The sequence below is a fragment of the uncultured Psychroserpens sp. genome (assembly GCF_947494225.1).
Taxonomy (GTDB): Bacteria; Bacteroidota; Bacteroidia; order Flavobacteriales; family Flavobacteriaceae; genus Psychroserpens.
This window is the reverse complement of the sequence record NZ_CANLUG010000009.1, coordinates 115,343-173,013: the sequence shown is the minus strand read 5'-3', so window position 1 is coordinate 173,013 and position 57,671 is coordinate 115,343. Positions and strand designations below refer to the sequence as shown.

The following is a 57,671-nucleotide window of genomic DNA, read 5'->3' as shown; positions in this document are numbered from 1 at the left end:
TTTTAGTTAGCACGATTTCATTTGCTCAAAAGAATGAAATAAAAGCTGCTGAAAAAGCAATAAAATCTGGTAACTATGCCGACGCTAAATCGGCTATTCAATCGGCCGAATCTTTAATTGGAAGCGCTGATGCGAAAATGAAAGCGAAGTTTTATTTCTTAAAAGGAAAGGCTTTTTACGCTGCAGGAGTAGGATCTAATGATGATATGGATACTGCGATCGAGAGTTTTAATAAAGCAAAGGAAATTGAAGCTCAAGCTGGAAAATTAAAGTATACAGAGGATATCAACGTCCTTAAAGGACAAATGCTAAACTCTGTTTTGACGAAAGCTCAGACACTACTTCAGAATAAAGATTATATGAAATCTTCTGCTAGTTTTGAAAAGGCTTATAAGATGTCTCCTAGCGATACATTGTACTTGTATTATGCAGCATCAACTGCAGTAACTGCTCAAGACTATGTAACTTCATTAAAGTATTATGAAGAATTAAGAGATTTAGGTTTTGAAGGAAAAGGATTTCAGTATTATGCAATGAATAAAGAAACTGGAGAGGAAGAATTATTTGATAATGTAGTGTTAAGAGATGCTTCTTTAAAGGCTGGAACTCATATCGTACCTAAAGATAAGGCAACACCTTCTAAATCTGCCGAAATTGTTAAGAATATTGCCTTAATTCATGTCTCAAATGGTGATAATGAAAAAGCATTAAAAGCAATGGCAGACGCAAGAGCTTTGAATCCAGATGACTTAGGACTTTTAATTTCTGAGGCGAACGTTCAATTAAAAATGGGAAATAGAGATCGATTTAAGGAACTCATGCAAGAAGCAACTGTACAAGATCCTAACAATGCAGAATTGCAGTACAACCTTGGTGTTATTGCTGCAGAAGCTGGAGAGAATGATGCTGCAAAGAAGTATTACGAGAAGGCCATTTCTTTAGACCCTTCTTATACAGATGCTTATAACAACATGGCTGTTTTAATTTTAAGTGGTGAAAAATCTATCGTAGAAGAGATGAACTCTTTAGGAACATCTTCGGCAGATAACAAACGATATGACGAGTTGAGAGAAGAACGTAAAAAAATATACGAATCTGCAATTCCATTTTTAGAAACGACACTTAAGTTAAAGCCTAAAAATATCCAGGCTGCTCAAACACTTATGAATATTTACAGTGCAACGGCACAAACAGAAAAGTTTAAAGCGATGAGAGCTAGAGTTGAAGAATTAGAAGCGGGAAACTAATTGATTCATCTAACTAAGAATTAAAAAAAGCGACTAATTTTAGTCGCTTTTTTTAATTATATAATTTTCTTAATGACTCTTAATTTATGCGTGTGGCTACGTTTATCAACATTGTAAATACCCGAATGATCTAATCGATCTATTCTAACCTTTCCATGGGCATGAATAATATAATTATCTTTCATAATAATACCTACATGCGTAATATGACCTTCAGAGTTATCAAAAAAAGCTAGATCTCCTGGTTCACTTTCTTCAATAAAACTTAAGGCTTGACCCTGAGTTGCCTGCTGCGAAGCATCTCTAAGCAGTTGATAACCATTAATCTTATAAACCATTTGGGTAAACCCAGAGCAGTCAATACCAAAAGGTGTTTTTCCACCCCAAAGATATGGTGCATTTAGGTAGGTGAATGCGGTGTTGAGTAAGTTCGATTTATCTTGTTGTTCAGCAATAGAGTTGCCATCAAAAGAATGTTCTAATAGGTTTAGACCATTTAAAGAAGACCCTAAAGGAATGGTATGTAATTGCTGATTTTTATCCTGAACAAATTCTATTAAATCGGTAGAAAGAATATGACTTTGTTGTTTGATTGTTTTATAAGCATCTTCATTAATTTCAAGATACTGTTTATTATCAATCCAACCTTCATATTTATCATAAGCAAGCCGAATTCTGCTCCAAGATTTACGTTGTTCGAGTACCTTGAAAATTTCACCATAAAGTACCTGTGAAACTAACTCACTTGGGTCACTGGGTTCAATTCTAAGAGGAACAATGCTCAGATTACAAATTCCGTATTGCATTAAGCTATATTAATTACGTTCAATTACTACTGCCGAAGCACCACCACCACCATTGCAAATAGCAGCGGCTCCAATTTTTGCATCGTTTTGTTCAAGAACACTTAACAATGTGATAAGTATTCTAACTCCAGAACACCCTAACGGATGCCCTAACGATACAGCACCTCCGTTTACATTAACGTTACTATCGTTAAGCCCTAGTATTTTCATATTGGCTAAACCAACTACAGAAAAAGCCTCGTTAAATTCAAAATAATCAACATCGTTGAGTGTTATTCCGGCTTTGTCTAAAGCCTTTGGTAATGCTTTAGCAGGCGCAGTTGTAAACCATTTAGGTTCGTGGGCTGCATCTGCATAACTTTTTATTGTAGCTAATGGTTTTAATCCTAATTCATTTGCTTTGTCTTTGCTCATTAACACCATTGCTCCGGCTCCATCATTTATTGTAGAAGCGTTTGCTGCGGTTACGGTTCCTTCTTTAGTAAAAGCGGGACGTAAAGCTGGAATTTTTTCCATTTTCACATTCGTATATTCTTCATCTTTTGCCACAATCACCGGTTCACCGCGACGTTGTGGTACTTCTACAGGGACTACCTCATTATCAAATTTACCTGCATCCCAAGCTGCAGCAGATCTATTATAAGATTGAATAGCAAAAGCATCTTGGTCTTCTCTAGAAAAATCATATTCTGCAGCACACGCATCAGCACATACTCCCATAGCGTTTTGGTCGTAGACATCAACCAAACCGTCTTTTTGCATACCATCTTCCATTTTGGCTGGACCAAATTTTGTAGCCGAACGCGCATGGTAATAATGAGGTATTAAACTCATATTCTCCATACCTCCAGCAACAACAATATCAGTATCACCAAGCGCAATAGATTGCGTTGCTTGCATCACAGTTTTCATTCCTGAAGCACAAACTTTGTTTATTGTAGTACACGGTACTGTATCTGGAATACCAGCATAAATGGCCGCTTGACGCGCAGGTGCCTGACCTGTTCCAGCCTGAACAACATTACCCATTAAAACCTCTTCAACCATTTCTGGTTTTAAATTAATTTTATCTAAAGCCCCTTTTATGGCAATGGCACCTAATTTTGGTGCAGGAATTGTTGATAAAGCTCCTAAAAAACTTCCTATTGGAGTTCTTGCAGTTGATACAATAACGACGTCTCTACTCATTTTAAATCTATTTTGTTTTGTAGCTGCAAAATTAATCATTTTTTAATAAAAAGACAGCTTCAATACGATAACATCGGTTCTATTATATTTTCTTACTTTTGAAAGTATTAGTACGTATTGCTCATAATTGTTAAATCGTACTTTAACTCCTATAATAATGAATGATTTAATTAATAAGTGGTATCGAAATCATGCACTTTTATATAAAGTGCTTTTGTTTTTAAGTACTACCTTTTTGATTGTTTATTTATTTCCGAAGAGCGGAAAATTTAAATATGATTTTGATAAAGGAAAGCCTTGGCAGTCTGAAAGTTTGCTCGCGCCATTCGATTTTGCCATAAAAAAATCTAATGAAGAAATTAAAAACGAACGGCAAGAGGCTTCAGAAAAGAGTGCCGTTTATTTCGACATTAATACTTTGGTTGAATCATCTGTTCTAAGTGACTATTCTGAAAAATTCAAAGCATCATTTAATGACAGTATTGTTAGGACACATCGTAATTTATATAGCGTAGGTGAATCTGCAATTCTAGATATTTATGAGTTTGGAGTTTTAGATGAAGATTATGACTATTTAAACGATAAGAATGTCATATTATTAGAACAGCAGACACAATATGATGAGACTCAATTTTCAAATCTTACAAAATTTGATGGGTTTAGAAGTGTTATTGAAAGGAAATTGGCAGACAATGGTTTATCTCGGTTTGATGCCACTTTTGTTTCCATGTTTTTTAATATTATAAAACCTAATTTAAGTTTAAATGCGTCCTTTACTCAAAATGCTTTAAATGAAAGGTTAGAAGGTATTTCGAGTGTTAGAGGTAGAATTGAGAAGGGAACTTTAATTATATCTAAAGGTGAGCTCGTTGAAGGGAACAAATACGATATCTTAACATCCTTGGAAACCGAATACGAATCTCAAGTTTGGAACGAGTCTAATTATAACTTAATTGTATTTGCCTATGCCTTACTTGTAGCATTGGCCTTGTTAATGCTTTTATTGTTTCTACGGAAATATAGAATGGATGTTTTCTTAGATAATACTAAAGTCACCTTTATATTCTTTAATATTTTATTAATGATTTTGTTGACCACATTAATCATTAATTATAATTCTCAGTATGTTTACGTAGTACCTTTGTGTATTCTTCCATTAGTTTTAAAAGCATTTTTTGACGCAAGGTTGGGATTATTTGCACATGTCCTTACAGTATTACTCTTAGGCTTTATTGTGCCAAATAGTTATGAATATATGTTTTTGCAAATTATTGCGGGAATCGTAACTATTTTGACCGTTTCAGAATTATACAAACGTGCCAACCTATTTATTTCAGTTGGGCAAATAACCTTAATATACATTATAGCTTATTTTGCGTTTTTTGTAATTCAAGAAGGCGATATCACCAATTTGAATCCTACTACTTTTGGACTTTTCGTACTTGGTGGACTGGCAACGTTATTTGTACAACCTCTCATCTATATTTATGAAAAGTTATTTGGTTTAGTCTCTGATGTTTCTTTATTAGAACTTTCAGATACGAATACAAAACTTTTGAAGCAACTTGCCAATAAAGCACCAGGTACATTTCATCATTCTTTAAACGTAGCCAATTTGGCTGAGGCATCTGCAAATGAAATAGGAGCGAACGCTATGCTTATTAGGGTAGGAGCATTGTATCATGATATTGGAAAGATGAAGAACCCAACCTATTTCACAGAAAATCAGGCTACAGGTATTAATCCGCATGACGAACTATCGTCTAGAGAGAGTGCCAAAATTATAATTGATCATACTTTAGATGGCATTGAGATTGCAAAGAAGCATAATTTGCCAGATCGAGTTATTGATTTTATTAGGACGCATCATGGTACAAGTTTAGTGTATTATTTCTACCGAAAAGAGAAAGAACTTAATGACGATACGAACGATGCAGATTTTAGATATCCAGGACCCCAGCCTTTTAGTAAAGAAACAGCCATACTTATGATGTGCGATAGTGTTGAAGCCGCTTCTAAGAGTCTTAAAGAGCCTACAACAACGAAGATTGATAAGTTTGTAGAAAGTATTATTAGCAAACAAATGGAAGATGGTCAATTTTTAAATGCGAATATTACCTTTAAGGAAATTCAATCTATCAAAAAAGTGCTTAAAACGAAGTTAGCCAACATATTCCATCTAAGAATTGAATATCCCGAATAAATTTTACTGAAAAAAATATAAAAAATTGTTGTGTTGTTGCTAATGAAAAGTTACATTTGCATCCCATTAAAAAGACGTTCTTTTTAAATTTTATTGGAGAGGTGCCAGAGTGGTAATGGAGCAGATTGCTAATCTGTCAACGCGTAAGTGTTGCCCGGGTTCGAATCCCGGTCTCTCCGCTTTTTTTGATAACCATTTTCGGGGTGTAGCGTAGCCCGGTTATCGCGCCGCGTTTGGGACGCGGAGGTCGCAGGTTCGAATCCTGCCACCCCGACCACAAGAGCTGAACAATCTGTTCAGCTTTTTTTGTTTTATATTTACTAATTAGGATGCTTAAATTTAAACCAATCTAAGTTTAAAAACAGTTATATGTTATACCTAATTAGTGGGGCTTCACGATCTGGAAAAACCACGATTGCAAAAAGAATAGCTGAGCAAAAAGGCATATCTTACATGTCCTTAGACTGGCTTGTTATGGGGTTTACTAATGGGATTCCTAAGTACGGCATTCATGATAAGTTGTTTCCAAATGAAATCGCTAAGCGCATTTGGAGTTTTTTAAAAGCCATGTTAGAAAGTATGATATGGGTTGATGTAGACTATATTATTGAAGGGGAAGCGATACAGCCAGAATTGATTGCAGAATTACTGAAAAAACATCCAGACAGACTTAAAATTTGTTTTGTAGGTTATACCAGTGTTAGTGTTGAAGAGAAGTTTCAGTATATTAAAGATTTTAGTACTGAACAAAACGATTGGTTGATTGATAAATCTGATGCATATATCAAGGCCCATATACAAAATATGATAACTCATAGTCTAACTATTAAGGACGCTTGTTTTAGATACAACATAAACTATGTTGATACGTCCAAAAACTTCGAAGGTGTTATAAATCAAGTCGTCAAACAATTGAGTGCTTTGCGCTAAGATATAATAAATATAGAGGCTTTTAACAACGCATTTGACTACTCAATACGTCTATAATTTTCAGCGTAAATACGATTGCCATCATCATCAATCTCAATTTGGCTAAACGTATTACCATTAATAACAAGTTCGTGTTTAAATTCTTTTTTCTCTTCAATAATTTTACTCATCATTTCAGAACCATATTCTAATATTTCAACGAGCTCAGAGCCGTTAACAGTATAACTGCCATAGCCAAACCATTCGGAAGAATCTGATGGGATATACTTACTCCACATAACCTTAGAGTCGGTATACATTTTTACTTGTCTATAGCCTTCACTGGTTCTAAAGGAATCTTTAATTTTATTGTCCATGTAATTGTAGTAGCCTACCAATTCCCAGGCACCTTCAAGCGGATTCGAATTATGTTCAACCTCAGAAACATCAATAGTAGCTTCTTCAACTTGGTGCTCTGGTTGCTCTTTGCAGGAAAAAATCAACAGTATAATTAGGAGTGATGAAATGATAGCTTTCATAATTTTGATGATTTTAATATGTGAATTACTTTAAATTTACAAAAAAACTACCAGTATTGCTAAAATCTTATTTGCATATTCAAACTAAAAATGGATTCAATTTATAATTTATAACATTGAAAAATCCAATATATGTATAACAACTGTTAATAACTTTGATGTAAGTTTTTGTTCAAAAAACCTACTTTTGCCTATAACAAATTGAAACAACATATGTCTGATACAATAGAAAAAGTAAAATGCCTAATTATAGGTTCAGGACCAGCAGGATATACTGCAGCAATATACGCCTCAAGAGCCAATATGGCGCCAGTACTTTATCAAGGAACGCAACCAGGAGGTCAATTAACAACAACAAATGATGTTGAGAATTTCCCAGGCTATCCTGAGGGAATTACAGGACCTGAAATGATGATAGAATTACAAAATCAAGCGGCTCGCTTTGGAACAGATATTCGAGATGGTTGGGTTACCAAAGTTGATTTTTCGGGAGATATCCATAAAGTATGGGTAAACGATACTAAAGAAATTCATTGCCAAACCGTAATTATTTCTACTGGAGCTTCTGCTAAATATTTAGGATTAGAGTCTGAACAAAAATATTTAAAACTCGGTGGAGGTGTTTCTGCTTGTGCCGTATGTGATGGATTTTTCTACAGAAACCAAGAAGTTGTAATTGTTGGAGCTGGAGACAGCGCGGCAGAAGAAGCTCATTATTTGTCAAAATTGTGTACTAAAGTAACAATGTTGGTTAGACGAGATGAGTTTAGAGCTTCGAAAATTATGGCTAATCGTGTTATTAATACACCTAATATTGAAATACTATACAATACTGAAACTGATGAGGTTTTAGGTGACGGTCAAGTGGTAACAGGCGTAAGAGCGTTTAACAATAAAACAAATGAAAAATTTGAAATCCCGGCAACAGGATTTTTTGTAGCCATTGGTCATAAACCAAATACTGATATTTTTAAAGCCTATTTAAAGCTAGATGAAACAGGTTATATAATCAATACACCTGGAACGGCTAAAACAAATGTAGAAGGTGTTTTTGTATCTGGTGATGCCGCCGATCATGTTTACCGTCAAGCGGTTACTGCTGCAGGTACTGGTTGTATGGCTGCTTTAGATGCTGAACGTTATTTGGCTGCTAAAGAGTCAGATTTTGAAGTGTCAACACCAGTTTACTAGGTGTTAATTTATAACTAAAAGAACATCCGAAGTCTAATATTTATTTAGCTTCGGATTTGTTATTTATATGAAACATAAAACCATAATTATATTAGGGAGCTCAAGACCTTTTGGTAATACTAGAAAGATAGTGGATTATCTTATATCTCAAGGAAATGATATCGATTTGATTTCTTTGTCAGACTATAAGATTGGTTATTTTGATTATGAGCTTAAGAATGAAAATGACGATTTTCATCCGTTGCTAACTTCGATACTTAATTACGATACTATTTTGTTTGCGACGCCAGTATATTGGTACACTATGAGTGCGCAAATGAAAACGTTTTTCGATAGAATTTCAGATGTATTAATTGGTGATAAAAAACCTTTAGGAAGGCAATTGAGAGGTAAAGTTATGGGCTCAATAAGCTGTGGGTCTGATGCCGAGATTTTCGAAGGATTTAAAATGCCGTTTGAACAAAGTGCAGCATATTTAGGAATGACCTACTTAGAACATGTTCATACATGGGTTTTAAGCGATCAAACAATTCCAAAAACGGTTGAGTCTCGTTTAAAGTCATTACTCAATAAACTATAAAAGAACGTCCGAAATATTTAAACATTTCGGACGTTCTATATAAGGTTTAAGACATTTAAAATAGCCTTATTTTTCTTTCTTCTGAAGTTTTACTGTATCTGTAAACTTATTAATTGTAATTTTTGGATTTCCGTAGAGATATACCTCACTAGAGCCAGTTGCTTCTATGACGATCTCATCAATAACTTCAACATACACGTCACTTGCCAATTCGGCAATGACGTTACAAGTTTTAGTTGTGAAATTTTTACCATTGAATTGAGAATTATTGTCGGTTCTTAGAGTTAAACTTTCAATGGTCCCTTCAACATCCGAATTAGCGCGTTGGTACAAATCCATTTTAACAGCTGTTGCATTAATCAAAGCATCCATCTTAGTGTTATCACTTATTTCAGCAGTAACATTTGTTGCTGTAATATTTAATTTCACCTTAGCTTTACCGGTACTTACAAAGCTAAAATCATCAGTTTTAATATTGAGATATGCTCGAGATGAACCACTGGTTTTTAGAGTGGCGTTGTTGAGTTCTAAAGATGTAAGAGATCTAACTTCACCATCATCTTTAACTTCAATATGAGAAAATCCATCGCTATAATTAACTTTAATATTTAGCTTTTTAGCTCTAATATCACGCGTTGTTGTTAATGTAAGGACGCTATCAACAACTTCTATGTTGATATATTCGTGTAGGTTGTCATCTGTTTCTATTTCAACCGACGGTTTTTTATTGTAAAATAATTCTACTTTAAAATCTTCACCAACTACGATTTTCTTGAAATCATCAATATAGGTTTGCTTAATAGTTAAATTTCTATCACCTTTTACTTTCTCAGTGTTTTGGGCAAAACCTGTAACTGTATAGCCTAAAACGACCAATAGAAATAATGTAACGTTTTTCATTATTATAAATTAAGTGTTATAACAAATATAAAACAAAAACCATCCCAAACTTAAAATTAAGCTTGAAATGGTTTTAATAAAGGTTGATTAGTTGGTTGTTAAACGTTTATTTTAATGCTGTTTTCAGAGTGTTTTCAATTCTTGGAGCATGACTAGAACCCATGGTCACAAAAACTGTTTTTCCTTGATTTACTTGCTCTAAAATGATTTGAATCATATGTTCATCTCTTGAGAGGTTAGAGCCGTTCCAAATCTCTTGTAAATAACCAGGCCATCCATAACCAGCATCGTGATGTCTCCAATCTTTATTAGGGAAATCTGTTTGCCATATGCTATCTACATCTTGCCAAGAGGTAATGGTATGTCGTAAATGATCATAATCGGTTCGTTCATCTATTAGTTTCTGTAGCGCATCTTCGGGATTATTCTGCCGTTCTTCTTTACTCAAACCATAAAATGGACGAAGTGCATAAAACATGGCTAATTTTTCAGCAGGATAGCGTTTTATCATGAGTTCAATTTCATCTTCTCGTGTTGGTTCCCATGTAAATAAATTTACATGATCCTTTTTTGCAAGCGCTGATGTTAGTCCGCTTTCTCCATAATGTTCTATAGGGTCTTGAAACCACTTAAATAAAAAACCAAGCCTACCTTCTACAAGAGCAACATCTGGTTTATTTATAGCCCAATAGTGTCTAATGGAATCAAATTGGGCATTTGACGGATCGTTTATATGCTCTACGCCAACAACTATAACCTTGCCTTTGTTTTTTCCGTAGACAGTATAGATGTATGGTCTACGATGGGTATTAATTATGGTTTTGTACGTCGTCATATCCATAACAGGCACTTCTAATGTGTATTGCGTTTCTGTTTTATAGAAAGCTGGTGATTTCCACATCACATTTGTAAAAAACAAGATTAAAATAAGCCCGAAAAAAACTAGAATAAACGTTACAATTTTTTTCATCACTTTGATTATACCTGGTTGTTATTGCTTTCTGATATTACCAGAAACACCATCATTAGTGTCAACAGATTCTGGGTTTCCATAATATTTTATATCGCCACCACTAGATGCATTGGCTTTTAATTTTTGTTTGGCATAAACAACAATGTCTGCGCCACTGGTTACTGAAGCTGTACAGTTATGCGATTTTAAATCTTTAGCTTTAATATCGCTTCCGCTTGTCGCTTCGGCATCGAGGTCATTAGTTGTTCCAGAAACCTTTAAATCGCTACCACTTGTTGATCGTAATGTCGTTGATTCGGCTTTGATGTCAATTTCTAAATCGGCACCACTTGTAGTAACAAGCTTTAAATTATCGGCAACAATTGTGTTTGTTGAATATACGTCACTACCACTTGTAGAGGTTATGAGATTAATGTCTTTTACATTGACCATAATTTTTTTAGCTTCAGAGCGTCTTATGTTTTCGTCAGCATAAATTTTTAAAACACCTTCTTCTATTTCAGTGATAATAATGTCATGAAGATTTTCGTCGGCCTGAACTTTTAGCATTGGCGAATCACTTTGTGTTAAATATACATCTAAGCCTCTGCTCACTGCAATTTGATTAAACTCGCCGTCGAGTGTACGTTCTATTGTGGATACGTTTCCATTCCCAGTAACACCTGTATCAAAATTGATATCGAAATTACAAGATGTTAGCAATATGCTAAATATTACTGCAATTGTGAATTTTGTTAATGTTGTCATGATTTTTTGATTTTAATAGATGATTATTATTAATTATTTTTTTTTAGAATTTTAGAAAATAAAGAATCTACTTTTTTAGAATTCCAGGGGGCAGCTCCTAAATGATGAAATTTAATTTCATTATTGTGAATGATATAAGTATCTGGAATGGAACCACCATTTTCTTGAAAAAAAAGAGGAAGATTTGTTTTATCTTTATAAGAGTATATAGGAAAACTAAATCCTTTGTTTTCAATAAATTCTGTAGCTTTATCTATATCTTCATATGTCAGTAAATAAAAATCTACGTTTTCCGATTTATCATATAGTTCTTGAATGGAAGGCATTTCTTCAATACAAGGTTTGCACCAAGTAGCCCAAAAATTAAGAAATACAATATTCTCATTGTTTTTTATGCTAACTTCTTTACCATTCTTAGAAGTTAATTTCATTTTATATAATGCTTCAGCGTCAAACGGTTGTTCTTTTTTCTCAGCTAAGAATTCATCGTTTTCGTATTGATTTAAGTATTCAATATAGGCTTGAGCTGAATTATGAGAATCTATTCGATCATATGCAAACCAAATGATTAATCCTGTAAATAAACCTATGCAAAATATAATTACTTTTTGTTTCATTACTGTTGTTTTATAGCTTCTTCAACGATGTTATCGTTTTCTCTTACGATAAACTTGTTGACTTTATCTTTAGCGTTAGTTATAAACTCAAAGGTTAAAGTCGATTTTTTATGTACGAATAGCGATGGTGTTTTCGCGTATATTTCAGTGTTTAATCCTCCAGCGTTAATGTGTAAACCTTTTTCAGTTCTTGATATAACTACGGTTCCTGATGTTTTGGCTTCATATTGACCAATATAAGAATCTAACAGTGCCTCAGATACTTTGGTATACTTTAATTCTGGTTGGTCTTGCATTTTATGATCGTAGCTCATTACGCGTTTTAAGCGCCATTCGCCATCTTCTAAAATCCATAGGTGAGAGAATTTCGCAATGCTTCCAGCAACTTCTTTACCGTTGGTGGTTTCAAAGAATTTATGCTCTCCTTTTTGCAATGCACCATATACTACGCCTTTGTTTTTTAATACAAATACCTCAAGGCTACCGTCTACCAACTCTCGTCTTGATTTTGTGGTATTGTCTGGGTTACAAATGCCATTTTTCATAGATTTGATAAACCCCTCTTTTGAGGTTTCTACACCACCAATATCATGATAAAACTCGAAATCTTCGGCAATTAGCTCCTCTAAATATTGAGTTTCACATTTATTAAAAGAACGCTCAAACAATAGGCTATCCTTTACTTTTAGCGTATTGTAAATTTCATTATGCTTTGTTACCTCTGGCTTTAATACCATGGTCATTCCGTAGAAAGTAATGGTAAGAATAATGAGTTTATATAGTAACTGTATCATTTTTTGATTGATTGAGGTTCAAATATTTAAAAAATGGTTGGTTAGTTAAATTTTAAATACCTGAACCGTTGATTGTTTATGATGAATTGTTAATTATCGTTGTCTTCGGTTGTAATTTCTATACCGTCGTCATCAATATTGACTTTCACATCTTCCGTCTTCGCTTTAAGTCCGTCACTATCAATTTGAAGACTGCTATTATCTGTTTTTGCTTTAATGCCATCCTCATCTATTCTTAGACCGTTTTCTTCATCATGGATGTCGATTTCTTCGGTTCGATAGTTTTCACCTTCTGGACAGTCTAAGCATTTTACATCATTGGTAATAATTTGAAGGTAATGTTCCTCCATATCATGATCAAGAATGTCATTATAATAGTAGTCGTTACTATGATAATTGTAGGTGTTTTTATCTGCATAAAGTACAGCGCCTTCTGGTAAATACACCGTAACTGTAACCGATTGACCTTTACGAGCTTCATTAAGCGGAAGTGTTAAATAGCTATCAAGTAAGAGTTCGTTATTTTGTAATGTATACTTATAACTGATACGTTCGGCTCTGTTTTTTGCATTAGCAAAATCTGATCCTCTTGCGCTACGTTCAATTCTAATTTTACCAATACTATCTTTAGTTGATCTAACAATAAGTCTTACACCTCTTGAGTATAGCACTTTGTTGTCATTCTCATCGTAAGCCGTATCAAATCCATAGTTTCTATAGTATCTATTTCTCGAGAATAAATCATTATCATCCATACGTAGACTTATGGTGTCGTTTGCCGTTATGGATGCTAATTTTTCGGTTTTAATTGAAGACCCTTCTTCTTTAAAACTAAGTCCAAATTTTGCCGACAAAATGATTAACGAGATAAATGAAATAAGCCATAACCCCAGTAATGTATACTTTGCTGCATTACCAATAGACTTGAGATTTGTAATTAATATTTTTAATCCAAGGTAAAATATAAAGAATGCGATAATACCTATAAAGAAAAATACGAGTAACGACATGAGCCAAACTGGCATGTTGGTTGCATCTGCAATATCAAAAAAGTTGGTTCCTGGAATATGTACATTATCTAAAAGATTTAGGCTAAATAAGCTTACAATTAATGAAATAATAGTAACGGCTCCAACTATCATTAGAATCACTCCAAAGAACTTTGCGAAAAGTTTCAAAAAGAACATAATGATATCACCTATAGTTTCAAAAAAGGAACTAGATGTTGATTTAATACGCTCACCTTGTTTAGGTATATCTGCTTTTTTTACACTTTCTGAAATAGAATCTGTAACATTAGATATAGAATCTGTAACACTAGACAACGAATCTGTTACGGTTTCAAAACCGCCTTTAATTTTTTTTTCGATGTTACTAATATTTACTGGCTCACCTTTCATCATTAGTTTTTCAGAAGTTGTCGTTGCTTCAGGTACAAAAATCCAAAGTAAAATGTATAAAAGAATTCCTGTTCCAGCACCAAATATGAGTAAGAACCAAATTAAACGAATCCAGAGCGCGTCAATACCGAAATAATGCCCTAAACCTGAAGATACACCTCCAACATAGGAATTGTCTGTATCTCTATATAATTTTTTAGCTGTAGATGAGCGTTGTTTTGAATATGAACGTTTTGGTTCGTCTTCAAAAATTTCATCGTCAACCAAATAATCTTCTGGTTGCCCCATGATGGTGATGACTTCATCTACTTCTTTATGGCCTATAACTTGTCTTTCGTTTTGAACACGTTCGCTAAAAAGTTCGGCGATACGAGCTTCAATATCTGATATGATTTCTGAACGACCTTGAGAGTCTGTAAATGAACGTTTTATAGCCTCAAGATAGCGTTGTAATTTTAAGTATGCATCTTCGTCTATATGGAAGAATATACCTGCTAAATTTATGTTGACTGTTTTATTCATTATTTCGTGTTTTTTTGTCTTGTTACTATGTTAACTGCGTTTTGTAATTCGTTCCAGGTAATGGTTAGTTCTTTTAAGAATAACTGTCCTGTTTCTGTAAGACCGTAATATTTTCTAGGCGGTCCAGATGTAGATTCTTCCCAACGATAATTGAGTAATCCAGCATTTTTCAGTCTTGTGAGAAGCGGATAAATTGTCCCCTCAACCACAAGCAGTTTTGCGTCTTTTAGCGTGCCTAAGATTTCCGCCACATAAGCGTCATCATCTTTTAATACTGATAAAATACAGTACTCTAATACGCCTTTTCGCATCTGTGCTTTTGTGTTTTCTATTTTCATAAGTTTCTTCTAGGTTTTTGTAAAAGTCTTATGCAATTCGCATTAAAGACGTTTAGATCATGTAATATGCTTTGATAAAATGCTCGTGTCATATTTTAATGAGATTAAATTTTAATAAACTGTTCATTTTTTGATTGATTGATGATTAATTGATGAAATATTATTTTAAAAAATTGATTGTTAATGGGTAGTGGTATAATTCACCGTCTCTCGCTTTTAAACTAGCTATAACAATAAATACAAGTTCTAGTATAAATCCTATTATGGCAAGAAATGCTAAACCGCCAGTAATAAATAGAAGGGGAGAAGGTTTACCAATATTGATATGAAAATCATGAAATCCATGAAAATCAACAAAATCTAAACCGTTAAAAACTTTAAAAATGAAAAACGGAATTGATATGGTACCAAGAATTAATGTATAAAGCAAAATACTTATTTGAAAATTAATGGCTTGCTTTCCATGAGTGTCTACAAATTCAGATTTGTCTTTGTTAACCATCCATAGTACTATAGGTCCGATATAGTTTCCTAAGGGAATTATAAACCTACTAAAGGTTGATAAATGAATGAATGTTGCGATGTTTTTTGAGTGATTGTCTGGCATGATTTTAAAACATATAGTAATTTCTTATACAAATATATGTCTAAAAACAGGTATTATGTTACGCATAGTACTTAAATTTAACATAATATTAACAAATGGTAGTGTCAATTATTTTCAATAAATTAGCTGAAACTTCCAGTAAATATGACCGTTTCACCTAAAAAACTCAATACTTTTTTATTATTTAAATTACCCTCCGCATATTTTTGTGGTGTACGTACTAAATCGTTAGATGAGAACAGTTGCGTAGTATCTGTTAAGCATAGATGGTTTAATCAAAACCCATTTAAGTCTATGTTTTGGGCTGTACAAGGTATGGCTGCCGAGTTAACCACAGGAGCCTTGATCATGTCAAAAATTAGGAATAGTGGGCATAAAATTTCGATGCTGGTAGCAAGTAACAATGGATCATTTACAAAAAAGGCCACAGGTAGGATTACGTTTACTTGTAATGAAGGTAAAAACATTGATGAAGCTATCAAAAATGCTATTGCAACTGGAGAAGGTCAAACGGTATGGTTAAATTCAAAAGGTATTAATAGTGAAGGTATTCAGGTATCAGAGTTTAACTTTGAATGGACTATTAAGGTGAGAAGTAAATAGATTGTAACAAATAACAGATTCTTTAAACATATAGGTAATCAATTAAAAAACACAAACACATGACATCACACGAAATCGATTACAGAATTTACGGAGAAGAAATGCAATATGTCGAAATAGAGCTCGATCCTCAAGAAGGCGTTATTGCAGAGTCTGGGAGCTTTATGATGATGGATGACGGTATCAAAATGGAAACTATTTTTGGTGACGGTTCACAGAAAGACACAGGTTTTTTTGGAAAAATATTAGGGGCAGGAAAGCGTATTCTCACGGGAGAAAGTTTATTTATGACCGCATTTTATAACGACCTTTCTGGAAAGCGAAATGTCTCTTTCGCATCACCTTATCCAGGGAAAATTGTACCTATAGATCTAACCGAATATAACGGCAAATTCATTTGTCAGAAAGATGCCTTTTTATGCGCTGCAAAAGGGGTAAGTATAGGTATAGAGTTTTCTAAAAAACTTGGGAGAGGACTTTTTGGAGGCGAAGGCTTTATAATGCAAAAGCTAGAAGGAGATGGTATGGCCTTCGTTCATGCTGGTGGGACCATGGCTCGAAAAGAATTACAAGCAGGAGAAACCTTAAGAGTTGATACAGGCTGTATTGTTGGTTTTACTCAGGATATAGATTATGATATCGAATTTGTAGGAGGTATTAAGAACACCGTTTTTGGAGGCGAAGGTTTGTTTTTTGCTAAACTTCGTGGACCAGGAGTTGTTTACGTGCAGTCTTTACCGTTTAGTAGATTAGCTGGACGTGTATTATCATCATTACCTAAAGGAGGTAAGAGTAAAGGTGAAGGAAGTATACTTGGTGGTTTGGGTGATTTACTGGATGGCGACAATAGGTTTTAAATAACATTCTTGTAAGAAAATGATTAAAAAGGTTGTGTTTTGGACGCAACCTTTTTGTATTTTAAACATCCTATTAATAGATCGTCAATCAAACTATTAAATTATGAAAAACGTTTTCTTTTTTCTTATTGTACTAATTTCAGGTGTCGCTAGTCATGGCCAAATTGTGAGTATTCCTGATACTAATTTTAAGAATCAATTACTCAACTATACGCCATCAATTGATACTAATGGTGATGACGAGATACAAATTTCAGAGGCTGAGGCTGTAGCATCTTTAGAAGTTAGTAACATTTCATCTATAGTGGGTTTAGAAAGTTTTATAAATCTTATAGACCTTAAAATTACTTATAGTCATTTTACTTCTGGACTAACTATTCAAAATTTACCGAATTTAGAAATATTTGACCTGACTTATGTTGGTTTACCTAGTTTAAGCATGGTCAATTTGCCTAGTTTAAAGGAGTTTGAACTGGGGTATTTAACCGAAGGGAGTACTATAAATACTGTAGACTTTGATTCATGTAATTGCCCTGATATGGAACGTGTTTTTCTAAACCAAGCGTTTTACATTACGACTCTTGATATAAGTGATTTTATCAATTTAAAGTACTTAGGTATAGAGATAGCAGATAATTTTACTGAACTAGATATTTCTAATAATATCAATTTAGAAACCATCTTTCTCTATAATACTGGAATTTCACAACTAAATTTTAGTCAAAACTCCAATATCAAGAATATTAATCTATTCTATCATATTGGTATTTTGGAAATGGATTTAACCAATTGCCCAAATCTAGAACGTGTGGAAGCAGAGGAAGTTAATTTTTCTGAGCTAGACCTTAGTAATAGCCCTAATCTTAACATACTCTATTTGCAATCTGTTTACACTAGTATTCTTAATATAAAAAATGGTACCACAGCTGAAGCAAGTTATATGTATTTTCTCTATGCGGATTATATTTGTGCCGATGATAACGAATTAGATGCAATAGTGGCTGAATTTGATCCTCAAACCAATAATAATCCTGTTATCAATTCGTACTGTTCATTTACTCCAGGAGGAAGTTTTTATACTATTGGTGGAGAAAATAAATTGGATGCTAATTCTGATGGTTGTGACAGTAATGATAATCTGTATCCGAGTTTGAAGTTTAATATTTCAGATGGAACAAATACTGGTACTTATATCTCAAATCCTTCTGGGAATTATAGTATTCCTCTTTCTGAAGGGATGCATACATTAACACCAGTTATAGAAAACCCAACTTATTTTAGTACGCCAAGCCCTTTAACGGTTAGCTTTCCTTCGGAAATGAGTCCGTTTAATCAAGATTTTTGTATTACACCTAATGGTGTTCATAATGACTTAGAGGTTTTTATTGTACCACTAACTGAGGCTATTCCAGGTTTTGATGCAACCTATAAAGTTGTTTATAAGAATGTGGGGAATACGTTGGTGTCTGGCTCTGTAGATTTTGATTACAGTTTCGATAGTCATTATATGGAATATGTATCATCTTTACCTTCGGAAATGTCTCATACTAATAATGTGTTGTCTTGGAATTATACAGACCTGTCGCCATTTGAGTCTAGAGAGATTGTAGTTACATTTACCCTAAACACACCTACGGATATTGATTTTCCACTTAACTTAGATGACGAGCTCAATTTTGAAGCCTTTATTTACCCTATTACAGGTGACGAGACTCCCGATAATAATGATTTCGGTTTAAAGCAAATTGTAGTCAATTCATTCGACCCTAATGATATAAGATGCTTAGAAGGTGAATTTATTTTACCTGAACGCGTTGGTGAGTACGTACACTATCTTATTCGTTTTGAAAATTTAGGAACGGCCAATGCCACAAACATTGTGGTTAAGGATGATATAGATCCTACAAAGTTTGATATCAATACCTTGGTGCCATTAGATGGAAGTCATGCCTATTATACTCGAATTAATGAGAATAATATTGTGGAGTTTATTTTTGAAAACATTAATCTGCCTTTTGATGATGCCAATAATGATGGCTATGTCCTTTTCAAAATAAAAACTTTAGAGAGCTTGGTATTAGGCGATCAATTTTCTAATCAGGCCGAGATTTATTTCGATTTTAATGCACCAATTATTACTAATAATTATACAACAGACGTGGCTGAAGAGAATTTAAGTATTCCAGATCATCAGGTCATGGCAATCTCAATGTTTCCAAACCCAGTGAATGACCTACTAAATATAGAAAGTACTGAGGTTTTAAATACAGCAGTGATTTATGATTTAAATGGAAGAACTGTATTAAATGTTGTTTTAAATACGAATCAAACACGATTAGACTTAAGTCAACTTACCGAAGGTGTGTACTTTTTAAAAGTGAATTCTAGTACAAAAACAAGAACTTTAAAACTCATAAAATCCTAGAGCTGCACTTGCGTTGAGGTGTTTTTAAAATAAAATGACCCATCTTTTTAACATATAATTGGCTGTTAATTTTTTTATTACTTCGTCAAGTGAACCGATTTTTTCACTACATTTAGAATGTAATAATAAATCAAACGCTTATAAAACAAATCTACTTTTTTTAAACCCTAAACCCAATTAAAGAATGGCAAGAGCAATGTTTGAGTACACTAAAACTGTACTTAATAAAGTTAGTTTCGACGCTACATTGTTCTGTAAAGAATTACAAAAGGCACTTCAAAGATTATTACCATACGAAATTGAAGAGCTTAAGATTTATATTAAATCTTTAATCTTACAGAACCCAGAATTAGATCAATGTTTAATCTTATTAAATGAATAAAAAAAAGCGACTTACGAGTCGCTTTTTTTAGAATTAGTAGTTTTTAGATAGTTTTTTATTTAGCTATCGGACTAATAATTTCAACGTTTTGAAATGCTATGGCGCCTCTAATAATACCAGATATGACGTTGTGCAAGGCATCAATAATTTGCATTTTTAATTCGCTTTTGTGATAAATAATACTCACTTCACGAGCAGGTGAAGGTGCATTAAAATGATGTAACTTATTAGACATTTTCTCATTTAAATCGAGTGTATTTAAATAGGGTAGGAGTGTCATCCCTAGCCCTTCGTTAGATAACTTTACTAGCGTTTCTATGCTACCGCTTTCTAACTGAAATTTATCGTCTTCATGAGTTTTAAATGCTTTACATAGATTGATAACGCCATCTCTAAAACAATGACCATCTTCTAGAAGTAACATGTCGTTAATGTCTAAATCTGAAACGTCAATTTTTTTCTTGTCTTTTAACCTGTGATCGTCTGGAATGTAGCCAACAAATGGCTCGTAGTATAGCACACGTTCCTTTATAGTATCATGTTCTAAGGGGGTTGCGGCAATGGCTGCATCTAAATGACCATCTGCAATTCTTGTGATAATTTCTTCTGTAGTGAGCTCCTCAATTTTAAGTTTAACTTTTGGATACTTTTTTATAAAAGTTTTTAGAAACATTGGCAGGAGCGTTGGCATTATTGTTGGAATAATACCAATTTTAAATTCGCCTCCAATAAATCCTTTTTGTTGATCTACAATATCTTGAATACGATCTGATTCGTCAACGATATTTTTGGCCTGTTGTACTATTTTTTTACCAACGTCGGTAAGTTCAATAGGTTTTTTACTTCTATCGAAAATAAGTATATCTAGCTCATCTTCAAGTTTTTGTATTTGCGTGCTTAGTGTTGGTTGGGTTACAAAACACTTCTCTGCGGCTTTAGTAAAGTTCTTATGTTCGGCTATAGCCAACACATAATGAAGTTGTGTTATTGTCATAGTTATTCATTTAGACTATAAAAATATAAAAACTATTTATAAAAACTATAATCAATTCAATTAATTATAAAATAAATTTGCATAAACAAAAACAATAGAAGATATGACACTAAATAGTATAGGTTTAGATACCCAGAAAACAAAAAAGATAACAGGAGATTTGAATTATCTTCTTGCAAATTTTCAAATTTATTATCAAAACTTAAGAGGTATTCATTGGAACATAAGAGGAAAACGTTTTTTTGATTTACACGTAAAATTTGAAGAGCTGTATACTGATGCCAATGTAAAAGTAGATGAGATTGCAGAGCGTATTTTAACGTTAGGGGCAACACCATTACATACGTTCGAAGATTACACGAAAGCGGCCAAAGTTCCTGTAGGAAGGCACATTTCAGAAGATGAAAAAGCCGTAAGACTTATTGTTGCTTCTTTAACCGAATTATTAAAAATAGAACGTCAAATTCTAGATGACTCTGGCAACGCTCAAGACGAAGGAACGAATTCTATGATGAGTGATTTCATTACAGAACAAGAAAAAACAGTTTGGATGATGAAAGCATGGTTGGGTGAAAGTGTATAGGATCCCAAACATTTAAGTAAAAGAAAAAACCCTTTCGAATAATCAATTCGAAAGGGTTTTATAATCAAGTTCAAAAATTCAACCAAATTTTATTCACAACCAGATTCAATATTTGTAATCCATTCTGCTGTACTTACAACTTCAGGTCCTTCTGGATTATCACATCCAAAGAATAACCATTCGCTTGCGAAATTACCTGAGTTGGTATTTACTGCTGCACCTACAGCTCCTGTTGGTGTAGTTACTATTTCCCATGTACCAGATGTTACAGAGTCGTTATTGATAGTAACATTTACGGTTCCATCTGCTCCAAATTCATAAATGTATTCCTGATCTCCAATTGTTACTGTCCAAAACTCACATTCAATTAAAAAATCTTCTATATCATCTTCAGAACAATCAGAAGGATTGTTTATATCTTCACATTCAACAAAGTCGTCTTCAGTAAATCCTTCACATTCTGCAACACATGCATTAGGGAATGTGATAACTTCGACTTGACCTCCTTCTTCAACTTCAACACATACTGGATCAAATTCTTCATCTAAACATTCTTCACATGGGATTTCTGTATCATCGCACTCAACAAAGTCTTCTTCATTAAATCCTTCACATTCTGCAACACATGCATTAGGGAATGTAACTGTTTCTATTTCTCCTGTAGCTGTTTCTATTTCAACACATACTGGATCAAATTCTTCGTTAAAACACTCATCACATTCATTACCTCCTTCATAGTCGCCAAAACAATCTTCTAAAATATCTTCAAATTCTTCAACATTGTTTACAGTAACAACTTCTTCATCTTCAGCTAATGTTACTTCAAATGGGTAAACAAAATCAAAATAGTAAGCGTCGTATAATGCTGTATCTAGTTCTTCTTGTGAGTTTACAGTAATTTCAACATTGTCATCTGTGATAATTGTTAATGGGAAATTAAATGTAAAACAATCTGTTCCACCAGGGCAATTGTAATCTTCTTCACAGTTTTCGGCGAAATCTTCTTGAGTAAATCCATCGCACTCTGCATAACATGCATTCGGGTAAGTCATTAAAAATGTTTCGCCATCTGGAGCCACAACTTCAACACAAACAGGGTTGTAGTCTTCAAAACACTCACAATCTTGTTCGTCAAAATCACAGTCATCTAATAAATCTGCAAATTCTTCTTCATTATTAATTGTTACCACTTCAATGGCATCAGAATCGTCATTATAAGTTTCTACATCAAAAGGAAATGCAACGCCATTAATGTATAAATCGTCTGTAGAGTTTATTAAAACTTCAACTAGATCTTCAAGACTATTTACAGCCACAGTAGTTCCGTTATTATAAGAAAGGTTCAATGGATATACAAAGTCAAAACAGAAATCGAAAACGATATTTCCGGTAGGGTTTTCTGTAGGAATCATATTTCCTTGAGAATTGAATTGAAGTCTCAACTGAGATAAAGACGTTGTAATAGACGCACTTTCATCTATGTTTTGTTCTTCAATTACTGGTTCGTCATTTGTACATGACGTAAAAACGCTCGCAATTAAAGCGAAACTTAAAAGAAATAATTTGAAATTTTTCATCATAGCAATTTTTAGATTAAATATGTTTTTGTCGATCAATCATAACTAAGACAACTGTCAAAAAAAATACCCTACTTTTCACTCTAAATTTTTTTTATTTAGTTTTGATGCATTCACTTTCAAACCAAATAATGCCTAAAGATCAACATAAAATATGTCATTCTGAAACTTTTGAATCCATCTATAAAACGTATGCGAAAGATCTAAGACGGTTTATATTTTTCAAAACTCAAGATATAGATAAGGCCGAAGATATTCTACAAGAGACATTTATTAAACTCTGGGATAATTGTGAAAAGGTAAATTATGATAAGGTGAAGAGTTATCTGTATACAGTCGCGTCAAATACATTTTTAAATTCGGTGAAACATGAAAATGTTATTAAAAAACACCAACAAGGTTTAATTCATAAAACCACTAATGAATCTCCAGAGTTTATCATGTTAGAAAAGGAATTTATGGATAAGCTAGATCGAACCATCAATGGTCTGCCAGATAAGCAACGCGAGGTGTTTTTATTAAATAGAATTGAAAAAAAGAAATATAAAGATATTGCTCAACAATTAAATATTTCAATAAAAGCTGTAGAAAAACGAATGCACCTGGCTTTGGTGGTCATTAGGGAGGAGATTGGTAATATTTAAAAAAAATAAACATTTACGGTAGGGTTTTATTAATTGTAATTGTCTTTATATTAGAATACGCATGGAACAACAAGATTTACATAACGATAACGAGACATTCTTGGCTAAATGGTTAGCAGGAGAACTTTCTAATGATGCACTGAAAGCTTTGGTGACAGAAGAAGAGTTTAATTCTTATTTAAAACTAAAAAAAGGAATAGAGACTCATGAGAGATTAGAAGGGTCTATCGATGATTCTTTTGCTAAAATTTCAGATCGAATTTCTCAAAAACATACCAAGGTTCGTCAATTAAATACGAATAGTTGGTTTATTGGCATTGCTGCCTCTATTGTGTTGTTTTTTGGATTGTTTTTTACTTTAGGAGATGATGTTAAGACGATAGAAACTAACTATGGCGAATATAAAACGGTCGCATTATTAGATGGGTCTGAAGTTATTTTAAACTCAAAGTCTACATTGACATATAATGAAGATGATTGGGCTTCTAATAGAACATTGACACTAGATGGTGAGGCTTATTTTAAAGTAAAAAAAGGAAGCACGTTTACTGTTGTAACTACCAATGGGGAAGTTAAAGTTTTAGGAACGCAATTTAATGTTAACTCAGTAAGCGATTTATTTGAAGTGGTTTGTTTTGAAGGAAAAGTGAGCGTCCTATCTAAAGGTGAAACTCACGTCTTGTTGCCAACATATTCTGTAAGAAGAATTAATGGCCATGGCTTAGAAACATGGGAAACTTCAGAAGCAGATCCAACATGGATACACGGAGAAAGTACTTTTAAAAGTGTACCATTAAACTATGTTATTTCGGCATTAGAATCACAGTTTAATGTGGTTATTGAGGCTAAAAATATTGATAAAACTATAATTTATACGGGTAGTTTTACTCACAGTGACTTAGACACAGCTTTAAAAACAGTGTTTAAATCTCTACAAATAAGATACGTTGAAAAAGAAAAAGGAAACATCTATTTGAGCACAAAGTGAAGAAATTGATTAACTGCATTTTACTAATTCTACCTGTTTTAGCCTTTTCGCAAGAAGAGGCTAAGTTTTACATCAATTTTGAAACTGAAAATATTCAAACTGCTTTTGATCTTATTGAAGATATTTATGACGTACGATTTTCATATAAAGATGCCGTTATAAAAGAGAAAACAGTTAGTTTAAAAAAAGAAAAGCGAACATTAAAACAAGTTCTTAAAGCTATTGAAGCGCAAACGGGCTTAACGTTTGAAATTATAGCAAACAGATATATTATCGTTAATAAATCTGAAACTCAAGTCAATGTTCAAGAACTTGAAAAAATTATTATTAATAGTTATCTCACCAAAGGGATATCCAAACGGAGAGACGGGTCCTATGAAATTAGTCCCAAAAGCCTAGGAATTTTGCCGGGTCTCACAGAACCCGATGTCTTAGAAAGTATTCAATTACTACCAGGAGTTGTTAGTCCAAATGAAACAGCTTCTGGTTTTTTGGTTAGAGGCGGTAAGATGGATCAGAATAGATTAATTTGGGATGGTATTAATATCTATCATAAAGGACATCTCTTTGGAATGATTTCTCCGTTTAATCCAAATGCTACCAAAGCGATTACTTTTATAAATAAAGGCTCTCATCCGCGCTATGGCGAACGAGCCTCTAGTGTGATTTCAATGAAAACGACATCTTCCATTGAAAACCGAATGAGTGCACAATTTGGGTTTAATGGTATTAATGGCGATGCCTTCATTGATATGCCAATTATTAAAAATAAACTGGGTATTCAGGCGTCCGTTAGATCAAGTTATACTGGCCTTTATCAATCTTATACTTTCGATAAACTTGCAGATAAAGTGTTTGAGAGCACCAAAATAGAAGATGGAGACAACCCCGATAATGATTTTAGTTTTTTAGATTATAATATCAAACTGAATTACAAACCAAATACTAATAATAGTCTGTATGCAAGTTTAATTTCAATAGACAACCAACTTAATTATACGGTTGGAGATTCTAATACCAATGAAAGTTTTAATGATATAATGTCTATTAAAAATTATGGTTATGGTGTAGGTTGGTACAAGCAATGGAATTCTAGGCTAAGTCAAAATACATCTGCTTATTTTTCAGAATATAATTTGAATTACAATTTTATTACCTCGGAAAATGAAACGCAAGTGTCAGACTTTGAAAAGCGAAATGTTATTTTCGATTCTGGTATTTCCACAGAGTTTACACAACAAATAAATACGCAAAATACAGCAACTCTGGGGTATCAATTCTCATTAAAGGATGTTGGCTATGCATTTTTAAATACAACCAACTTAGAGTTTGTTTTAGATGAAGATAAAACGGTTGTGAAATCTCATGCCCTTTATGGTAATTACAACTATAAAAATTCGAAACTCTTTGATGTATCCTTGGGAATAAGGGCATCATATTTTGAGGAACTTGAAACTGTTAGGATTGAACCTAGGTTGTTATTATATAAACAGCTATTCAAAAACATAAAGATTCAAATTTCAGGAGAAATTAAGAATCAAGTGATTAGCGAAATAGATGAGACCATAATTAGTGATTTATCTTTAGAAAATCGTGTTTGGCGATTAGCCAATGGTCGGGAGTTTCCAATAATTAAAAGTAAGCAAGTTTCTGCCGGATTTATATATACAAAAAACGGTTGGACCTTAGATGTGGATAATTATTATAAAACACTAGATGATATTACAGCACTTTCATTTGGGTTTCTTAATCCGAATAACAGTCAATTTAATTTAGGAGAACAGCGAATTTATGGTGTAGACGTTTTTCTGAGAAAACGATTTAGGGCTTTTAATTCTTGGGTTAGTTATTCTTTTAATAATTCTGAAAGTAAGTATCAAAATTTGAATAATGATCAGTATTTCGATTCTAGATCTAATGTAAGACACGCCGTTACAACATCGCTTAGTTATAAATTATCAAATTTTCAAGTGGCCTTAGGGTGGCGATGGCAAACGGGAAAACCATATACAGCTTCTACAAATGGTGTAGATGGTTTGGAGTTTAACAATGGTATTAATACAGAACGATTGCCAAATTATCATAGATTGGATATATCATCCACTTATGCGTTTAAATTTTCTACAGAAAGTCAATTAAGAGCCAAAATTGGATTCTCTATACGAAACGTTTACAATAATAAAAATCTCATTAGTAGAGAATATCGAGGCAACAACGATTTTAATTCTGAAATCGAAACCATAGATAGATTCTCTATTGGATTTACACCAAATATTTTATTCAGAATGTATTGGTAAAAAAAAAAAGAACCTTATTAAGGTTCTTTTCTTAATTAACTAACTGGTTGATTGATTGATTGATTGATGAAATTTATATTAAAATCTGATAGACAATTTAATAGCGTCGTTGGCTAAGGTAAATTTGGCATCGTCATAAATTGGAGGACCAAAGCTTCTTGGATTGTTGGACATTCCGTAAGATTCTTTTGGCATTCCATTGTCTTCAAAATCCATTCTTTGATTTTCGTTTTCATCGTGCAATACCATAATGGCATAGTCTCCAGGTGCTACATTTTCAAAAGTAATAGTTGCTTTTCCGTCTTTAATTTTAGATTCGGCATTTTGAATTCCCGGACCTTTCATAAACGTGTCTTTTGTGTTTAAGGATACTAATAATTTCCCTGTATCGTTTTTAGCATTTTCAATGGTTACCGTTATGGTTTGTCCTTTTGAGTCTTGAGCAAAACCTAAAGTTGATACTAATGTTAGTGCGATTGATAAAAATAAAGTTTTCATGATATGATGTTTTAAATGGTTTGTTTGTTATTGATGAGTCAAATATCAAACGAAATGAAGACTTTGCATAAAGAGACTAACCGAATCGTCGTTTTTTATGTCTGAATTGTAAAAAAAAAAGCACATCGATTAAAATTGATGTGCCTTTTTTGTTGATTTAGAGTGTGTTAATTTCGTCCTGCAGTAACACCGCCATCAGTGTCCCAAATGGCTCCAGTAACCCACGAAGCTTTGTCAGATAGTAAGAATGTTATACTGTTTGCAATATCTTGTGGTGTACCATTTCTACCAATAGGATGAAATTCATTAAACCCTTCTAATGCTTTTTCTGCTTCCTCTTTTCCGCCAAAAACACCATGATAAACAGGTGTTTGCACTACAGCAGGAGATACAGCATTAACTCTAATGTTATAATCGGCCAATTCCATGGCTAAGTGCTGTGTTAATGAATGTAAGCCAGCTTTTTGCATAGAATATGCTGATGATGGCGTTGCTTTTACAGCTTGCTTTGCCCACATTGAACCTACATTAACTATAGAACCTCCTGAGGTTTCCTTCATTTTTCGTGCGGCAGACTGAGTGATGAAGAAAAAACCTCTGTTAAGATCCAAATAAGAATCATAATCTTGTTTTGTATGATCTAGAAATGACTTTGGACCAAATATACCAGAGGCATTTACAAGGTAATCGAGATTGTCTAAGTCTTCTATTTTTGAGATGAGTGCTTCTACTTCTGAGGTCTCTGTGATGTCGATAGTGTGTTTTATGAGTTGGGCCTGGTCTGGTACTTTTCCTGTAGACCTACCTACAATATGTACTGTTGCACCTTCATTTAATAAGTGTTGTGCTGTTTCGTAACCGATACCACTGGTTCCTCCAATGACAAGTGCTGTTTTGTTTTGAAATGTTTTCATAATTGAGATTTGTGTTTAATTGCAGACAGACAAGTCTGTCTTTTTTAGTTTAATTTTTTTTAACTTTATAATAGTTGATTGCATATGGTTTTGGCCGACTCGATAGGCCATATATTATTTTGTAGATAACTTTCAGATACAGCACCTTCATATAATAGGTACACTTGTTTTGCCATGCCGTTACTTTGTTCTTCCGAACTCGTATCTAGGTTGTTATTAATTAATTCTGAAATATAACGCATCAAGACTTGTTTTTGCTTTAATATTTCATCTCTGATATGGACGTTTTCTTTTGGGATTTCAGAAATTGTATTAATACACCAGCAACCGTTAAACTCTTTTGAGTTAAAAAACGCCTCTAAATAATCGAACAGTGCCAATATGCGATTCTTTCCAGAAGGTCTAGCATCAACAAAGACTTTTATCTCCTCAATAAATAAGCTGTTTTTGTGTTGAAGATAGGCCACACAAATAGCTTCCTTAGACTTAAAATGATTATAAAGTGTTGCTTTAGCGATACCAGCTTCTTTAATGATTTCATTAATTCCAGTTAGGTTATATCCATTTTGATAGAATAAATGAGAAGCGGTTTGTATGATATGATCTTTAACTAAAGCATGTTTCATAGGACAAAGATATACAAATTTTTTAAAAACAGACAGACTTGTCTGTTTTTTTTATATCCACTCGTTTGCTATCTCTCTATCTATAGGTTGGTAATTAATATACTGAACTACTCTTGGTTTTGTCCCAGTATTTGGAGAACTGCCATGTGGTAACATCTGGTTCCAAATGATGAAGTCACCAGCATTTGCAGCAATGGGTTTCGAATCTAGTTCTTGTAAGTTAGATGTTCTAGGGTTTACTGTGCTTGGCAAATGCTCTAACCATTGGTCTATTTTCTTATGAAAGCCAGGTACTAAGGTAAAAGCACCTTGGTTTGCTGGTGTATCTGTTAAATAGAGTAAGCCTTGAAGTCCAAAAGGGATAGGGCGTTTTAAACTTACGTCCCAATGCAAATTAGGACCTGGGAATTGGTAGTCTTCATTTTCAGGAGGATTAAAACTCACGCGATCATTACTCACAATTAACGTATTGCGATTCCAAAGTTGTTTATAGGCCGAATGAATTTTCTTTGAAAACCTATTTTTATCCAATTGAGGATCACGAAATAATTGCACCATTATACCTTGCTTTAAAGGATGATCGTTATACCAGGTTTCTGGATTGTTTGGGTCAATTTCTAATACCCCATATATAAGATCCAAACTTGCTTTACAATCTGTTTTAGAAATAGCGTTTGGAATAATAACATAACCTTCTTTTTCCCAATGTGCTATGGCTTTATCGTCTAGTATAGCGTCTTCATATGGTGTTTTCTTAACCTCTGATTCTGAACCTAGGATTGCAACGTTAACCATAGCAATCATTTCTGATGATAAATTTCCATGGTCTCTAACCCAATTTTCAAAGGACTCGAATGAAGGTGACTGTTCGTAAATGTATTTGAACGTAGGTTCTATACCAATACCAAGCGCATCGAACACTGCTGTTACATAATTGTGTTTTAGTTCTATATTTTTATTCTGTATACCTTGTTTTTTAAGTATAGTAGATGACCATATGGTTTTTAAATAAGCAATACCGAGAGTTCCTTGCTCTTGTACCTTGGAAATTTTAGTTTGCTTTTTTTTCATTGATATATGTATATTAGGTTGTCTAAAGTAATTATTAAAACAAATGTCACCTCCAAGTTACTAGAATCATTTTGGGTAGCCAAGGCAATGTAATCCTATTGATATCCCATGGTACATTATCTAGTAAAATATCAATCGTATTATTTTGAATAGCTAATTCGCAGGTATTGTTAAACCTTAGCAAACCTGGACGACGCAAAAATTGATCTCTTAATACATTGACGTTTGATTGCTTTAGGCTCTTCCAATGTCCTATTAGGGCTTCGAGTAACTCTAATGCCGACTTTTTTTCGGTAGTTGATAATGTTATGTGGTCTGGTAATGTATGGTTGATAGGCATACCACAGAGCAACTTTTGGATGATTAAATCTAATGAATTTAGATTATAGTCTTTTCCATTAGCCATGAAATTTAATAATAGAACAGCGCGTATTTGGTTGTCAGTATTTTTAAAACAATGACGCGCATCTAAATAATCATTTGCTTTAAACAATTCAATAAGAAATGGATGGCAAAGAATTAACCCAGCGTTGTTGCAATGTAATTCTGAAATATCATTTACCATTCTAACCTGTTTTGACTATTGTTATAAAGGTAAAATATTTTGCCGTTATTGGTTATTTGGATGGTAAAGGTTTATGAGCATTAAAGTAAACCTCTTGCTTTAATTTCCAGATATTTATTAATGGTATCAATCGTTAGATTTTGAGGAGATGTTAAAATAGATTGAATACCATATTTTTGAAGCTCATTCACAATGAGTCGTTTTTCAAAGGCAAATTTTTCGGCAATAACCTTGTCATAGGCTTGTTGCACTGTTTCTGCTTTTTCTGTAATTATGTGGTTGAGCTCGGTGTTTTTAAAGAAAATGACCACCAATAGATGACTTTTAGCAATGCCTTTTAAATAGGGTAGTTGTCTGTGTAAACCATCTAAAGTTTCGAAATTAGTATACAATAGCATTAAACTTCGGTGTGTGATATTTCGTTTAACATCAGCATAGAGTCTACTGTAGTCACTTTCAAAGAAATCGGTATTAACGTTGTATAAGGTTTCTAAAATGAGATTCATTTGAGATGTACGCTTTTCGGCGACAACAATATTTTCAACCTTTTTTGAAAAGGCAAGAATTCCAGCTTTATCTTGTTTTTTTAAGGCGACGTTAGAAATGACTAGCGAAGCATTAATGGCATAATCTAAAAGTGTGAGTCTGTCAAATGGCATCTTCATAACACGACCTTTATCAATTATAGAGTATATCGGTTGAGATTTTTCATCTTGAAACTGATTTACCATGAGTTGATTTCGTTTAGCTGTTGCCTTCCAATTTATGGTACGTAAATCATCACCTAAAACATAGTCTTTGATTTGTTCAAATTCCATGGTATGCCCAATCTTACGTATTTTTTTTATACCATATTGGTGTAAATTATTACTAATAGCAAGAAGGTCGTATTTGCGTAATTGCATAAAACTAGGGTAGGTTGGTACCATAGCTTTGTCATTATAAGTAAAGCGACGTGCAATTAAACCAAAGACCGAAGTAACATAGATATTTAATTTTCCGAAGTGATATTCACCACGTTCAACAGGTCGTAATCTATATTCTATTTCTGACGTACTAGAGGCTTCTAGTTGTCGTTTGATATTAAAATCTCTAACCTGAAATTGCTCTGGAATTTCATCAATAATCGTGATGTTAACATTAAACGTGTAATAGTTGTTGATAATGATATGTATTGGATTCTCATCCCCATTTGAAAACTTTTCTGGGAGCACACGCCTACCTATAACACCATTTTTAGCCGCAAATAGGACAATAGTGTCTAAAAGGGTAAGGGCCACAAGAAGAAGTACCAATAATTTTACAATCGCAAAACCTCTAGGGAATATGAAACTCAGTACAAACAACACTATAATAGCGATGCAAGCATAAAAGAATCGATTTTGTAAGTAAAAAGGTTTGGTGCGTTTCAAATTGATTAATAGTTTTTTTAGTACGTGTTACTTGTTTTTCTAATATTTAGTTTGGTGTCATATGACTTGTTTCCTAGGCTATCTGTATGGTGTACAATATTAATGTCGTAATGATAACCATACTTACCACATAAAGTATCTAAAGTGTCTTTTTTCTTCTTAGCGATTTTTAAATCGGTTAAGTATTTGTTCAATGGTGCAAATGCAATGGCCAAAGGTCCTAATCCGATGCCCATAATAATTAAAGGAACTGTTGAAATTACACCTCTATCGAAAACATATTTCCCGATAAGAAAACCTCCAATAAACAGGGCAAGAGCTATAACAGAGTACATGATAATATGTCCAATCGTATCAGTTTTTGTTTTTAGAACGCTTTCATATTCAATATTTACTTTTTCTATTTGTTCTTTGAATTCGGACTCTAATTTTATAACACCACACTTATCCTGAAAATCAGGTTTTTTACCAGTTAAACCACAGAGTGTACCTGTCATATAATCAACGATTTTATGATCACAAAGTTTACAATGTTGTGTTTGTTCCATTAGTCTTATCGTGGTATTTCTACAGCTTCTATGATTTGTTTTATAATTTGTTTGGTAGTAACGCCTTCCATTTCTCGTTCTGGTGTTACAATAACACGATGCTGTAGCACAGGGATTGCTGCACGCTTGATATCTTCTGGAGTCACAAAGTCTCTACCATCCATAGCAGCAAAAGCCTTACTTGCCTTTAAAATAGCGATTGAAGCTCTTGGTGAAGCACCTAGATATAAAAATGGATTACTACGTGTATTCACAATAATATCGGCAATATATTTAATAAGATGCGATTCAATAATGATTTGTTCTACCAAACCTTGAAATGTACTAATTTGAGCACGACTTAAATGCGCTTTTACCTGATCTGTTTTAAGGGTGCCTTTCAAGTTTTGTTCTCTATTTAAGATTTCAACTTCTTCATCTGCGTTAGGATAATCGATGTCTATTTTAAATAGAAAACGGTCTAACTGAGCCTCTGGTAGACGATAGGTGCCTTCTTGCTCAACGGGGTTTTGCGTGGCTAAAACGATAAAAGGTAATTCCATTTTAAATGTATGACCATCGATAGTAATTTGGCGCTCTTCCATAACCTCAAATAAAGCAGCTTGTGTTTTGGCAGGTGCTCTGTTAATCTCATCAATAAGAATCATATTGGAGAAAATAGGGCCTTTTTTAAATTCGAATTCCGAGTTTTTCATGTTGAAAACGGAAGTCCCTAAAATATCACTAGGCATTAAATCTGGCGTAAATTGAATTCTACTAAAATCGATAGCTAAAGATTTTGCCAATAACTTAGCAGAAATGGTTTTGGCTACACCAGGAACACCTTCGATGAGTGAATGTCCATTGGCTAAAATGGAAGCAATGAGCATGTCTATCATCCCTTTTTGACCAACAATGACTTTGCCTATTTCATTTTTAATAAGAGCAATGCCTTCTTGTAGTTCACTTAAATCAATACGATTTTTAAAACTAATATCCGTTTCAGCTGGCAAAGATTGGTCATCTATTGGTGATGTATTAGAATTTTCCGATGATGTTTCAGAATGCTCGTGCTTAGGAGTTAAATCTTCGTTTTTGTTGTCGTTTATATCTTCCATAATTATTTGGTATAAAAATCTTCTATAGCTTTATTTAGTCTTAACAAATCACCTTCATTGCAAGTTGTCTTGGCTTTTAAATGTACAATTTGATTAATTAATTTTTTAACGTCGCTTTCTTCTTTACCAGATTTTAAAGATAAGTTTTTCACAAATTTATCATCTAAAATTTGAGTCTCTAGGTAATAGACTCTGCGTATATACTCTAAGAAATACGTAATTTTTTTCTCAATTAAATTATTGTGGTCTTTGGTTTCATAATAAAGATTACCAATTGTTTTTATAAAGGCTACCGTTGTGTTTTTAAGAGGTACCTTTATGTTTACAATACGCTGCCTTCTTTTAGCATTGAATATCATAAATAGTAGCGTTGCTATAAGTACGGTATACCAGGCCCAACGTAAGGCAGGTTGGCTAAATATAAAGCGCAATTTAGAGTCATTTAAACTTTGTCTGGTTTTATTTCTTGAGTCAAAATAAATCGTGTCGTCTTTTAAATAAGACATAACTGCTGATGCATACTTACGATTTGATTTTTTAAGAAGGTTATAATTAGTGAATGCCGTTGGTTGCAAGTGCAAGTAAAAATAACCATCTCCCCAAGATGTTTTTATAAAATTTACATGCTCTGAATCATCAAATTTTTGATAACCTAATACAGTAGTATATGAGGTGTCTATTTCAGAAAAATAAATATTACTTAAACCTTTTTCAATAGTAATTGAATCATTTTTGAGCGCAGGGTTACTAAATGAGAATTGAGATTGCCCTTCAAAGTCGAAATCGTTTTTGATTTTGAAACCTAAAGAATCTAGTAACTTATTTGGAAAGTAATTGCTAGACATGAATATGTCATTGCCATAGGATGCAAAGTCTAATAATTCTTGAGCAGAGGTTCCATCAATATTTGGGTATTCGTCAATGATCATATATGTTCCTGATGTCAAATACACGCTGTCTTTCCAACTATAAAGATTATCGAAAAACTCGTATGGTGTTGCTCTAATGTTTTCTATTTCGCTATCAGGAAATAGAGTACTTAACTCTTCATAAAATATAAAAGTTCCATAAGGGATTTTATGTTTTTCGTTATAGGTTTTTTTCCAATTTATAGGTCTTGGTCGAGAAAATTCAACAGCCGCTAATCCCACTAATAGTAGTGCTAAAATCCCTAGATATATTTTTAATGTTTTACTCATTTCTTAATCGAATTTAAAAAGTGAGTAAATGCAGTTTTTGCCTTATTGAACCGTGTATTGTCAATATCAAATTCACCATACCATATATAGTTGTATAAGTATGATGTGTATGAAAACTCTTTTTTAGTGCTTTCATTTTTTATTTCGTTATAGTAATCACTATTGGTTTTTTCTACATCATAATCTATGATTTCGCTTTCTGAAAGTGTCTTAAGTAACCACAAGTAATAATATCTAATCGCCAATCTATAATTGTTGTTATGCTCTGCGTCTTTTATAAGCGTTACAAAATTGGTTTCGAAGATGTTGTTTTCTACATCTGTGACCGGAATTATACTCTTGTCTGATGATTTTCCAAATACCCAGCTGCCTTCTCTATTTAGTACTGCTTTAACAATAAAAAAGACGACAAGCAAAACAATTACAATATAAAATATCTTAAGTATGACATCTGTAATATCGGCTGCTTTGGCATCAGAATTAATATTGAAAAGATCTCTAAAAACGTCAGAGAGCCATTGTTTAAATCGGGTCCACCAACCTGAGTTTTTGGCTGTACGTTCATAGATGAACTCGCTACTGTCGTATTTGTCCTTGAGGTCAGTATACTCGCGTTTATCTATTGGATCAACATCAATATATACAGAATCCTGAACTGTTTTAAAACCTGATAAATCCTCAAAAGTGGCAGCATTGGAATTGTAAGTTATTCCAAAGAGAAGAAGGATCATATGTAAGTACATATATCTACTCACCAGATCCAATTAAGTCAATGTCACTTTTAGTATTAATATTTTCATGATCTTCTTTAAGACTATAAAAAATAACACCTTGATTGAGTTGCATAATCACACCCAGAAACGTGCTCACAATAAAGGTAAGCATCGATACCATAAGCATCATAACAGTTAAGGATCTACTAACTTCTTCGGGATCTGGATTAACACCAGGCTGAATATCAGTAAATAGATTTAACATCCCAAAAATGTAGGGTATAAGTGCCACTATATATTGAATAATATAACTCATGACATAAAATAATCCAGCACAACCAACAACTGCCCAAAATTTGGAACTCATTAATTTCCATGAATAGCCAAAACTTTCCCAAATGCCTCTTTTATTATCAAAGTATTCCATTAAAGCGCCTTGATAATATAAGGCTACACCACCAACAAGAAGCGGCAATCCTAAAATACCAACTAATGTTATGGTCAGTACAAAAGCTAATAAGCCCAAAAATATGGCAAGGGGAATGGCAATAAGTATACCACACACCAGGAAAATTAACATTTTCCCAATATTATCTTTGTAAACATTTATAATATCTGATGCCGAAAAGTGTTTCCCATTATGCGCAGCATATAACTTTAAATATATTGGCATAAATGAATATGAAATGATACCTGCAATTAAACCAATAACAATAAATAGAAAGGCAAACAAAAAGAACATTGCCCCATTTTGATTTAAATAGTCATCAATAACATTGGATGTACCATTAAGGCCGCTAAAAAGTATGTCTGTATAGAATTTACCTGAAAAATAGCTCATTGCCATTAAAATAATCAGGAAGATCCCGTTGATAATAAAGAAGTTTTTAAAGAGATGTCCTCCATTTTGTTTTAAAAATGAAAAGGTGTCTTGGAAAAATTCACCAAACCCTCTTGATTTATATAATTGCATATGCTTGTTTTCTTTTTCGGTTCACTATAAAAGGATAAACTAAATAGTAGTATGATATGAGACTTAAGGTGAATAAAATGATTCCAACAGACAACCAATTAGGCATTGTATTAGAATACCTAGTAACATAGCCTTCTAAAAAACCTGCTGCGATAGTAAAAGGAAATGTACTTATTAAAATTTTAATACCATTTTTCACTCCTGTTTTAAAAGATATTAATCGAGAATATGTTTTAGGAAAAAGAATACTTGCGCCAAGTATTAATCCGGCGGCACCTTCTATAACAATAGCGAAAATTTCCATAGCACCATGAATCCAAACCCCTCTAACGCTTTCCCAAAGCACCCCTTCTTGATAAAAGAAATATTGAAATGATCCCAACATAATGCCATTTTCGAGCATAACAAATGCCGTACCTAATCCACCTGTAATACCCAGAACAAAGGCTAGCATGCCTACTCGAAGGTTATTAAGAGTGATTCCAATAAAACTTCCCCAATTACTGCCACTTTTATAAACCGCAACAGGGTCTCCAGATTCTATGTTTTCTAAAGTACTGTTCACATAACCGTCCCCCAAAACTAGGCGCACAAACGAATCATCGTTGGCAGCAGAAAGAGCACCAATAGCAACAAAACTCAAGAATATGATGAATGCATATAGAACATAACGTCTATATTCGTAAATAATAAGTGGAACTTCAACTTTCCAGAAATGCACAAAGCGATTAGTGTCTTCCCGTTTTGTCTTGTAAATTTTTTGAAAAGCTTTGGCCGCTAGGTTGTTTAAATAAAGAATTGTTTTACTTTTGGGATAGTAAGTTTGAGCGTAAGACAAATCATTTACCAACTGAACATAAAGTGATGCTAATTCATCAGGATTTTTAAGACTTTTTCCAAAAATAGCTTTTTCAAAATTGAGCCATTTTTCTTTATTTTGTTTGATAAATGCAACTTCTCTCATACGCATTCAAATTAAAGCAATTAATGGTAGAGTTACAAATAAATACGACACAAAACGTCAATATAACCTTCGTCGCAGCAAGTGTTGGTGAGCGCATTTTGGCTTACACCATAGATTGGGTTATTAAAATTGCTTATATCGTTGTGGCATTTCAAATTGTATTCAATGTATTTGAATGGAACGATGCAATTGCCGATATGGATTATTGGTCGCAAAGGGCAATTTATATGTGTTTTTTATTACCCGTAATGTGCTACACGCTTTTGTTTGAATCTTTATTGGATGGTCAAACTATTGGTAAGCGAATTATTAAAATTAAAGTGGTAAAAATAGATGGTTACCAAGCTGGAATTGGTGATTTCTTTGTGCGCTGGATTTTTAGGATTGTTGATTTAAACTTGATTGGACCTATTTTTGGATCTGTAGTAGCGTTAATTACCGTTGTTTTAAGTAAACGAAGTCAGCGCTTTGGAGATATGACAGCAGGAACCTCTGTAATTACATTAAAGAATAAAATTAATATTAGCCATACTATACTTGAAGAACTTGACGAGGCGTATACGCCTAAGTATCCAAATGTTATTAAACTCTCAGATAATGATGCAAGAATCATTAAAGAAACTTTTGTAAAAGCTAGGGCTTCTAAAGATTATGAAACACTCATTAAATTGAGAAAAAAGATTATTGAAGTTGTCGAAATTAAAGATTTCAATTCTAGTGATATTGAATTTATAGACACGATACTTAAAGATTATAACTACTACACTCAAAGAATGTAAAAACAGACCGTTATGTTCTGATTTTCATTAAATGTGCTTGAAAGACTTGTCTGATACTGTTCTATGACACTCCTAAATAAATTAACTTAACCAAGGATATACCAAATTTGCAACTTACTTTTGTAGAAAGAAAAAGAACGTATTATGTTTTTTCAAGTCGTTGATATCTTAGGAACTATTGCCTTTGCTATTTCTGGAGTTTTAGTGGCATTAGATAAGCGCATGGATGCTTTTGGTGTGCTCATTATAGCCTTTGTTACTTCAGTAGGAGGAGGTACACTTCGCGATATTATGATTGGTGTTACTCCAGTATCCTGGATGACTAATATGACCTATGTTTATGTGATTATAGCATCTGCAGTTTTTGCTGTTGTCCTTAAGAAACAGATAGGCTATTTAAGACGTTCGCTTTTTTTATTTGATACTATTGGTATTGGATTATACACAGTTGTAGGTATTGAGGCGGGCTTGGGAGCTGGCTTGCATCCTATTATTTGTATTGCTTTAGGAACAATGACCGCAAGTTTTGGAGGCGTTTTAAGAGATATTTTATGTAACGAAATACCTGTGATTTTCAGAAAAGAAATTTATGCAACAGCTTGTATATTGGGCGGTTTAGCATATTTCTTACTTCGTGAATTTGTTGCTGATACTAATTTTATTTTTGTTATCGCCGGACTTATTGTGATTATCGTTAGACTTCTTGCTGTAAAACTTAAAATTAGCCTGCCAAGTTTGTATAAAAAGGAAGAATAGGTCCCAATTACTGTTGTCGTTCTTCTATGGTTTTCCAAGTGTCCCAAATAGCTTTTAATTTTGTTTTAAAGGCTACAGAATCCTTGCTTAGTTCAATTTGATCAAAGACATCGTGCATTTCACCTCTTAAATTAGAATAATTGTCAGTTACCGTTTTCATAGCAATCCAAGCGTCTATATGGGTTTGAAAGGCGTTACTAAAGTCGTCTGGGCAATAATTAAAGTCTAAATCCTTTAAACTGTCAGTATAGTTCGTTATTGTTGTATTAAGCGAAAGGGTTTCGGTAGCATGGTTTCTAATATTCCCTAAAATACTATCCTGTTCTAAAATAGTCTTGATACACTGTTCTTCGGAAATTGGAACCTTATTTTTTTCTTCTGAGTTTTTACAACCAAGAATTAACAGTAAGCATATAAAAATATAGTATAGTCGCATGTCATCTGGTTTTTAAAACGGTTCTGTTACTTCTAAATCACACCTTTTATCACAAACGATGTGATAAAAGGTGCGGAATGTAATTATTCTGTTGGTACAGGAAACCCACGATCGCGCATTAATGCTTCAATTTTGGCATCACGACCTCTAAAGAGACGATAGGCTTCGGCAGGATCCATTGAATTTCTAGGAGCAAATAGATATTTCACCAACTTATCGGCTACTTCCTCATCATAGAATCCACCTGGCGCTTCTCTAAATGCTTCCGAAGCATCACTGGTTAAGACATCTGCCCACATATAACCATAATATGCTGTGGCATAACCTTCACCAGAAAAAACATGACCAAAATGCGGAGTTCTGTGACGCATTGGTAACTCGTCTGGCATGTCTAATTCGGCAAGCGCATCGCGCTCAAATTTATCGATATCTATATTGGTTGGGTCTGCAAGGTGCAACTTCATATCTATAAGCGCAGAAGCCAAATATTCTGTGGTACCAAAACCTTGATTAAAAGTAGATGCTTTTTTGATTTTTTCAACAAGTGAAGCAGGAATAGGCTCTCCTGTTTTATGGTGTACTAAAAACTGATTTATAACTTCATCTGTAGATAACCAACGTTCTAAAAGTTGAGATTGAAATTCCGTATAATCTCTAACACCTCCATTTAATGTTGGATATTTCACATTACTTGAAAAGAAATGAAGCGCGTGACCAAATTCATGGAAAAAGGTTTCGGCATCATCCCAAGAAACTAATACAGCTTCACCAGGAGCAGGTTTAACAAAGTTAGAATTATTTGAAGCTAATACATTGGTTTCGCCTTGATATGAAGTGTAACTTCTGTAAGTTGTTGCCCAAGCACCAGAACGTTTACCTTGTCGAGCAAAAGGATCCAAGTACCATAAACCAATATGCTTTCCAGTAGCCTTGTCTGTAACTTCCCAAACTTTAACATCATCGTGAAAGACAGGAACTTTACCTTCTTCAACAGGTGTGAACTTGTAGTTAAACAAGCGTCCAGCTGTATAAAATAAGGCTTCAGTTAGTTTATCAAGTTGTAGATACTGCTTAACTTCATCACTGTCTAAATCATATTTTTTTTGTCTTACCTTTTCTGCGTAGTAGCGGTAATCCCATGGTTCAATAGTAATATTGTCGCCATTAGCATTGGCAACGGCTTGCATATCTGCAACTTCTTCATCTACACGTGCAATTGCAGCAGGCCAAACTGCCATCATGAGATCCATTGCATTCTTAGGGTTTTTGGCCATACGATCCTGTAAACGCCATTCGGCATAATTATCATAACCTAATAGGGCAACGCGCTCTTTACGTAATTTTAAGATATCAGCAATAATTTTATTATTATCGTATTCGTCTCCATTATCACCACGAGCATAATAATTTGTCCAAACTATTTTTCTTAAATCACGTTCGGTAGAATATGTAAGAAAAGGATCCATTGAAGATCGAGTATTGGTAATGGCATATTTTCCTTCTTGACCATTATCTGCAGCTATTTTTGCGGCCGAGTTGATAAAAGATTCAGACAATCCACCTAATTGATTTTTATTGAGATACGTGATATAGTTTTCTTCATCATGAAGTACGTTATTCGAAAATTTAGTGTACAACGAAGATAATTCCTTATTAATTTCGGCATAACGCTTTTTCTTTTCTTCATCTAAATTGGCGCCATTCATTTCAAAACGCTTATACGTTAAATCGACTACACGCTGTTGATCAGCAGGTAATGGTGTTTTTTGAGAAGCATCATAAACTGCTTTGATACGTTGAAATAGCTTTTCGTTTTGTGAAATTTTTGAACTGTACTCAGATAGTTTAGGAGCTAATTCGCCTTGAATATCTCTAAATTCTGGCGAAGACATATTGCTACTTAAAATACCATAATAAGTAAAGACATGATTAAGTTCATCTGCAGAGGCTTCAAGTGCGGCAATGGTATTTTCAAAGGTTGGAGATGCTTCGTTATTAGCGATAGCTTCAACATCTTTTAATCCAATTTCCATTCCTGTTTCTATGGCTTCTTTGATGTCTTTTACATCCATTTTATCGAAAGCAGGCACGCCTTCGTATGGTCCAGTCCATTCTTGTAATAATAGATTGTCACTCATAAGTTTTTTGTCTTCTGTTTTGGTGTCTTCTTTACAGCTAGCAAAGAGAATTAAACTACATATAATCGTAGTTTTTAGGGATTTTGAAATCATTAGAAATTTGTATTGGTTTTAAGTCTTTGAAGTTACTCAAAAATGACGACCTAAATCGTTGTAAATGTGTTAAAATCGAATCTAAAAAAACCGAAGGCTTAGTTTAGTAATTCGACACGCCTTATGTATACGTTTTTAAGAGGCCAATCAGAATTATCAGTATCTACATTGGCAATTCTATCGGCAACATCTAGTCCGCTTATCACTTTTCCAAAGATCGTATAATCACCATCCAATTGATATACATCTCTTAATGTAATAAAGAATTCATATGGAGAAGCCAGTTTATAAGGGTTATCAATGTCACTACTTGGCATAGATATGACACCTCTATCATGGCGAAATCCTCTTTTGGTATCTGTAGGCAACAGGTATTTGCCAATAAAGCGTCGTTTACGCATAACATCTCTGTCATCTGTGCTGCCACCTTGAATGATATAGTTTTCAATGACACGATAAAATTGAGTGTTATCGAAATAGCCTTTTTTTGTGAGGTAGATAAAATTGGCGCGATGAAATTTCGTTTCATTAAATAATAAGATATCAATGTTTCCATAATCGGTTACGATACGCACTTTATTTTCTTTATTTTCCTTTTCATACTGAAGAAAAAACTCCATGGTGTTGTCTTTGGTTAACAAGAACTCTTCGGTTGTGTCTTCGGAAATGGTATCTGTTTGTTCTGTATGACGTTCTATTTTGAGCTCTGTAGAATCTATTGTTTTTACAGACGATTTATTTTGAGATTGTTTATCTTCACAATTGAAAATTAGTATAGAACATAAGCTTAATACAAAAAACCTCATAAGGGAAATGAATTTTGAAACGTTTATAAAATCGGTATCAAAAATAAAAAATCTAAATCTTCCAGGCGAAGACTCGCAATTTAAATTGTCGCCACCATTTAGGGGAAATTTGGTTAATGAGAATAGAGAAAAAATGAAGCATGCCAAGAAAGCTGGCGTTATGGCTTTGTTTTACCCTAAAGATAAAGATACTTTTTTAATTCTGATTTTAAGGAAAACCTATAAAGGAGTGCATTCGGCACAGGTAGGTTTCCCAGGTGGTCGGTTTGAAGAAGAAGATGTCAACCTTCAAAACACGGCTTTACGGGAAACATACGAAGAAGTTGGTGTTGAAATGGATACTGTTGAGGTTTTAAAGCCAATGACATCATTATATATTCCACCAAGTAATTTTATAGTGGCTCCTTTTTTAGCGGTAACAAATGAAACACCAAGTTTTATAAAACAAGATGATGAGGTTGAAGATTTGATTGAAGTTAAACTCATTGATTTACTAGATGATAGAAATGTTTCTGATGTTAGAGTAATGACCTCTTATCATGTAGAGTTAGAAGTTCCTGCTTTTATACTTAACGGTCATGTGGTTTGGGGAGCAACTGCCATGATGCTAAGTGAACTAAAAGACTTGTTAAAAAAAGCCCTTTAATATTAGATTTTTGTAAGTTTGTCTTTCCGCTTAATACAAAACAATTAATGGGATTATTTAAAAGAAACCCTTTTGGACATATACTTTTTGTAAAGAAATGGCTTATCAGAATCCTAGGTCTTCTTACACATCGAAGATTTAGAGGCTTTAACGAACTTCAAATAGAAGGTTCTGATATTATAAAAAATCTGCCAGATACTAATGTGCTTTTTATATCTAACCATCAAACTTATTTTGCCGATGTGATTGCTATGTTTCACGTGTTTAATGCAAGTTTAAGTGGTCGATTAGATAATATTAAAAATGTTGGTTATCTCTGGAATCCTAAATTAAATATGTACTATGTTGCGGCAAAGGAGACCATGAAATCGGGGTTAATCCCGAAAATATTTGCTTATACAGGTTCTATTAGTATTGAGCGTACTTGGCGTTCTAAAGGACAAAATATTAATCGCCAAGTGAAAATGAGTGATATTACAAGTATAAAAAAGGCATTAGATGATGGTTGGGTGGTTACATTTCCGCAAGGAACAACAACACCATTTAAGCCTATTAGAAAAGGAACAGCTCATATTATTAAGCAATATAAACCTATTGTTGTACCTATCGTTATTGACGGTTTTAGACGTTCTTTTGATAAAAAAGGGTTACGTGTTAAGAAGAAAAATGTATATCAATCTTTTGAGGTTAAAGAACCTTTAGATATTGATTATGACAACGAATCTATTGCTGAAATCGTTGAAAAAATAGAATTCGCCATCGAACAGCATCCTTCATTTTTAAAGGTTATTCCGCAAGAAGTTTTAGAAGAAAAAGAGCGCTTGAATAAACTTAGAGATTGGTAATTAATGTTTTGGGGAGACATCTTCTTTATGTTGCTCTCCACTTGCTTTCGTTTTAGCATGAGTTTTGCTTACGGCATCAAATAAAAATATCAAACCTAAAAACAGGAAAAACTTAGACCAGTCAAAACTTAGTGATAATACAATAAACAGAACCCCTATACAAAACATTGTATCTGAATTATCTGTTTGCTCTGTAGGAGATGATTTTCCTTTAATTTCGTTGTAAAGCGTTATAATTTTAGTCGCTACTAACGCTCCATTTTGAAACAAGTTTACAGTAATATTGCCATGTAACAAATGCTGTTTAGATTCTAAATGAAATGTTTGAAGTGTTCCATCAATATTTAAATTAAAGCTATGTACTCGTTTTCTAAGGGATAGTTTTTTTGAAATGCTCTGTCTGTCGAGTAATACAGTTTCAATCCCTAACCAATTTATACGATATGTAATAATATGATGTCCAACATTAAAGTCAATATGATTTATCATTAGACTTCAAGTTTCTTGAGTTCTCTATAGTTTCTATTAAGACTGCGTAGTAGAAGTCCATAAATTAACCAATAGAAAAGGAGTAATATACCTACGGCAATCACCAATGCTATAAGTGTTACTAGCGCAACTCCGAGGTAATATTTTAAAATGTCACCATTGGCTTCTGCCGCTTCGATAAGTGCTTTTGTAGATTCATCATGACTCAAAGCATATGGCATCATATAGGCAACACCAATAACTAAGACGGCAAGATTAAAACCAACATATTGTTTTACAGTACGTCTGGTTTTTAAAATGTTTTCCATTAAAGTTTTAGCATTATCTGTGGTGTTGATTGTTTTATAGTTCATGTAGAATCTGTAGAAAAAATAGGCAAGAATGGCATAAGAAATTATGCTAAGTATAATAAAGCCTGTAGCACTTTGTAAACCTTCGAATTCTTTATTCATGCCAGAGGCTTTTAATCCAATGGCCATAAATAACCAAAATACAAATTCTAGTATACTTATAATGAATATCCATTTTACTATGGAAGACGATTTTTGAAGAATCATCTTGTAAATCTCATTATAAGTTAATTTTGGGTATGCAGATTCTTGTTTCTGCCAATCCTTTTTTAGTAAATCTAATTCATCCATAGTGTTACGGATTTAATATTGTTCTTAATTTTTTCTTTACCCTATTCATTTTCACACGAGCATTAACTTCACTAATACCTAGGGTGTCGCTTATTTCACCATAATTTTTGTCTTCCAAGTACAAAAACACTAAAGCCTTTTCAATGTCATTTAATTGATGCACTGCTTTATATAATAATTTGAGTTGTTGTTCTTCGGTATCATCATAATCTTCCGATTTGATTTTAAAAGAAACCGACTCAAATTCTTGTGTTGTAATGCTACGTTTAGATTTCCTATAGAGCGTAATTGCAGTGTTTAATCCTACGCGATACATCCATGTACTAAACTTGGCATCACCACGAAACTTGGGATATGCTTTCCACAATTGTATAGTAATCTCTTGAAACAAATCATTATGCGCATCTTGATTATTGGTATATAATCGACATACTTTGTGCACAATGTTTTGATGCTTTTCAAGCAATTCAACAAAACTATGTTCTAGTTCTTTATCCAAATTATTGATCAGTTAGTTGTCTATAAGTAGTCTTAAAATTTAATTTGTTACAGCTGTGTTAAACATTAATTCAAAAATAAACTTTTCACGTACTTATATCGTATCTTTGTACGTGTTATTTTAAGTCATATTTCATATGAATATTCCACACTCAGATCTACCTCGTATTGTCATTATTGGCGGAGGTTTTGCAGGAGTAAATTTAGCAAAATCCCTTGCAAACAAAGACGTTCAAGTCGTACTAATAGATAAACATAATTATCATACGTTTCAACCTTTATTATATCAAGTGTCGAGTTCTGGGTTAGAACCAGATTCGATTGCTTATCCTTTGAGGAAAATTATAAAAAGACATAAAAATTCATTTTTTAGATTGGCAGAAGTGCAGCAGATTCATAATGATAAAAATGAAATTCAAACAAGTATTGGAAACCTTAGTTATGATTATTTGGTAATAGCAACTGGCACCAAAACCAATTTCTTTGGAAATAGTGCTATTGAAGCCAATAGTATGCCAATGAAAAATGTACCGCAAGCGCTCAATATTAGAAGTTTGATTTTGCAAAATTTAGAAAAGGCCGCTATCGCAAATACAAAAGACGAGAGGAATGCATTTTTAAACTTTGTTATTGTTGGCGGAGGGCCAACAGGTGTAGAACTAGCAGGTGCTATAGCTGAACTTAAAAATCATATTCTTCCAAGAGACTATAGAGACTTAAACAGCGAAGATATGCAAATTCATTTGTTGGAAGGTGCTAATAGAGTGTTGCCTCCAATGAGCGAGCACGCTTCAAAAAAATCTGAAACCTTTTTAAAAAGTTTAGGGGTTAATGTGCATACCAACACGTTTGTTAAAGATTACGATGGAAAAATAGTTACAACTAATTCTAGTTTGGTGTTGCATAGTGAAACTTTAATTTGGGCTGCAGGTGTTACGGGAGCTCCAATTAATGGATTAAACGCATCGGCACTGATAGAAAGAGCAAATCGCTATAAGGTTAATCGTTTTAATCAGGTTGAAGGTTATGAACGTATTTTTGCCTTAGGGGATATTGCTTCCATGGCTACAGAACATTATCCAAACGGGCATCCTCAAGTGGCACAGCCAGCTATTCAACAAGGGAAACTTCTGGGGAAAAACCTTCTTAATTTAATACGTAATAAACCCTTAAAATCGTTCGTCTATAATGATAAAGGTTCTATGGCAACAATTGGTAGAAATAAAGCTGTGGTAGATCTTAAACATTTCAAATTTGGAGGTTTTTTTGCATGGTTTGTATGGATGTTTATACATTTAATGTCCTTGGTAGGTTTTAGAAATCGTGTTATCGTTTTTTTTAATTGGACTTACAATTACATTAATTTTGATAAAGCTGCAAGATTAATTATACGCCCTTTTAAAAAGTAATGCCTTGGGCGTTACCAACCTTTGTAATGGCAAAGGTCGGTCAGGCTATACACTATATCTTTTTACGTGTTCATGTTTTGCGTTGGCTTAGAGGATTTAAGCTGTCGTAAAAAGGATGCCGTTTCTATCCTTAACGCGAGGTTTTGGCTAATTTTAGAACCCCCAGAACAATTAAATACTGAGCAATCGCATAGGTAATCATAATACTAAAATTAGCATGTGTTAAGGGCGAATAAAATTTGTTTAGAGCAAGAATGCTATCAGATAGCATAAAAAATAAAGCCCCTAAAAATACCAGAATAAAACTTAGTTTGTTTACACGCCCACGCCTTAAAAAAGCAGCTGTCGACATACTTAAAATCACCAACATATAAATAATAACAGGAATGAGCATATCGTTCAACCCATCTTTCAGAAAGTAGAATAACATAGTTGCGTAGAGCAATAAAATTATAATAAAACCAAAAGGTTTTATGGTTTTATTTCGATGCTTTAAAAAGGCAAAAACATACATAATATGAGCTATTAAAAAAGCAACTAACCCAAACAAAAAGTAGTTAGGTGATTGGTCTACAAACATGAGAAGAATATCACCTGCCAGAGAACCTACTAAGGCCAAACCTACAAGGCTTCTAAGTTTCGACTCTATGTGTTTACTCTTCATCCAAAAGAATACTAATAGCGATATAACAATAGCAGGCTTACTAATGTAATGCCATGAGCTGTAGTTTTGAGAGGCGCCTGTTATTAATTCGATAATAACAATAGTGCAAAAAATAAGACTAAAGATTTTTTCAGACTTTGAAAGCATAGTATAAAATGATTGTTTATCAAAAATATGCAATTCAGTAATGATTTTTAACAATTCGGTTAAATAGAATTTTTAATACTAGACTTCTTTTAGACTTTTGACCCATCAATCAAAACGAACAATTAAAACCATCAACCAATGAAGAATTTAATACTAATTTTAGCACTATTCATCTCATCAATGTTATGTGCACAATCAACAATAAGTGGTAAAGTCACCGATTCAAAGAATCTACCAATTATAGGAGCTAATGTTTATTTAGAAGGAACTTATGATGGAGACACAACAGATGACAAAGGTGATTTTAGTTTTGTAACTCAAGAAACAGGGTCTCAAACCTTGATTATTTCATTTCTATCGTATGAAACTAAAACTATAGTAGGAGACGTATCAATATTAAAAAACCTTCAAATAATAAAACTTAAGGAAGATATGGAGGCATTAGATGCTGTTGTTATTTCTGCCGGAACTTTTGAAGCTAATGATAACAGTAAGGTTTCTGTATTAAATTCATTAGATGTTGTAACAACAGCTAGCGCTTTAGGTGATTTTGTAGGCGCCCTACAGACATTACCTGGAACATCAACAGTTGCTGAAGATGGTCGTTTATTTGTGAGAGGAGGTGATGCCAATGAAACTCAAATTTTTATTGACGGGATTCGTGTATTTACTCCATATACGCCAACGGCTAATAATACCCCAACACGTGGTCGATATTCACCGTTTCTCTTTGATGGAATTACATTTTCAACAGGAGGATATTCTGCCGAATATGGAAACGCCTTGTCAAGTGTATTATTACTAAATACCATTGACGAACCAGATCAAGAAAAAACAGACATTGGTATAATGAGTGTGGGAGGAAGTCTAGGCCATACTAAAAAATGGGAAAAGACATCGCTGAGTGTTAATGCATCATATATCAACTTAGCGCCATATATAGCTTTATTTGACGATCGAAATGATTGGGAAAAACCTTATCAAGGCGCACAGGGTGAAGCCGTATTTCGTCAAAAATTTGATAGTGGAATGCTGAAGTTTTATGCTGCTTTTGATGTGTCAAATTTCGATTTAACACAGGAGGATATTAACTTAACCGATGGCCTACGGTTTAAACTAAATAATAAGAATTTCTATACAAATGTTTCTTATCAAGGAGTGCTAGGTAATGGATGGTCACTGCTTTCAGGTATGAGTTATACAATTGCCAAGACAGATGTGACGGTTATTGATAACGATATTGAAGATGACGAGAATTCTGCCCATTTTAAATTAAAGCTAAAAAAACGTTTTAATAGTAGGTTTAAGTTAAATTTTGGTGTTGAACATTTTACAACCGATTTTGACGAAACATTTATAGGTAATGATATTAACGCATCATACGGCTTTAACAATAATAATACAGGGGCTTTCGTAGAATCAGATATTATCTTTAGCAAAGATTTTGCAATGAAGTTAGGAGTGAGAGCAGATCGTTATGGATTGTCTAGTGAGTTTAATGTTGCACCCAGAGTTTCAGTTGCATACAAGACTTCAGAAAACGGACAATTATCTGTAGCTTATGGGAATTTTTATCAAAATGCCAGTAACGAAATTTTAAAGTTCAATTCAGAAGTCGAAACACAAAACACAAAACATTATATTATGAATTATCAATATGTTAATGATGGTCGAATATTCAGAGCCGAAGTGTATAGGAAAGATTATGACAACCTTGTAAAGTTCGATACAGAATTTGAAGGCTTCGATTCTAATTTTAATAATTCTGGTTCTGGTTTTGCACAAGGATTAGATGTTTTTTGGAGAGATAATAAGAGCATTAAAAACACCGATTATTGGGTGAGTTATTCATACTTAGATACAGAACGTAATTATCGTAATTATCCAAGTCGGGCACAACCTAATTTCGCAAATACACACAATTTTTCTGCCGTGGCAAAATACTGGATTGAAGATTGGAAAAGCCAGGTTGGCTTTAGCTATACCTTTGGATCTGGTAGACCTTACACCAATCCAAATACTAATGAGTTTTTAGGAGAGAAAACAAAAAGTTTTAACAGTGTTAGCTTAAATTGGGCCTATTTGTTGAGCCAACAAAAAATCCTGTATTTTTCTGTTAATAATGTGTTCGGATTTAAAAATATTAATGGATACCAATATGCTGATACACCAAATATGAATGGTGTTTTTAACCGACGTGCTTTACGTCCTGCTCAAGATCAATTTTTCTTTGTAGGTTTCTTTTGGACCATCAGTGAGGATGGTACAGATAATCAGTTGGATAATTTATAATTGAGGGTAATCTCTAAATAAAAAGCGCAAACCTAGTTGTTTGTGCTTTTTATTTATTGGGCTTAAAGCCACCATTATAACCACTACGTTCTAAAAGCTCTTCGCTATTAGCGATATCTAGCATAAATTCTATAGCTTTTTCTTTGTTCGATGCTTCATTATAATATTTTTCACAGATTTTAAACCCCATAAAATAGCCTAAATCTGGAGGAATGTCTTTTCGGTCATAATTGTAAAACCAGTCTGTTTTAATATACTTATAGTTGATGTCTAAATCGGTTTGGAATTTAATCCATAAATCGCCTTCATGAGCTTCCCCGTAATTATAGGTTTCCTGAGCTGATAATGGAAATTTCCCAGTTTGAAGATACATAAGGAAATCTGCCGAGCCCTCACAAATTGACTTCGATAATAAATTTCGGGTATTGATGTTTTTCTGACTCACATGAACTTGCTCATGCACAATAAGAGGAATCAAAGAAGCATAATCATTTAGATTTTTTAATTGATCATCATTAAATAGAAATTCAGAATCAATAATTGGGCTCATTGCATTTTTTTCGATTTCAATAATCATACTATTATCAATAACAGTTCCAGCTCTTTTAAACTGGCCAACTACAAAATAAATATCATTAAATTTTGCCTTCGAATAGGTTGTTTCAAAAGATTTTAAGTGTGTTCTTATGGCATTTTTGTCTTTTTTTGCATGGAGAGTTACATCTCTAATGGAGTTGTAGAAGATAGTGTCTTTTATATAGGTTGCGAAATCTGCAGCCGTCAAATTGTCTTTTTTAATAAGTAGTTGTAAACCTTTACTTCCTTTATCAATATATTCTTTTTGAATTATTTTGGCACGATCTGCATGATTTTTAAAATGTTTTGCTTGATCGTAGGCATTCCAGAAATTGTCAATGTCTTCAAAATGCATGTTTAAAGTATCACTATTCTTTTCAGAAGAACTGTTACAGCATGCTAGGCTTAAAAATAATATGAAGATTAAACTACATTTTAAGAATACTCTCATGAAAGGTTTTGATATCAACGACAAGTATAAATAATTATTTCAACTTAAAAGTATTTGTGAAAAAAAAAGCATTCACAATCGTGAATGCTTTTCATTTGTTACTTATTACATGCTGTAGATTATGCTTTCTTCGCTTTTACAACAATTTTTAATTCCATATCATCGTTGATGAATTTGTCTCCTAAGTTATCAAAAACAGACTTAGACCCATAGTTAACTCCCCAAGTTGTTCTATCAATCGTAAAGGCTTCACTTTCTATCGTCATCATACCATCTGCATTGGTAATGGTTACAGGAAATGAAATGTTATGCTTCTGACCTTTAATAGCTAAATTACCTGATAATCTCGTTTTTCCAGCTGCCATTGCTTCAGTTCCAGTAATTTCAAATGCCGCTGTAGGAAATTTAGTCACATCAAAAAAGTCACCTTCTTTACCTTCAACAGTTCCCATTAAATGCGCCTCTAAATTTTCTTTACCATCACCCGATTCTAAATCTGTAACAGAAATAGATTTCATGTCAATTAAAAAAGTACCACTTTGTAGTTTGCCATCGTCTGTTTTAAACACGCCATTTTCCAAATTGATCGTTCCAGAATGTGTTCCTGTAGGCTTGAAACCCTTCCAATGAATTGTAGATTCTGCTACATTTACAGTATATTTTTCTGATGTACTTTCGCTAACAGCAGCAGCTTCTGCATCACTTGTATTTGCTTCTTCTGCTTTATCTTTACAGCTCGTAAATGCAATTGCAATTGCCAAAATCATTGAAAATTTTAAAAATTTCGTTCTCATATTGTGTCTTATTTAGATGTTTTATGTTAACAAAAATACAGATTGCTGTGGGCTTCTCCAATTCCAAAGAAAATATTTTGGTGACATTTTGACATTTTAATAATAATGGCAGTACTTTTGCCATCTTTAAATCGAAGATTTATAAAATAATCCAGAAAATGAGTAAGAAAGATAAAAATCAAACTATAGAAGAACCTCAAATGCAAGACGATACCATTGAGAATACGAAAGACGCGCAAGCTGAAAATTTAAGTGTGGAAGAACAATTGCAAGAAGATTTGGCAAAAGAAAAAGATAAGTTCATGCGTTTGTTTGCCGAGTTTGAAAACTATAAGAAACGTACGGCCAAGGAACGTATTGATTTATTTAAGACGGCAAGCGAAGATGTTATGGTGTCAATGTTACCTGTTTTAGATGACTTTGAACGTGCTTTACTACATATTGAAGATGATAAAGAGGCCGAAGAGTTAAGAAAAGGGGTGTTGTTAATTTATAACAAATTACTGTCTACATTAGAGAAAAAAGGTTTATCAAAAATTGAAGTGTCTCAAGGTGATACATTTAATGCAGATGATCATGAAGCAATAACCCAAATCCCTGCGCCTAGTAAAGACTTAAAAGGAAAAATAATTGATGTTATTGAAAAAGGATATAAACTGGGAGATAAAGTAATTCGTTTTCCTAAAGTTGTAATAGGACAATAATAAAAGACATGGCAAAAAGAGATTATTACGAAATATTAGGCATTAGCAAAGGCGCATCTGCTGCCGAAATAAAAAAGGCTTATCGCAAGATGGCTATAAAATTTCATCCCGATAAAAATCCAGATGACAAAGATGCTGAAGCTAAATTCAAGGAAGCAGCCGAAGCATATGAGGTATTGAGTGATGAGAATAAGAAATCACGCTATGACCAATTTGGTCATCAGGCCTTTGAAGGCGCTGGTGGCTTTGGAGGAGGAGGCATGAATATGGACGATATATTCAGTCAATTTGGTGATATCTTTGGTGGTGCTTTTGGAGGCGGAGGAGGTTTCTCTGGTTTTGGAGGTGGCTTTGGAGGAGGCCAAAGACGAGTGAAGGGAAGTAACCTGAGAATTAGAGTTGGATTAACGTTAGAAGAGGTTGCCAATGGTGTAGAGAAGAAAATTAAAGTAAAACGTAAAGTTCAGGCACCTGGTACAACGTATAAAACCTGCGGAACATGTAATGGGTCTGGTCAGGTGACACGAGTGACAAATACAATATTGGGTCGTATGCAAACGGCATCTTCATGTCCTACTTGTGGAGGAGCAGGACAAAGTATTGACAAAAAACCTTCTGATGCCGATGCTCAAGGTTTAAAGGTTCAAGAGGAAACTGTATCTGTGAAAATTCCAGCTGGAGTTGTAGATTCTATGCAACTTAAGGTGACAGGAAAAGGAAACGAAGCTCCAGGTAATGGAATTTCTGGAGACCTACTTGTTGTTATAGAAGAACAAGAGCACGACACACTAAAAAGAGAAGGAGATAACTTACATTATGATTTATATGTGAGCTTGCCAGATGCCGTTTTAGGAACGTCAAAAGAAATAGATACCGTTACTGGAAAAGTGAGAATTAAAGTTGAAGCAGGAGTGCAATCTGGTAAAATTTTGCGCTTACGCGGAAAAGGAATTCCTAGTATAAACGGTTATGGTAGTGGCGATTTACTCGTTCATGTTAATGTTTGGACACCAAAAACATTGAATAAACAACAGAAAGAATTTTTCGAAAATATGAGGAATGATGAGCACTTCGATCCAAAGCCTGAGAGCAGTGATAAATCATTTTTTGAAAAAGTTAAAGATATGTTTTCATAACAATACTATTTTTTAATAAAAAACACTATATTTGAATTATCACTAATTTCTATTAGTGGTAATTTTTCTTTTTCATAGCAATTTTTTCCCATCCTTAATTAGTTTTAAGGGTGGGTTTTGTTTTTTATAAATAAAAGGCAGTCAATACGGTAAAGGTTAAAAAATTAAATGGATTAGCTTCATTACATCGTTAACATTTTTATCTTTACCGATATTAATTAAAACCAATCTAAACCACGTATATGAATAACCTCTTAGTCGCTGATTCGGTATCCAAAAATTTTGGTGAATTTAGAGCGCTAAATGACGTCTCAATTGCTGTGCCTAAGGGTAGCATCTTTGGTCTTTTAGGGCCTAATGGCGCAGGTAAAACCACGCTTATTAGAATTATTAATCAAATTACCATGCCAGATTCTGGTCATGTTTTGTTAGATGGTGAGGCTCTAAGACCAGAGCACATTCAAAACATTGGATATTTACCCGAAGAGCGTGGCTTGTATAAATCCATGAAAGTAGGAGAGCAAGCTTTATATCTTGCCCAACTTAAAGGACTTACAAAACAAGAAGCTAGAAAACGATTAAAATACTGGTTTGAGAAATTAGAAATTGGTGATTGGTGGAATAAAAAAATTCAAGAACTTAGTAAAGGACAAGCTCAGAAAATCCAATTTATTGTTACTGTTTTGCATCAGCCTAAACTGCTTATTTTTGATGAACCATTTTCTGGTTTTGATCCAATAAACGCTAATTTGATTAAAGATGAAATTCTCCAACTTAGAGACGAAGGCGCTACAGTAATATTTTCTACCCATCGTATGGAATCTGTTGAAGAGTTATGTGATCATATTGCATTAATACACAAATCGAACAAAGTTTTAGATGGTAAATTAACAGATATAAAGCGTCAATTTAAAACCAATACGTTTGAAGTTGGTTTGCAAACTGATGCTATTGAAAATGTAACAAACGCTATCAAAGAAAAATTTGAAGTATTGCCAGCTACATTTAAAAACCTTAATGACGATGTAAAATTGAATGTCAAATTAAATGCTCAAGATAACTCTAATGACTTATTATCGTTTTTAACTTCAAAAGCAGAGGTGCACCATTTTGTTGAGGTCATACCTAGTGCCAATGATATTTTCATTCAAACTGTAAAAAATAATTAAGATGAACCATTTACCCCTTATTATAAAACGAGAGTATCTAACTAAGGTCAAGAACAAATCGTTCATTATTATGACCTTTGTGAGCCCACTAATTATGGTCGCGCTTGTGGCTTTGGTAGCTTATTTATCGCAAATAAATAACGATAAAGAGCGCGTCATATCAATATTGGATGAAACCGAAGAATTGAGTAGCGTTTTTGAGAATACAGAGCATACAACATATAACATACTTACAAGCGATACCAATCTCGAAACAGCTAAAGAATTGGTGAAAGCCAAAGAGGATTTCGGGTTACTTTATATAGAAAAAAGTCCAGATACGGCAAGTATCGTAGCCAATGTTAGGTTTTTCTCTGATGAATCCCCATCCTTATCAATAATGTCTGGACTAGAACGGAAAATAGAAAAAAAACTAACTGACACCAATTTGAAAAATGGAGGTGTAGATATTCAACAAATAAAGGCGTCCGAAGCCAATATAACTATTGCTCAAGAAACGTTTACAGGAGAAAAAACTTCAAAAATTGACAGCTATCTAAAGTTGGCATTTGGAGGTGCTGCAGGATATTTGCTATTTATGTTTATTATTATCTATGGTAATATGATTATGCGTAGCGTTATCGAAGAGAAAACAAGCAGAATAATTGAAGTGATTATATCTTCGGTTAAGCCAATTCAATTAATGATGGGCAAAATTATTGGAACGTCATTGGCTGGTATTACACAATTTGCAATTTGGGTTATTCTTGGTAGTATTTTAGTGTTTGCACTTACAGCAATTCTAGGAATAAGTATGGCCGATTTACAAACTCCACAACAAGAAATTATGAATCAAGCTATGCAAAACCCAGATATTGCTAATGAAGTGCAATTAGGTATGGCATCGTTCTTTAATTTGCCACTAGGGAATTTAATTGTAGCATTCATGTTTTTCTTTATTGGAGGATACTTACTCTATAGTTCACTTTATGCAGCCGTTGGCGCAGCAGTTGACAATGAAACAGATACACAACAATTTATGATGCCAATTATTATGCCGCTTATCTTAGCTGTATATGTGGGTATTTTTACGGTTATTGATGACCCACATGGAACGGTGTCAACAGTATTTTCATTCATTCCTTTTACATCTCCAGTTGTTATGCTTATGAGAATTCCATTTGGAGTTCCTATCTGGCAACAAGTATTATCGTTTGTTATTTTGGCTGGTACTTTTGTATTCACTGTGTGGTTTGCAGCAAAAATATATAGAGTGGGTATTTTAATGTATGGGAAAAAACCAAGCTATAAAGAATTGTATAAATGGATTAAGTATTAGTAATGCTACAAGAGTTGTCTAAAATAGAAGAAAAAATTACACAAAGTTCTACCTGGGAGTCTACACAAGAATTCCTTAATAAACATGTGGATTTTGGTGATAAAATAAGCATTTCTATTTTAGATGTTTTGGTTGTGATTACGGCAATATTTGTAACAACCATTATACTTAGGGTGGTACTTAAACTTATTACAAGACGCCTTCCCGCTGAAGATAAAAGCAGATTTAAAGTTGTATATGGATACTTTAGATGGCTCATATATGTGGTCATATTACTTATAACATTGCACTCAGTTGGCGTTAATGTTACTGCAGTTTTTGCTGCGTCTGCAGCGCTTTTAATTGGAATTGGTCTGGCCTTGCAAACTTTATTTCAGGATATTATTTCTGGTGTGTTTATTTTAATTGATCAATCTGTTCATGTTGGAGATATTATAGAAATTGAAAACAAAGTTGGACGTGTCGAAGAAATTAAATTAAGAACAACTCGTGCGGTTACAATAGACAACAAAGTTTTGGTTATTCCAAATCATTTATATCTTACAAATAGTTTATATAATTGGACTCAAAATGGGACACTCACTAGAGAAAGTGTGTCTATTGGTGTTGCCTATGGCAGTGATGTTCAACTGGTAAAGAAACTATTGCTTCAAGCTGCAAATACACATCCTGATGTTATTGATAAACCAGAACCAACTGTAGTATTTGAAGATTTTGGAGACAGTTCTTTAAATTTTAAATTAATTTTTAGCTTAGCAGATAGTTTTAAAGCACAATTTCCTAAGAGTGATATACGTTTTGAAATTGATAAACTCTTTAGAGTCCATAATATAACAATACCATTTCCTCAAAGAGATGTCCATATTATTCAAAAATCAGAATAGTATTAAGTCATTATCCATGTAACTTTAAAAATATGTATGAGTATTAAATCGTGTAAATTTCTTTTTATTTTGTGTGTTTGTTGCTTGTCACAATCAGTAATGGGGCAGCTTACAGATATTGCAAGATTAGAATATTCATTTATACCGAAAAGTAATTCTGAGGATCAATACACTAGAATAAGAGCATTGGTCAATTACCCCATTAAAACTAATGAAGATTGTTATTTAGTTATAGGTGCCGAATACAATCGAATTATTCTTAACCTAGAAGATAGCTACCCATTTGATAGATCGCTTATAGAAACAATTAATGTTATCGATTTAAATATTGGCTATACCTTTAAAACAAGTGAAAACTGGAGACTAGGATTGAGAGTTAATCCCAGAGTGGCTTCAACTTTAATTGATAAAATCACTTTTGAAGATGTTTTCTTGAATGGTGGTGTTTTTGCCATTAATGATAGAACAGACGACGAAAGCCTTAAACGACCTTATCGTTTAGTGTTAGG

General features: G+C 33.4%; 59 protein-coding genes and 2 tRNA genes (2 of these 61 running past the window's edge). 27 read left to right on the top strand and 34 right to left on the bottom strand.

Annotated elements, in window-relative coordinates; translation table 11 throughout:
- Positions 1-1,247 carry the 3' portion of a tetratricopeptide repeat protein gene (locus Q0893_RS18060; protein WP_298904030.1) on the top strand. It extends 31 nt beyond the left edge of the window, so 1,247 of the gene's 1,278 nt are visible here — the last part of the coding sequence; its start codon lies beyond the left edge, outside the window; it ends in the stop codon at positions 1,245-1,247.
- A gap of 56 nt (positions 1,248-1,303) precedes the next feature.
- On the opposite strand, the gene Q0893_RS18055 is transcribed toward Q0893_RS18060, so the two are convergent.
- Together Q0893_RS18055 and Q0893_RS18050 are read right to left on the bottom strand one after the other, a co-directional pair.
- Positions 1,304-2,053 (bottom strand): C40 family peptidase, encoded by a 750-nt coding sequence (locus tag Q0893_RS18055; protein WP_298904032.1) that lies wholly within the window; start codon positions 2,051-2,053, stop codon positions 1,304-1,306.
- Between the two features lie 9 nt (positions 2,054-2,062).
- Positions 2,063-3,241 (bottom strand): acetyl-CoA C-acyltransferase, encoded by a 1,179-nt coding sequence (locus tag Q0893_RS18050; RefSeq protein ID WP_299278338.1) that lies wholly within the window; start codon positions 3,239-3,241, stop codon positions 2,063-2,065.
- 157 nt (positions 3,242-3,398) lie between these two features.
- On the opposite strand from Q0893_RS18050, the gene Q0893_RS18045 reads away from it, so the two are divergent.
- From Q0893_RS18045 to Q0893_RS18030, 4 genes are all read left to right on the top strand, one after another.
- Entirely contained in the window at positions 3,399-5,444 is a 2,046-nt protein-coding gene (locus Q0893_RS18045; protein ID WP_298904035.1) for an HDIG domain-containing metalloprotein, read from the top strand.
- Positions 5,445-5,539: 95 nt separating this feature from the next.
- A tRNA-Ser gene (locus Q0893_RS18040) sits at positions 5,540-5,623 on the top strand.
- 20 nt (positions 5,624-5,643) lie between these two features.
- Positions 5,644-5,721: transfer RNA gene (locus Q0893_RS18035), tRNA-Pro, on the top strand.
- A gap of 92 nt (positions 5,722-5,813) precedes the next feature.
- The gene (locus Q0893_RS18030) at positions 5,814-6,374 is read left to right on the top strand and encodes a hypothetical protein (RefSeq protein ID WP_299278334.1); all 561 of its coding nucleotides are present in this window, start codon (positions 5,814-5,816) and stop codon (positions 6,372-6,374) included.
- Between the two features lie 38 nt (positions 6,375-6,412).
- On the opposite strand, the gene Q0893_RS18025 is transcribed toward Q0893_RS18030, so the two are convergent.
- Positions 6,413-6,892 carry a hypothetical protein gene (locus Q0893_RS18025; protein ID WP_299278329.1) on the bottom strand — a complete coding sequence of 160 codons (480 nt, stop codon included), beginning with the start codon at positions 6,890-6,892 and terminating at the stop codon, positions 6,413-6,415.
- A gap of 213 nt (positions 6,893-7,105) precedes the next feature.
- On the opposite strand from Q0893_RS18025, the gene trxB reads away from it, so the two are divergent.
- Positions 7,106-8,083: a thioredoxin-disulfide reductase gene (trxB, locus tag Q0893_RS18020; RefSeq protein ID WP_298904058.1), complete on the top strand. Its 978-nt coding sequence runs from the start codon at positions 7,106-7,108 to the stop codon at positions 8,081-8,083.
- Between the two features lie 67 nt (positions 8,084-8,150).
- The gene (locus Q0893_RS18015) at positions 8,151-8,663 is read left to right on the top strand and encodes a flavodoxin family protein (protein ID WP_299278324.1); all 513 of its coding nucleotides are present in this window, start codon (positions 8,151-8,153) and stop codon (positions 8,661-8,663) included.
- Positions 8,664-8,729: 66 nt separating this feature from the next.
- On the opposite strand, the gene Q0893_RS18010 is transcribed toward Q0893_RS18015, so the two are convergent.
- From Q0893_RS18010 to Q0893_RS17975, 8 genes are all read right to left on the bottom strand, one after another.
- A complete protein-coding gene (locus Q0893_RS18010) occupies positions 8,730-9,563 on the bottom strand; it encodes a DUF2807 domain-containing protein (protein ID WP_298904062.1) in 834 nt (277 codons plus the stop codon).
- A gap of 106 nt (positions 9,564-9,669) precedes the next feature.
- Positions 9,670-10,533, bottom strand: a complete 864-nt coding sequence (locus Q0893_RS18005) for a hypothetical protein (protein WP_298904064.1) — start codon at positions 10,531-10,533, stop codon at positions 9,670-9,672.
- Between the two features lie 21 nt (positions 10,534-10,554).
- Complete coding sequence (locus Q0893_RS18000) at positions 10,555-11,283, bottom strand: head GIN domain-containing protein (protein ID WP_299278320.1); 729 nt, start codon at positions 11,281-11,283, stop codon at positions 10,555-10,557.
- Between the two features lie 29 nt (positions 11,284-11,312).
- Positions 11,313-11,900 (bottom strand): TlpA disulfide reductase family protein, encoded by a 588-nt coding sequence (locus tag Q0893_RS17995; RefSeq protein ID WP_298904068.1) that lies wholly within the window; start codon positions 11,898-11,900, stop codon positions 11,313-11,315.
- Positions 11,900-12,694 carry a nuclear transport factor 2 family protein gene (locus Q0893_RS17990; RefSeq protein ID WP_299278317.1) on the bottom strand — a complete coding sequence of 265 codons (795 nt, stop codon included), beginning with the start codon at positions 12,692-12,694 and terminating at the stop codon, positions 11,900-11,902. The genes Q0893_RS17995 and Q0893_RS17990 overlap by 1 nt, the downstream gene beginning before the upstream one ends.
- Positions 12,695-12,783: 89 nt before the next feature.
- On the bottom strand, positions 12,784-14,616 hold the full coding sequence (locus Q0893_RS17985) for a PspC domain-containing protein (protein ID WP_298904073.1): 1,833 nt from the start codon (positions 14,614-14,616) through the stop codon (positions 12,784-12,786).
- On the bottom strand, positions 14,616-14,954 hold the full coding sequence (locus Q0893_RS17980) for a PadR family transcriptional regulator (RefSeq protein ID WP_298904075.1): 339 nt from the start codon (positions 14,952-14,954) through the stop codon (positions 14,616-14,618). The genes Q0893_RS17985 and Q0893_RS17980 overlap by 1 nt, the downstream gene beginning before the upstream one ends.
- A gap of 160 nt (positions 14,955-15,114) precedes the next feature.
- Complete coding sequence (locus tag Q0893_RS17975; RefSeq protein WP_298904076.1) at positions 15,115-15,561, bottom strand: DUF4870 domain-containing protein; 447 nt, start codon at positions 15,559-15,561, stop codon at positions 15,115-15,117.
- 144 nt (positions 15,562-15,705) lie between these two features.
- On the opposite strand from Q0893_RS17975, the gene Q0893_RS17970 reads away from it, so the two are divergent.
- The 4 genes from Q0893_RS17970 to Q0893_RS17955 all read left to right on the top strand — a co-directional run bounded on the left by Q0893_RS17970 (position 15,706) and on the right by Q0893_RS17955 (position 19,828).
- Positions 15,706-16,164, top strand: a complete 459-nt coding sequence (locus Q0893_RS17970) for a DUF4442 domain-containing protein (RefSeq protein ID WP_299278311.1) — start codon at positions 15,706-15,708, stop codon at positions 16,162-16,164.
- A gap of 59 nt (positions 16,165-16,223) precedes the next feature.
- Complete coding sequence (locus tag Q0893_RS17965; RefSeq protein WP_298904080.1) at positions 16,224-17,021, top strand: TIGR00266 family protein; 798 nt, start codon at positions 16,224-16,226, stop codon at positions 17,019-17,021.
- 103 nt (positions 17,022-17,124) lie between these two features.
- The gene (locus tag Q0893_RS17960) at positions 17,125-19,446 is read left to right on the top strand and encodes a T9SS type A sorting domain-containing protein (protein ID WP_299278308.1); all 2,322 of its coding nucleotides are present in this window, start codon (positions 17,125-17,127) and stop codon (positions 19,444-19,446) included.
- A 184-nt stretch (positions 19,447-19,630) separates the two neighbouring features.
- Positions 19,631-19,828 carry a hypothetical protein gene (locus Q0893_RS17955; protein ID WP_230937252.1) on the top strand — a complete coding sequence of 66 codons (198 nt, stop codon included), beginning with the start codon at positions 19,631-19,633 and terminating at the stop codon, positions 19,826-19,828.
- A gap of 55 nt (positions 19,829-19,883) precedes the next feature.
- On the opposite strand, the gene Q0893_RS17950 is transcribed toward Q0893_RS17955, so the two are convergent.
- Positions 19,884-20,822: a LysR substrate-binding domain-containing protein gene (locus Q0893_RS17950; RefSeq protein ID WP_298904084.1), complete on the bottom strand. Its 939-nt coding sequence runs from the start codon at positions 20,820-20,822 to the stop codon at positions 19,884-19,886.
- Positions 20,823-20,925: 103 nt separating this feature from the next.
- Between Q0893_RS17950 and Q0893_RS17945 the strand changes: the two genes are divergently transcribed.
- Positions 20,926-21,405, top strand: coding sequence for a Dps family protein (locus tag Q0893_RS17945; protein ID WP_298904086.1), 480 nt, complete (start codon positions 20,926-20,928; stop codon positions 21,403-21,405).
- Between the two features lie 89 nt (positions 21,406-21,494).
- Here the strand turns inward: Q0893_RS17945 and Q0893_RS17940 are convergent, their stop codons facing one another.
- Positions 21,495-22,982, bottom strand: a complete 1,488-nt coding sequence (locus Q0893_RS17940; RefSeq protein WP_299278303.1) for a hypothetical protein — start codon at positions 22,980-22,982, stop codon at positions 21,495-21,497.
- Between the two features lie 131 nt (positions 22,983-23,113).
- Between Q0893_RS17940 and Q0893_RS17935 the strand changes: the two genes are divergently transcribed.
- The 3 genes from Q0893_RS17935 (at position 23,114) to Q0893_RS17925 (ending at position 26,911) form a co-directional block, all read left to right on the top strand.
- A complete protein-coding gene (locus Q0893_RS17935; protein WP_298904090.1) occupies positions 23,114-23,626 on the top strand; it encodes an RNA polymerase sigma factor in 513 nt (170 codons plus the stop codon).
- 61 nt (positions 23,627-23,687) lie between these two features.
- The gene (locus Q0893_RS17930; protein ID WP_299278300.1) at positions 23,688-24,614 is read left to right on the top strand and encodes a FecR family protein; all 927 of its coding nucleotides are present in this window, start codon (positions 23,688-23,690) and stop codon (positions 24,612-24,614) included.
- Entirely contained in the window at positions 24,611-26,911 is a 2,301-nt protein-coding gene (locus Q0893_RS17925; RefSeq protein WP_299278297.1) for a TonB-dependent receptor, read from the top strand. Before Q0893_RS17930 ends, Q0893_RS17925 begins: the two co-directional genes overlap by 4 nt.
- Positions 26,912-26,989: 78 nt before the next feature.
- Here Q0893_RS17925 and Q0893_RS17920 read toward each other — a convergent pair whose 3' ends face one another.
- The 12 genes from Q0893_RS17920 to Q0893_RS17865 all read right to left on the bottom strand — a co-directional run bounded on the left by Q0893_RS17920 (position 26,990) and on the right by Q0893_RS17865 (position 37,491).
- Complete coding sequence (locus Q0893_RS17920; protein WP_298904097.1) at positions 26,990-27,409, bottom strand: DUF2141 domain-containing protein; 420 nt, start codon at positions 27,407-27,409, stop codon at positions 26,990-26,992.
- A 167-nt stretch (positions 27,410-27,576) separates the two neighbouring features.
- Positions 27,577-28,323, bottom strand: a complete 747-nt coding sequence (locus tag Q0893_RS17915; protein ID WP_298904099.1) for an SDR family NAD(P)-dependent oxidoreductase — start codon at positions 28,321-28,323, stop codon at positions 27,577-27,579.
- Positions 28,324-28,388: 65 nt separating this feature from the next.
- Positions 28,389-28,949 carry a TetR/AcrR family transcriptional regulator gene (locus Q0893_RS17910; RefSeq protein ID WP_298904101.1) on the bottom strand — a complete coding sequence of 187 codons (561 nt, stop codon included), beginning with the start codon at positions 28,947-28,949 and terminating at the stop codon, positions 28,389-28,391.
- Positions 28,950-29,000: 51 nt separating this feature from the next.
- Positions 29,001-30,020: a phytanoyl-CoA dioxygenase family protein gene (locus Q0893_RS17905; RefSeq protein WP_299278292.1), complete on the bottom strand. Its 1,020-nt coding sequence runs from the start codon at positions 30,018-30,020 to the stop codon at positions 29,001-29,003.
- Between the two features lie 46 nt (positions 30,021-30,066).
- The gene (locus tag Q0893_RS17900; RefSeq protein ID WP_299278289.1) at positions 30,067-30,585 is read right to left on the bottom strand and encodes a contractile injection system tape measure protein; all 519 of its coding nucleotides are present in this window, start codon (positions 30,583-30,585) and stop codon (positions 30,067-30,069) included.
- Between the two features lie 80 nt (positions 30,586-30,665).
- On the bottom strand, positions 30,666-31,997 hold the full coding sequence (locus Q0893_RS17895) for a DUF58 domain-containing protein (RefSeq protein WP_298904107.1): 1,332 nt from the start codon (positions 31,995-31,997) through the stop codon (positions 30,666-30,668).
- Between the two features lie 17 nt (positions 31,998-32,014).
- Positions 32,015-32,494, bottom strand: coding sequence for a hypothetical protein (locus Q0893_RS17890; RefSeq protein WP_298904109.1), 480 nt, complete (start codon positions 32,492-32,494; stop codon positions 32,015-32,017).
- Between the two features lie 56 nt (positions 32,495-32,550).
- Complete coding sequence (locus Q0893_RS17885) at positions 32,551-33,642, bottom strand: MoxR family ATPase (RefSeq protein ID WP_299278283.1); 1,092 nt, start codon at positions 33,640-33,642, stop codon at positions 32,551-32,553.
- Positions 33,643-33,644: 2 nt separating this feature from the next.
- On the bottom strand, positions 33,645-34,841 hold the full coding sequence (locus Q0893_RS17880) for a DUF4350 domain-containing protein (protein WP_299278280.1): 1,197 nt from the start codon (positions 34,839-34,841) through the stop codon (positions 33,645-33,647).
- Positions 34,838-35,596 carry a DUF4129 domain-containing protein gene (locus Q0893_RS17875; protein ID WP_299278275.1) on the bottom strand — a complete coding sequence of 253 codons (759 nt, stop codon included), beginning with the start codon at positions 35,594-35,596 and terminating at the stop codon, positions 34,838-34,840. Before Q0893_RS17875 ends, Q0893_RS17880 begins: the two co-directional genes overlap by 4 nt.
- Complete coding sequence (locus Q0893_RS17870; protein WP_299278273.1) at positions 35,589-36,527, bottom strand: hypothetical protein; 939 nt, start codon at positions 36,525-36,527, stop codon at positions 35,589-35,591. The genes Q0893_RS17875 and Q0893_RS17870 overlap by 8 nt, the downstream gene beginning before the upstream one ends.
- Positions 36,514-37,491: a stage II sporulation protein M gene (locus tag Q0893_RS17865; protein WP_298904120.1), complete on the bottom strand. Its 978-nt coding sequence runs from the start codon at positions 37,489-37,491 to the stop codon at positions 36,514-36,516. Before Q0893_RS17865 ends, Q0893_RS17870 begins: the two co-directional genes overlap by 14 nt.
- A 23-nt stretch (positions 37,492-37,514) precedes the next feature.
- Between Q0893_RS17865 and Q0893_RS17860 the strand changes: the two genes are divergently transcribed.
- The gene (locus tag Q0893_RS17860; RefSeq protein ID WP_299278270.1) at positions 37,515-38,270 is read left to right on the top strand and encodes an RDD family protein; all 756 of its coding nucleotides are present in this window, start codon (positions 37,515-37,517) and stop codon (positions 38,268-38,270) included.
- Between the two features lie 144 nt (positions 38,271-38,414).
- Positions 38,415-39,026: a trimeric intracellular cation channel family protein gene (locus tag Q0893_RS17855; protein ID WP_298904123.1), complete on the top strand. Its 612-nt coding sequence runs from the start codon at positions 38,415-38,417 to the stop codon at positions 39,024-39,026.
- 7 nt (positions 39,027-39,033) lie between these two features.
- Here Q0893_RS17855 and Q0893_RS17850 read toward each other — a convergent pair whose 3' ends face one another.
- The 3 genes from Q0893_RS17850 to Q0893_RS17840 form a co-directional block, all read right to left on the bottom strand.
- Positions 39,034-39,462, bottom strand: coding sequence for a hypothetical protein (locus Q0893_RS17850; RefSeq protein ID WP_298904125.1), 429 nt, complete (start codon positions 39,460-39,462; stop codon positions 39,034-39,036).
- A gap of 83 nt (positions 39,463-39,545) precedes the next feature.
- Positions 39,546-41,693, bottom strand: coding sequence for a M3 family metallopeptidase (locus tag Q0893_RS17845; protein ID WP_298904127.1), 2,148 nt, complete (start codon positions 41,691-41,693; stop codon positions 39,546-39,548).
- A 98-nt stretch (positions 41,694-41,791) separates the two neighbouring features.
- Entirely contained in the window at positions 41,792-42,499 is a 708-nt protein-coding gene (locus Q0893_RS17840; RefSeq protein ID WP_299278264.1) for a peptidylprolyl isomerase, read from the bottom strand.
- A 7-nt stretch (positions 42,500-42,506) separates the two neighbouring features.
- Here Q0893_RS17840 and Q0893_RS17835 point away from each other — a divergent pair, with 7 nt between their 5' ends.
- Together Q0893_RS17835 and Q0893_RS17830 are read left to right on the top strand one after the other, a co-directional pair.
- Entirely contained in the window at positions 42,507-43,145 is a 639-nt protein-coding gene (locus Q0893_RS17835) for a CoA pyrophosphatase (RefSeq protein WP_299278261.1), read from the top strand.
- Positions 43,146-43,192: 47 nt separating this feature from the next.
- A complete protein-coding gene (locus tag Q0893_RS17830; protein ID WP_298904133.1) occupies positions 43,193-43,990 on the top strand; it encodes a 1-acyl-sn-glycerol-3-phosphate acyltransferase in 798 nt (265 codons plus the stop codon).
- Here the strand turns inward: Q0893_RS17830 and Q0893_RS17825 are convergent, their stop codons facing one another.
- The 3 genes from Q0893_RS17825 to Q0893_RS17815 are packed head-to-tail and all read right to left on the bottom strand — an operon-like array spanning position 43,991 to position 45,619.
- Positions 43,991-44,479 (bottom strand): hypothetical protein, encoded by a 489-nt coding sequence (locus tag Q0893_RS17825; RefSeq protein ID WP_298904135.1) that lies wholly within the window; start codon positions 44,477-44,479, stop codon positions 43,991-43,993.
- The gene (locus Q0893_RS17820; RefSeq protein ID WP_298904137.1) at positions 44,479-45,120 is read right to left on the bottom strand and encodes a hypothetical protein; all 642 of its coding nucleotides are present in this window, start codon (positions 45,118-45,120) and stop codon (positions 44,479-44,481) included. The genes Q0893_RS17825 and Q0893_RS17820 overlap by 1 nt, the downstream gene beginning before the upstream one ends.
- Positions 45,121-45,124: 4 nt before the next feature.
- Complete coding sequence (locus Q0893_RS17815) at positions 45,125-45,619, bottom strand: RNA polymerase sigma factor (protein WP_298904139.1); 495 nt, start codon at positions 45,617-45,619, stop codon at positions 45,125-45,127.
- Between the two features lie 136 nt (positions 45,620-45,755).
- Here Q0893_RS17815 and Q0893_RS17810 point away from each other — a divergent pair, with 136 nt between their 5' ends.
- Positions 45,756-47,027, top strand: coding sequence for an NAD(P)/FAD-dependent oxidoreductase (locus tag Q0893_RS17810; protein ID WP_299278254.1), 1,272 nt, complete (start codon positions 45,756-45,758; stop codon positions 47,025-47,027).
- A gap of 130 nt (positions 47,028-47,157) precedes the next feature.
- On the opposite strand, the gene Q0893_RS17805 is transcribed toward Q0893_RS17810, so the two are convergent.
- Positions 47,158-47,838: a lysoplasmalogenase gene (locus Q0893_RS17805; RefSeq protein WP_299278251.1), complete on the bottom strand. Its 681-nt coding sequence runs from the start codon at positions 47,836-47,838 to the stop codon at positions 47,158-47,160.
- Positions 47,839-47,976: 138 nt separating this feature from the next.
- Here Q0893_RS17805 and Q0893_RS17800 point away from each other — a divergent pair, with 138 nt between their 5' ends.
- Positions 47,977-50,130 carry a carboxypeptidase-like regulatory domain-containing protein gene (locus Q0893_RS17800; RefSeq protein ID WP_299278247.1) on the top strand — a complete coding sequence of 718 codons (2,154 nt, stop codon included), beginning with the start codon at positions 47,977-47,979 and terminating at the stop codon, positions 50,128-50,130.
- Between the two features lie 49 nt (positions 50,131-50,179).
- On the opposite strand, the gene Q0893_RS17795 is transcribed toward Q0893_RS17800, so the two are convergent.
- Both Q0893_RS17795 and Q0893_RS17790 read right to left on the bottom strand, forming a co-directional pair.
- On the bottom strand, positions 50,180-51,157 hold the full coding sequence (locus Q0893_RS17795) for a DUF2268 domain-containing putative Zn-dependent protease (RefSeq protein ID WP_299278244.1): 978 nt from the start codon (positions 51,155-51,157) through the stop codon (positions 50,180-50,182).
- A 119-nt stretch (positions 51,158-51,276) separates the two neighbouring features.
- Complete coding sequence (locus Q0893_RS17790) at positions 51,277-51,951, bottom strand: YceI family protein (RefSeq protein WP_299278241.1); 675 nt, start codon at positions 51,949-51,951, stop codon at positions 51,277-51,279.
- A gap of 158 nt (positions 51,952-52,109) precedes the next feature.
- On the opposite strand from Q0893_RS17790, the gene Q0893_RS17785 reads away from it, so the two are divergent.
- From Q0893_RS17785 to Q0893_RS17760, 6 genes are all read left to right on the top strand, one after another.
- Complete coding sequence (locus tag Q0893_RS17785; protein WP_299278238.1) at positions 52,110-52,655, top strand: nucleotide exchange factor GrpE; 546 nt, start codon at positions 52,110-52,112, stop codon at positions 52,653-52,655.
- Between the two features lie 8 nt (positions 52,656-52,663).
- Positions 52,664-53,791, top strand: a complete 1,128-nt coding sequence (gene dnaJ / locus Q0893_RS17780) for a molecular chaperone DnaJ (protein ID WP_298904149.1) — start codon at positions 52,664-52,666, stop codon at positions 53,789-53,791.
- 242 nt (positions 53,792-54,033) lie between these two features.
- A complete protein-coding gene (locus Q0893_RS17775; protein WP_298904150.1) occupies positions 54,034-54,960 on the top strand; it encodes an ABC transporter ATP-binding protein in 927 nt (308 codons plus the stop codon).
- 1 nt (position 54,961) lies between these two features.
- Entirely contained in the window at positions 54,962-56,278 is a 1,317-nt protein-coding gene (locus tag Q0893_RS17770) for an ABC transporter permease (RefSeq protein WP_298904152.1), read from the top strand.
- Between the two features lie 2 nt (positions 56,279-56,280).
- A complete protein-coding gene (locus Q0893_RS17765) occupies positions 56,281-57,162 on the top strand; it encodes a mechanosensitive ion channel domain-containing protein (protein ID WP_298904154.1) in 882 nt (293 codons plus the stop codon).
- A 99-nt stretch (positions 57,163-57,261) separates the two neighbouring features.
- A protein-coding gene (locus Q0893_RS17760; protein ID WP_298904156.1) for a DUF6268 family outer membrane beta-barrel protein crosses the window boundary here: on the top strand, positions 57,262-57,671 show its start. It continues 412 nt past the right edge of the window; only the first 410 of its 822 coding nucleotides appear in the window; it begins with the start codon at positions 57,262-57,264; its stop codon lies off the right edge, out of view.

Coding starts and splice junctions, on each gene's coding strand:
- Q0893_RS18055 (WP_298904032.1), bottom strand. CDS start 2,053: ATGCAATACGGAATTTGTAATCTGAGCATTGTTCCTCTTAGAATTGAA.
- Q0893_RS18050 (WP_299278338.1), bottom strand. CDS start 3,241: ATGAGTAGAGACGTCGTTATTGTATCAACTGCAAGAACTCCAATAGGA.
- Q0893_RS18045 (WP_298904035.1), top strand. CDS start 3,399: ATGAATGATTTAATTAATAAGTGGTATCGAAATCATGCACTTTTATAT.
- Q0893_RS18030 (WP_299278334.1), top strand. CDS start 5,814: ATGTTATACCTAATTAGTGGGGCTTCACGATCTGGAAAAACCACGATT.
- Q0893_RS18025 (WP_299278329.1), bottom strand. CDS start 6,892: ATGAAAGCTATCATTTCATCACTCCTAATTATACTGTTGATTTTTTCC.
- trxB (WP_298904058.1), top strand. CDS start 7,106: ATGTCTGATACAATAGAAAAAGTAAAATGCCTAATTATAGGTTCAGGA.
- Q0893_RS18015 (WP_299278324.1), top strand. CDS start 8,151: ATGAAACATAAAACCATAATTATATTAGGGAGCTCAAGACCTTTTGGT.
- Q0893_RS18010 (WP_298904062.1), bottom strand. CDS start 9,563: ATGAAAAACGTTACATTATTTCTATTGGTCGTTTTAGGCTATACAGTT.
- Q0893_RS18005 (WP_298904064.1), bottom strand. CDS start 10,533: ATGAAAAAAATTGTAACGTTTATTCTAGTTTTTTTCGGGCTTATTTTA.
- Q0893_RS18000 (WP_299278320.1), bottom strand. CDS start 11,283: ATGACAACATTAACAAAATTCACAATTGCAGTAATATTTAGCATATTG.
- Q0893_RS17995 (WP_298904068.1), bottom strand. CDS start 11,900: ATGAAACAAAAAGTAATTATATTTTGCATAGGTTTATTTACAGGATTA.
- Q0893_RS17990 (WP_299278317.1), bottom strand. CDS start 12,694: ATGATACAGTTACTATATAAACTCATTATTCTTACCATTACTTTCTAC.
- Q0893_RS17985 (WP_298904073.1), bottom strand. CDS start 14,616: ATGAATAAAACAGTCAACATAAATTTAGCAGGTATATTCTTCCATATA.
- Q0893_RS17980 (WP_298904075.1), bottom strand. CDS start 14,954: ATGAAAATAGAAAACACAAAAGCACAGATGCGAAAAGGCGTATTAGAG.
- Q0893_RS17975 (WP_298904076.1), bottom strand. CDS start 15,561: ATGCCAGACAATCACTCAAAAAACATCGCAACATTCATTCATTTATCA.
- Q0893_RS17970 (WP_299278311.1), top strand. CDS start 15,706: ATGACCGTTTCACCTAAAAAACTCAATACTTTTTTATTATTTAAATTA.
- Q0893_RS17965 (WP_298904080.1), top strand. CDS start 16,224: ATGACATCACACGAAATCGATTACAGAATTTACGGAGAAGAAATGCAA.
- Q0893_RS17960 (WP_299278308.1), top strand. CDS start 17,125: ATGAAAAACGTTTTCTTTTTTCTTATTGTACTAATTTCAGGTGTCGCT.
- Q0893_RS17955 (WP_230937252.1), top strand. CDS start 19,631: ATGGCAAGAGCAATGTTTGAGTACACTAAAACTGTACTTAATAAAGTT.
- Q0893_RS17950 (WP_298904084.1), bottom strand. CDS start 20,822: ATGACAATAACACAACTTCATTATGTGTTGGCTATAGCCGAACATAAG.
- Q0893_RS17945 (WP_298904086.1), top strand. CDS start 20,926: ATGACACTAAATAGTATAGGTTTAGATACCCAGAAAACAAAAAAGATA.
- Q0893_RS17940 (WP_299278303.1), bottom strand. CDS start 22,982: ATGAAAAATTTCAAATTATTTCTTTTAAGTTTCGCTTTAATTGCGAGC.
- Q0893_RS17935 (WP_298904090.1), top strand. CDS start 23,114: ATGCCTAAAGATCAACATAAAATATGTCATTCTGAAACTTTTGAATCC.
- Q0893_RS17930 (WP_299278300.1), top strand. CDS start 23,688: ATGGAACAACAAGATTTACATAACGATAACGAGACATTCTTGGCTAAA.
- Q0893_RS17920 (WP_298904097.1), bottom strand. CDS start 27,409: ATGAAAACTTTATTTTTATCAATCGCACTAACATTAGTATCAACTTTA.
- Q0893_RS17915 (WP_298904099.1), bottom strand. CDS start 28,323: ATGAAAACATTTCAAAACAAAACAGCACTTGTCATTGGAGGAACCAGT.
- Q0893_RS17910 (WP_298904101.1), bottom strand. CDS start 28,949: ATGAAACATGCTTTAGTTAAAGATCATATCATACAAACCGCTTCTCAT.
- Q0893_RS17905 (WP_299278292.1), bottom strand. CDS start 30,020: ATGAAAAAAAAGCAAACTAAAATTTCCAAGGTACAAGAGCAAGGAACT.
- Q0893_RS17900 (WP_299278289.1), bottom strand. CDS start 30,585: ATGGTAAATGATATTTCAGAATTACATTGCAACAACGCTGGGTTAATT.
- Q0893_RS17890 (WP_298904109.1), bottom strand. CDS start 32,494: ATGACAGGTACACTCTGTGGTTTAACTGGTAAAAAACCTGATTTTCAG.
- Q0893_RS17885 (WP_299278283.1), bottom strand. CDS start 33,642: ATGGAAGATATAAACGACAACAAAAACGAAGATTTAACTCCTAAGCAC.
- Q0893_RS17880 (WP_299278280.1), bottom strand. CDS start 34,841: ATGAGTAAAACATTAAAAATATATCTAGGGATTTTAGCACTACTATTA.
- Q0893_RS17870 (WP_299278273.1), bottom strand. CDS start 36,527: ATGCAATTATATAAATCAAGAGGGTTTGGTGAATTTTTCCAAGACACC.
- Q0893_RS17865 (WP_298904120.1), bottom strand. CDS start 37,491: ATGAGAGAAGTTGCATTTATCAAACAAAATAAAGAAAAATGGCTCAAT.
- Q0893_RS17860 (WP_299278270.1), top strand. CDS start 37,515: ATGGTAGAGTTACAAATAAATACGACACAAAACGTCAATATAACCTTC.
- Q0893_RS17855 (WP_298904123.1), top strand. CDS start 38,415: ATGTTTTTTCAAGTCGTTGATATCTTAGGAACTATTGCCTTTGCTATT.
- Q0893_RS17850 (WP_298904125.1), bottom strand. CDS start 39,462: ATGCGACTATACTATATTTTTATATGCTTACTGTTAATTCTTGGTTGT.
- Q0893_RS17845 (WP_298904127.1), bottom strand. CDS start 41,693: ATGATTTCAAAATCCCTAAAAACTACGATTATATGTAGTTTAATTCTC.
- Q0893_RS17840 (WP_299278264.1), bottom strand. CDS start 42,499: ATGAGGTTTTTTGTATTAAGCTTATGTTCTATACTAATTTTCAATTGT.
- Q0893_RS17835 (WP_299278261.1), top strand. CDS start 42,507: ATGAATTTTGAAACGTTTATAAAATCGGTATCAAAAATAAAAAATCTA.
- Q0893_RS17830 (WP_298904133.1), top strand. CDS start 43,193: ATGGGATTATTTAAAAGAAACCCTTTTGGACATATACTTTTTGTAAAG.
- Q0893_RS17825 (WP_298904135.1), bottom strand. CDS start 44,479: ATGATAAATCATATTGACTTTAATGTTGGACATCATATTATTACATAT.
- Q0893_RS17820 (WP_298904137.1), bottom strand. CDS start 45,120: ATGGATGAATTAGATTTACTAAAAAAGGATTGGCAGAAACAAGAATCT.
- Q0893_RS17810 (WP_299278254.1), top strand. CDS start 45,756: ATGAATATTCCACACTCAGATCTACCTCGTATTGTCATTATTGGCGGA.
- Q0893_RS17805 (WP_299278251.1), bottom strand. CDS start 47,838: ATGCTTTCAAAGTCTGAAAAAATCTTTAGTCTTATTTTTTGCACTATT.
- Q0893_RS17800 (WP_299278247.1), top strand. CDS start 47,977: ATGAAGAATTTAATACTAATTTTAGCACTATTCATCTCATCAATGTTA.
- Q0893_RS17795 (WP_299278244.1), bottom strand. CDS start 51,157: ATGAGAGTATTCTTAAAATGTAGTTTAATCTTCATATTATTTTTAAGC.
- Q0893_RS17790 (WP_299278241.1), bottom strand. CDS start 51,951: ATGAGAACGAAATTTTTAAAATTTTCAATGATTTTGGCAATTGCAATT.
- Q0893_RS17785 (WP_299278238.1), top strand. CDS start 52,110: ATGAGTAAGAAAGATAAAAATCAAACTATAGAAGAACCTCAAATGCAA.
- dnaJ (WP_298904149.1), top strand. CDS start 52,664: ATGGCAAAAAGAGATTATTACGAAATATTAGGCATTAGCAAAGGCGCA.
- Q0893_RS17775 (WP_298904150.1), top strand. CDS start 54,034: ATGAATAACCTCTTAGTCGCTGATTCGGTATCCAAAAATTTTGGTGAA.
- Q0893_RS17770 (WP_298904152.1), top strand. CDS start 54,962: ATGAACCATTTACCCCTTATTATAAAACGAGAGTATCTAACTAAGGTC.
- Q0893_RS17765 (WP_298904154.1), top strand. CDS start 56,281: ATGCTACAAGAGTTGTCTAAAATAGAAGAAAAAATTACACAAAGTTCT.